The organism is Terriglobia bacterium (genome assembly GCA_020072815.1).
In the GTDB taxonomy this organism is placed as follows: domain Bacteria; phylum Acidobacteriota; class Terriglobia; order Terriglobales; family Acidobacteriaceae; genus Angelobacter.
Window position 1 is genome coordinate 229,647 of sequence record JAIQGE010000008.1, and the last position, 55,614, is coordinate 285,260.

The window sequence follows — 55,614 nt, forward strand, 5'->3', positions numbered from 1 at the left end:
TGCGCTTTAACGATGAGTTTGTCCGCCATAAAGTGCTGGACCTGATCGGCGACCTGGCGCTGCTGGGCAAGCAGATCATCGGCCGGATCGTGGCCGATCGCGCCGGCCATGCCATGCACGCCGCGCTGGTTTCGCGCTTGTTGAAAGATAGATCATTGTGGGAAGAGACCACGATGGCTTCCGCCACTCCGGCGGGTGCAGACGCACTGGTGGCCGCAGGCGCAGCGTCACGCCAGTAACAGCTTGCAGAATAAATTGTCAGATTTTCGCCCCAGATGAGACGACATGGCGATCTGGCGCGCGTCGCGACTCGCGAATTAGAGAGTCGCGTTGATGAACATGGCGCCGTTGCCCAGAGGCAGCGTGCGCTTGTCCAGCCAGGAATCCAGTTCCTTTTTCACATCCACAGCCAAGACCTGGAAGCGAATGCCGGCGCGGCCTTCGGTGGTGGTCCAAATGACTTCGCCTTTTACTTCCAGCGAGCGTCTGGTGCCGGGCAATTGAAAGCGGACTTTGGCGGCGCCGCCTTCGTCGAGCTGGCGGCTGCACTCAATCGAGATGCCGCCTGCGCTGATGTTGGTGATGCTCACCGGCAGTTCGGCGCCGGAATCCACCATGATAGCCCCGCTGGCCTTTAGCAAATGGCGATGGTAGCGGCGGCGCTCGCGCATGATGAGCCCCTGCGCGGCGCGCACACTGCGGGAAGCGCGTTCCTGCGAAATCGGTTTGTCCAGGACAAAGTTGGCCCCCATTTCGAAAGCCTGCTGCACGGTGGTCCGGCCGCTCACCAGAGCGAAGGCGATACAGCTACGGTTGGACTTTCCCTGCCGCAGCCCGCGCAGGACCGCGGGACCGTCCGGCATGTCGTCACAATCCACCAGAAAAGCGTCATACTTGCGGCGCGTCAAGGCCAGGCGGGCTTGCTCCACGTTGTTGGAAAAATCCACGTCAATGCTCGCGGAGTCCAGCACCCGCTTAATGGTCTTTTGGACGTCAGGGTCTCGAGTGAGGAGGAGCGCTTGCAGAGCCATAATGCAAGCAACTTTAGCGGAATCGAGCGGGCAAACCTAGGTCACCAACGTAACGGCCCCTGCTCAATTCCAGGTACAGGCCCCTTAGCCAGTAGAATACCTGAGAGAAAAAGGCGAATGACCACTGTCTACCTGTCGCTGGGCTCAAACCTGGGTGACCGCGCCGCCAACCTGGCGGACGCACGCCGCCGTTTGCAGGAGTTAGGAGCGATCACCGCCACTTCCGCGCTCTACGAGACCGAGCCGGTGGAAGTCGCCGAGGAGCAGCCCTGGTTCCTGAACTGCGTGGTGGCCATGAAGACGGAGCTGGAACCCAGGCAGTTGCTGACATGCCTGCTGGCCCTGGAACAGTCCATGGGACGCAAACGCAGTGCGAACAAGGCGCCCAGGACGGTGGATATTGACATTCTCCTTTTCGGGAACCTGGCGCTGGAGACGCCGGGAATGAGCATTCCCCACCCGCGTATGCACCAGCGCCGCTTTGTCCTGCAGCCGCTGGCGGAGATCGCGCCGGACGCCAGACATCCGCTGCTGAACAAGACCGCCAAGCAATTGTTGGATGAGTTGCCGGCGTCGGCCGGAGTAGTGCGCAAGGTTGCCGCCGGGTTGGGCAAGGTTGAGGCGTAACGCGCCATGGATACCAATGCCATCGCCCGCCTGCTTCGCCCCTACGCGAAGCTGACCGCAGCGCAACTGGCCCAGACTTTGAGGTACCTCAACCTTCTGGTGAAGTGGAACGCCAAGGTCAACCTGACCGCGGTGCGCAGTCCGGAGGAAACGGTGACGCGGCACTTTGGGGAATCGTTCTTTGCCGCAGCTCGGCTGGTTTCATCAACATGGGCTGGGGCGGCGATTGACGTTGGTTCCGGGGCTGGCTTCCCCGGGCTGCCGCTGGCCATGTTCGCGCCCGACGCTGAGGTGACGTTGATTGAAGCCAACAACAAGAAAGCAGCATTCCTCAACGAGGTGATCTTTGCGCTGCAATTGAAGAACGCAAAGGTCTTCGCCGACCGCGCGGAAAACTATCCCGAACGCGGCCAGTTGGTGACCGTGCGCGCCGTGGAGAAATTTGAGAAGTCGCTTCCGGTGGCGCTGAATCTGGTGGTGGAAGGCGGGCGGCTGGCATTGATGATCGGCAGCGCGCAAGTGGATGTGGCGCGCAAGTTCGCGACCGGGGTTGAGTGGCAGGAGCCTGAGCCGGTTCCAGGAGGACATTCGCGCGTGCTGCTGGTGGGAACCAAGGTGGCAGGAAGCTAAATGGTAAGAGTGGAGCGAGGGCGGGTAAATAGACCGGGTGCAGGCGCCCAGTGAGACCAAGGGAGCGAAAGGGATTGAGGCAAGTGGGGCGGCGGCTTATTCCGAACCGTCCTAGATAACATGTTTGGTTGGTCTTGGATGTGATTTGTCGGCGATTTCCGGCGGAATCGCACGGGGCCAATCCGGTGAGGAATCAAGTCAGTAACAAGTGGTCTGTTCGGCTACTCAGAGGCGCTTTCAGTGAAATTGATGGCTGATCTGGTCCCTGATTCAAGGGCCGAGTGGGAACCACCGAACGTCGGAAAGCCGCTAGGAATCCAATTAGTAAACATGTTCCACGTGGAACACAATGGGTAGTGGGATTCTGTGTTCCACGTGGAACACAGCCAAAAAAAATGCCCACAATTGCGGCGTTGCGGATTTGCCCCAGCTCAACTAAATTCAATTCAAGGCTTGGTTTCATCAAGGCTGGTTTCAGCGAGCGCAAGATTGACGCTGAACCCTGAAGCCGAGGTCTTTCAAGGCATCCCCACATGGGCCGAGTTATTGCAGTCGCCAACCAGAAGGGTGGAGTAGGCAAGACCACCACCGCCATCAACCTGGCCGCCTCCTTTGCCGCGGCCGAGGTCAAGTGCCTGCTGGTGGACTGCGATCCCCAGTCAAACTCGACCAGCGGACTGGGTTTCGCCCGCGATCCCGACCGGATCAACACCTATCACCTGCTCATGCGCGAAGCCAGCGCGGACCAGGCCGTGCTGGCCACCGAACTGGAAGAGCTGAGCCTGATCCCGGCGCACAAGAACATGGTGGGCGCCAACATTGAGCTGGTTCCCGCCGAGGAGCGCGAGTTCCGCCTTCGTCAGGCGCTCGAAACCGTCCGTGACAAGTTCGAGTTCATCGTTCTGGACTGCCCTCCGGCGCTGGACCTGCTCACCTTGAACGCGCTGGTGGCAGCGGACTCCGTTCTGATTCCCATGCAAGCCGAGTACTTTGCCCTGGAAGGCGTGAGCGAGCTGCTGGACACCATTGAACGCCTGCGGCAAAGCTTCAACCCAGGTCTGGAGATTGAGGGCGTGGTGCTCACCATGTACGACGAGCGCACCAACCTGGCCCAGCAAGTCACCGACGAACTGAAAAGGCATTTTGAAGACAAGCTGCTGGAAACCATCATCCCGCGGAACATACGGCTGGCGGAAGCGCCCAGTTACGGCAAGCCGGCGTTGTTGTATGACGTCCGCTCACGCGGCGCAGAAAGCTACATACGCTTGGCCAAGGAGCTGATGGAACGGCGGAATGTGGCGGCGGTCGGCCGCTAGAGAAAGTAGAGAACTTGAGCGAGGACGGAAGTTGACTGAACCCATGAATGACAAACGCAAAGCGCTCGGACGCGGATTGGATTCGCTGCTGCCAGGACGGTCTTCGTCTTCTGCAGCCGCCGTTGTGCCCGGCATGCGTAGCGCGCCTGGCCCCGCGCATGAAGTGGACATTGAGCTGATTGATCCCAACCCGTTCCAGACGCGGCGTCGAATCAAAGAAGATGGGTTGAACGAGCTGGCGGAATCCATACGCGCCAGCGGCGTGGTGCAGCCGGTGGTGTTGCGTCCCGCACCGAATGGGCGATTTCAACTGGTAGCGGGCGAACGCCGATGGCTGGCTTCCCGTCGCGCCGGCAAAACGACGATTCCGGCCGTGGTCCGACAGATCTCCAATGAGCAGGCCATGGAGATCACCATCATCGAAAACCTGCAGCGCGAAGACTTAAACCCCATCGAGCAGGCGCGCGCGTTTGAGCGCTTGAGCCGCGAATTCGGGCTGACCCAGGAGCAGATTGCCACGCGCACGGGTAAAGATCGCGCCAGCATCGCCAACTTCATACGCCTGCTCAAGCTGCCCGCCAACGTGCAGGAAACGCTGGAAGGCGGCGCGCTGAGCTTGGGCCACGGCAAAGTTCTGGTGTCACTCACTGGGCTTCCGCAGCAACTGGAGAAAGCCGCCAGGGAAGTGGTGGAGAAGCAGCTCTCCGTCCGGCAGACGGAAGAGCTGGTGGCGCGGCTCACCAATCCCAGCCAGGATGACACGAAGAAAAGCAAGCCGGCGCGCGCGCTCGACCCCAACGTGCGGGAAGCCCAGCGTAGCCTGGAGCGCAGCCTGGGAGTGAAAGTTGAGATCCAGGACCGCAAAGGCAAGGGCAAGATCATTTTGAAATACGCGTCGCTGGAAGATTTCGACCGGATCGTCGAGGCGCTGGAGAAGAAGTAGTTCTCTCGAAGTGGACCTGCGCTTGTGTCCGGCGACTTTTCACACCCTTCAGCTTCCTTGCCTTTTCACAACCAAAGTTCACCAATCAAAACTCGACTCCGCACCTGCTTGAGAGCAACATCTGGGATGACGAGGCGGCGATCCGGCGCTTGCGGGCCGTTGGCTCCTTCCAGAACGTAAGCGGGTCGCGAGGGATTCTGCTTTTGCCGTAGCCGTTTCGTCCCCGCCGACATCCGCGCCCTCTTCTTCATGCTGCTCATTAATTCGTCTGTTTTTCGTATCCAGATTGCGGAACAGAAGGCAAACCTCACCGCTGATGAACGCTGATTCGGAGATTTTCCTGAAAATCCTTGGACGAACGACGCTAATTGCGCAGGCCGGTCCAGTTTTCAGCAATGACGATGGAATTGCCGGGATTGGAAGGGTCGTACTTAATGGAGGTCATCAGGCCGGAGCGGCAGGAGTGCAGGTCCACGCGGTGGCGCAGGCTGGTGACGTCCTGGCTGGCTTCATAGGTGACGCCGGCCACGTCATACTGATAGATCAGGAGTTGCATTTCACCGCCGCCGCTGCCGTCCATTTCATTTACGTCAGTCACCGTGCCGTCAGTGATGCGGCCGATTTCGCTGATGCGCAAGCGGCGCTCGCGTTCCCACTGTTCCGGGGTCTTGCGGCGGCGGCGCGACCAGGCGATCATCCCGCCCAGCAGAGCGGCAGCGCCCGCGCCAGCCAAAACGTACAAACGAACCGTAGGATCCATGAATCAACGTCTCCAGCATGGGCCGTTCAGCCCATTGTGTAGATGATAATGCAATGCTTGTGGATTGATGAAAATCCGCATGAGACCTTATCTTGAATGGCTATCTCCAGTTCCACGCGCGCGCGCCAAGCGCTCCAGGAACTTGGCTCCGGCGGCGATCCGTCCGGCGCGGGCGGCCAAGCCTTTAACTCCAGAGCCGGGAAACCCGCAGCAACCACACCGGCGCGTGCCACCGCAGCGTCCACCAGGTTGAGCGGATGCCGTAATGCAGCTGCCAAGACTTGTTTTTGATGGTCGTCATAACGCTTTTCGCCACCCAGAATGGCTTTCGGTGGAGAAAAGCGCAAGGTGACCATAGTTTTCATACGGTGCAGGAAACGCTCATGGCGGCGATAAGAAGCGCATCTGGTGCGGACAAATCGATCTCTTGTTCGCGAAGCAGCGGCATGACTCTAGTCACCATCCACCACGGGATTCGTCAGGCTGCCGATGCCCTCAACCTTGATGGTCACTTCGTCGCCGGCAACGATGGAGCCAATTCCCGCTGGAGTTCCGGTGAGAATCAAGTCGCCCGGAAGCAAGGTCATCACCGCGGCGCAGAAGCGGACGATCACGTCCACGGGAAAAATAAATGCCGTAGTGCTTTCCGACTGTTTCACCACGCCGTTCACGTAACTCTCAACGCGCACGCCGGCCCAGGGATCAATTTCGTCGGTCACGATGGGGCCCACGGGACAAAACGTGTCAAAGCTTTTGGCGCGGGTCCATTGGCCGTCTTTGCGCTGCAGGTCGCGGGTGGTCACGTCATTGGCGCAGGTGTAGCCGATGATGTACGGCCGCACGTCTTCCTTCTCGCCGATATTACGGCAGCGCTTGCCAATCACGATGGTCAGTTCGGCCTCGTAGTCCACGCGCTGCGAGAGGCGCTGCGGGCGGACGATCTTGTCTCCCGGGCCGATCAGCGACGTCTGCGGCTTGAGAAAGATGACGGGCTCGGCCGGCTCGTCATTGCCCAGTTCTTTCACGTGGTCGCGATAGTTGCGGCCCACGCAGACGATTTTCTCCGGCTGCACCGGCGCCAGCAGTTTGGCCGACGCCAGCGGAACCGGCGCAATCTTCTTGGCGTTGGCAAAATCCGGAATTTCCTTGCCCGGAGCGATCTGGGTGATCTGGTCCTTGCCGGAAATGGTTTCGATGATCCCGTACGCGGGGCCTTCAGCGGAGATGAAGCGGCAGTATTTCATGGGTTTCCTTTAAATCGAGCAATTAGCAAATGGCAAATAGCAATTGGCCGCTAGCTCCTAGCCGCTAGCTGCTAGAGTCAGCAACGTACCGTTTCCTCTGGCAACTGCGGGCCCGCCGTTCGCCAATCGGGCAACGAACACGTGGCGGGTTCGGCTAGCAGCCAGAAGCTAGTGGCTAGTAGCTAACTGCTATTCTTTCGGCACCGTCTCCGTCGCCTCCTCTGACTTCGCGCTCTCATTGCCGCGCAAGTCCACGGCGGTTACGGCGTAGAAATACGTGACGCCAGGACGCACGTCGGCGTCGCGGGACGACGGCGTCTTCAGCAACTCGGCGTTGATCTTCACCGGCGGCTGGCCCTCGGCATGGCGATACAGGTTGTAACCGGCCAGGTCAGCGTCCGTGTTCGGAGTCCAGGTCAGGTCAATGAACGGCTTTTGGCCAACGCCGGAAAACACCGCCTGCAACCCGGACGGCACGGCGGGAGGAAACGTGTCATGCACAAACACGGCCACCGTCGCGGAGTCTTCGCCTTCCACTTCGCCTCGCTTGCCCTGGCCCTGCCAGACGGTGACCACGTCCACCCAGTAATCGTAGTGCTTCTCCCACTCCATACTGGAATCGAGAAAAGAAATCGGCCCGATGCCCGGCTGTAGCTGGCCCGCGGAGTCGGCCGTCCCGCCGTCACCCTCCTTGCGGCGCATCACGCGAAACACATACTGCGCGCTCAGGTGGGACTCGGCCAGCGCCGGCCAGGGCATTTCCCAGGTCAGGGTCACGCCTCGCGGACCCAGGCTGGCCTGCACGCTCTGCGGCGCGGGCATGGTGCGGACCATCGGCACCACGGCCTGGTTTCCCGGCCCGGCCGTTTTGCCTAAATTATTTTGCGAGGTCACCGTGTACACCACAAAATCCGCCGGAGGCGCCGGATGCAGCACCGCGCTGAGCGAATCCTGGGTGACCATCTGCTCCGTGCGGTTTTCCTTGCGCTTTTCACTCAACGCCGGTTCCAGCGGCAGCTCGGTCACCACCTGCGCCGGGGCGCTGGTGAAGGCGTCGCGAGCCACGATCATCTTTCCGGGTTTGCGAATCAGCTCGCCGTCGGTGGTTTCTTTGGGAGCGGTCCAGGTTAGGGTGACGGTGTCGCCTTTGCGGACGGCCTTCAGGTCGCTCACCGGCTTGGGCAACCCCAGCGACGGCGGCATCGGCATGCCAGGAACCCCGCAGCCGGCGAGGCAGATGGCGATGAGGCACAGAAGGATGAGGGCGAGGCGCATGTGGGCTTATTCTATTCCGATCCTTTCATTAACTTCGATTGTGGACTTCGTGTTGCGAACGATCCACGCTTTCTGCCCTTCCGATCACGGCGATCACGCTGCGATAACGCGCGATCACGGCGATCTTCCTGCCCTCCCCCTCCCAGTTCATCCCAAGATCTAAAGGGGTTACGCGACGCATCCCAATTTGGCGTGGGTTTCAGCGCCTCTACCTTTGCAGTGTCAGGTATCCGCCCGGTCTGTTCTGTCAGGGATGCTCCTGGTCTGTACCACCGCGGCCCCCCCCACCCCCCTATTCGGTCGCATGTGTTGCAAACAAAGGCCCAAGCGCGTTCGACCGGCCGGTCACCGGCCGGTCATCGGTCGGCCACCGGTCGGTTACCGCCCGGTCGAAGCCGCTCCTTCCAGACGCCTTTGGTTTGCCTTGGCTATTTGCCAGTTGCTAATTGCTAGCTGCTTTTTTTCAAAGACCTTGCGCACGCTGGCGCAGCTTCATCCTAACTCATTTTGCTTAGTGAACAAAGCACGAAGTAGTACATCTTGACAAACGAGCTTTGCGGAGGTGTTCATTTTCGGACAGGTGGCCGCCTCTCGCAACTGGTTTTTCTTTTCCTCTCGACAACGATTCGGGTGCCCCGTCCTTCGCGCCGTTGGTTTTCGCGAAGGGCGGGATTCGGGTGACGTCGCCGGAGTTGTGGCGATGGAGCAGCTATCGTTTCTACCGTTATGGTGAGGTTGGGCTAGTAAAGATCGGAGAATGACGATTACCCACCCTTTGCTCGAAGCTGAAGAAGCAAAGGATGAGCTTCTCGCAAAGGATGGGGCACCCGGCATCACGGCCAGACTGTCGCTGACTTCCATAAGCCATCGAAAACGGGAATGACGACGGCTCTCAGATCAGGACCAGTCTGGATTATGAAGCACTGCTTCTTGCCGAATCCATTCAAGCTAGTTCCGAGTATCGTCATGATCGCATCGTCAATGATGTACCGATCATGGAGTGGAGCGGAGCCATCAACTCGAATCTCTAGGTTTCGTCCTTCGCTCTTCCAAGCCGCCACTATCCTGCGCAGCGGACCGGAGTCCTTCACGTTCTTCGTCAACAGTTGTACCGTCACTCCCTTGTTTAATGCATGCAAATGTTCCAGCGTTGTATTGTCCAAGTACGCGTCACAAACACGGACTGTACCTTTGAGCTTGGAGAAGAAGTCATGCAATGACAGCGTAGCCTTGACCGCCTGCGTTGGATCAATGAACAGAATTGATGATTGAGCAGCGCCCAGCAGTTCTTCTCCGGACCTAAGAATCGCGAACTGCCACTGCTTTGACTTCTTCCGGCGAGCAACTACGCCATTATTCTCTTCGAAAGCGCTTTCTATCTTCCGCCAATGTAGACCTATCCCGTGGTGGTCTCTCAACTCTTTGGAGATTTCCGCCGCCGTCATCCATTGCGTATCTTGCTTGTGGGTGAGCAGCAAGGCGAGTGCCTGGAGCACCGGTTCATCAAAGGAGTTAGGGTCAACTGCAACAGGTGCTGCTGCGCTCATTGGTCACCTTCCTCACTTTGTGGTTGCCTTCTTATTGCGGCGCTTTCTCCTTCGGCCACCACCCGCCTTTGCTACTTCCTTGGCGAAGTTGCCGGCCAAAGCTGTCTCACCGGTCGACGTTACATAGTACTGATCGTCTTCATCAGCTTCAGCAATCCACCCTCGGCTTATCGTAGTTGCGATGTCTCGCGGGAGATTGCCAGGTGGTGGGACTTTCCCGGCCTGAAACCCGTTCTCTAGTTCATCGCGCGTGAACGTCTCGGCTCCGTTCTTGGATTGATAGTAGGACCCAATGGCGACAATCTGCTGAGGTATCTTTTTCGCGTTGTGAGAATTGATATACTCCCGCAATGACGTCTTGCCGGTTGTGGCTGGTTTGGCTCCGCCATGGCTGGTTCCTCCAGCAGCATCCTTGCGAAATTTCGTTTCAACATCGGTATCCACGTTCGCCTTGCCATCGCTGATGATGAGCATAGCTACACGCTCGCCAAGTTCCTTCGAAATTTTCCGGTCGAGCGTAACTCCGTTGCCGGTGAGCTTAAGAGAATATTCTGTATCTGACATGTGGCGCGTCCTTGACAAAGTTATGTAGTTGTCCATACCAACATTCGACGAGTTTATCGGTTAAGTGTAGTCCATCTGTCTTGGGTAAGCTACGGAGATGCGTCGTCGCACGGAGAAAATCGACAGCAGAGGCGAACTGTTCCTATTTCAATTCCTCAAGCCGCCTCGCCAGAAAACGACGCTCCGGTTCCTGGAGCGCCAGAGCGAGTGCCTTCTCATACGAAGCGCGGGCCTCAGGACTCCGCCCTAATCGGCGGCACAAGGTCCGCACGGAAAAAACTGGGACAGGCCGGACGTTCACCAATCTCCATTCGTTCGAAGGACTGGGGAACGTTTCAAGCCGCCCCTTTTTCCTGCTGTTTGTTCCGAACACTGCCTCGCCCTGCTCATCTTTGTGTGCTTAGTTGAGAAACTTGAGAAGTAAAATGAAGTCGCACCATGAATGTTAACGAAATACTTCACCGAACTCCTCCGCCAATCCTGTATCACTACACTACCCAACAGGGTCTGCTCGGTATAATCAACAGCAGAGAAATTTGGGCTACGCACACCCGGTATATGAATGACACGCGTGAGTTTCGCCACGCAACCGAACTTGCGCGTCAAGAACTGGAGCGGATTGTGGCTGCATGGTCCGGGCCACAGTCAACATTTTCCTTCCCCGGCGCACGAGAATATATGGCATCGATGCAGGGGGCACTCTCGGCGGGAATCGAACCCAAGAACATATGTGTCTGCTCGTTCTCAGAGAAAGGCGACGTCTTGTCTCAATGGCGAGCTTATGGAGGCGGTGCATCGGGGTTCGCAATTGGATTCTCAGGGGAACATTTACGCGAAATGGTGAAGGATCGGGGTTGGCTTGTTCCTGTGCTCTATAACGAAAGTGAGCAACGGGCACTCGTTCGCACCCTGCTGGAAGACCTCATCAACGAGCAGAGAGATCGCTCAGAAGAAGAGAAAGCAAAGCTGCCGCTCTACGGCAATCTGCTCGAATATCTAAACAGATATGCACCAATCTTGAAGCATCAATCATTCGGAGAAGAATGCGAATGGCGAATAGTCACTCGGCCAATTGATTACAAGGACGAGCATTTTGGATATCGGGCAGGACCGTCGATGTTAATCCCATATTTCCGTCTTTCGCTCAGGAAAACCGAATCGCTAGGCATTCGAGAAATCGTGATAGGGCCGACGCCCCACCCCGAGCAATCGCGTGGTTCCGCACTTGGGCTGCTCATAAAGAGCGGACTTGCTGGTGGTCTCATTGGCGCACAGTTGAAGTTTTCGGCCATCCCCTATCGAAACTGGTAAATCGTTTCCGTTTCGGGATAACTACCTGCTGAGGAAAACGTGCGTGGAGACCGAAAACTTTCAACATCTGATAGCCATAGCGTGGAATGTGGGGCAAACGGGGCGTACCCGCATTTCAGGCTAACGATGCGCGACCGGTCACGCGTCGGCCGCATGCAGGAAAAATCGACAGCAGAAGCGAACTATTTTTATTTCAACTTCTCGAGCCGTCTCGCAATAAACCGTCGCTCCGGCTCCTGCTGATCTTTGCCAGGCACAAGGAGTGCGAGCGCCTTTTCATACGAAGCGCGGGCCTCCGAAATCTGCCCTAATCTGCGGCACAGATTCGGCGGGATGAAAGAAGCCACCGATGCTGGTTGCCTCGCGCTCCCAGAGTAGTGAAGCTCTAGCCCTAAGGCTCGAATCTATGTTGTCGCCCTGGCCTTTGGCCGACGGAGTGGGGCACTGAAGCGAGCTTAATGCCCTCCACGCATATCCTTTCCGAACAGCCCCACACTGGCTTCCAGCTTCTTGTGCTTCTCGGCGCTTTCTATGAGTTGCACTGTGAGAGCAATGATCGATTTGAGATCTTGAACGTCCTTGGTGATGAATTTACGGGTGTAGTGCGTCTCGTCATTCCTTAACCACGCGGCCAAAATCGCACTTTCGCGGATAGCGGGATCGGCGATGTAGTCTCTAATGCAGGAGCTAAGTAACGCGCGCTCGATTTCGGAGGTGTTGGTCGGTTGCCCTTTTTTTGCGTAGTCCTTGATGAGAAATTCGAGCGACTTTCCGTACCCGACGCCCGCAACTTGGTTCAGATTTGTGTTCTCCGCGAGAGTTGCTTGCTCGAAAATTTCACAAAAGCCAGGTGAGATTTGCCGAATCGTGTCGCTAAAGGTCGGAAAATGCGCGTGAAGAATCCGCGCCATTTCGACCTGGCTCTCCCGCCGGACTTCTTCTTGCATGGCCCTCCCACTCCTGGTTCTCAACACGACGGCAAGGCCGCACAAAAAGCCCATTGAAAAACCGATTGCGATTAAGAGCAGAGCGTTGATGAGGGCGTGCATGGACGCCTCCTTGTGCCCGGCGGCCTGTCGGCATGTGGTCTGGCGGGCGCTTGGACATGCATTCTACCCTGAAAGGGCGATCAAGGCTGGCGATATTCCACTTGCCCTTTTCTCCTCAGCGACCGTTCCTTGATCATCACGAAGAACACCGGAACGAGAATAAGGACGTGAATGGTCGAGGTGATCATGCCGCCGACGATTGGCGCGGCGATGGGCTTCATCACGTCCGAGCCGACGCCGGTTTCCCACAGGATCGGGACCAGGCTGGCCAGCACGGCGGTGACGGTCATCAGCTTGGGACGCAGGCGCCGCACCGCGCCTTCAATCGCGGCTTCCTCAATGGCCTGGTTGGTGAGCGGCGCGCTCGAAGCGATCTGCCGCTCCAACGCCTCATGCAGGTAGACCACCATGACCACTCCGGTTTCCACGGCGATGCCGAACAAAGCAATGTAGCCGACCCAGACCGCCACGCTGAAGTTGTAACCGAGGATCCATTGCAACAGCAGGCCGCCGGTCATGGCATAGAGCGTGGGAAAGATCAGCATCAGGGCCTCAATGGCGGAATGAAAGACCATATAGAGGAGCATGAAGATGACCAGGAACACTACGGGCAGGATGAGTTTGAGCCGTTCCCGGGCGCGCAGTTCAAACTCATACTCGCCCGACCACTGGTAGGTATAGCCGGCGGGCAGTTTCAGTTTGGCGTTGAGCATTCTGGTGGCGTCGTTGACAAAGCCGCCGTAGTCGCGGGTGTTGAGGTCGAGAAAGACGTAGCCGGTGAGCAGGCCGTCTTCGTCGCGAATCATGGCTGGCCCGCGCGAGAAGGTGAAAGTGGCCAGTTCGCCGATGGGCACCTGAGCGCCGCCGGCGGCGCTGACCAGCACGCGGCGCAGGCTGTCAATGTCACTGCGAAAATCGCGCTGGTAACGGACGTTGATGGGATAGCGCTCGCGGCCTTCGACGTTTTCCGCAACGTTTTCGCCGCCGATGCCCGAGGTGACGGCACGCTGCACGTCTTCAATGGTCAGGCCGTAGCGGGCGGCGGTGGCGCGGTTGACGTCAACATTGATGTAAAACCCCTGGGAGACGCGCTCGGCAAACACGGCGCGCGCTTTGGAATGTCCGGCAAGAATTTGCTCGATCTGCGAACCGAGCTGCTGAATGCCTTCCAGGTTCGGGCCCTGTATCTTGAGGCCGACCGGCGTCTTGATGCCGGTGAGTTCCATGTCCAGCCGGTTCTGGATGGGCATGGTCCAGGTGTTGGAGAGCCCGGGGAACTGGAGCTTGCTGTCCATCTCCTGAATGAGTTTTTCGTAGGTCATGCCAGCGCGCCACTTCTCGCGCGGCTTGAGCACGATGGTGGTGTCATACATGTCGAGCGGCGCGTTGTCGGTGGGGCTGTCCGATCGGCCCACGACTCCCAGGACGCTTTGCACTTCAGGAAAGCTGCGGATGATGCGGTCCTGTTCCTGCAGCAGCGCGGTGGCCTGCGTGATTCCGATGCCCGGCAGCGCGGTGGGCATGTACAACGCCGAGCCTTCGTACAACGGCGGCATGAACTGGCTGCCCAGCTTGAACGCCAGCGGAAACGTGACCGCGAGAAAGATCAGGTTCAGCGCCAGCGTGGTTTTGCGGTACTTCAAACACCAGCGGAGAACAGGCAGATAAAGCGCCTGGGTCATGCGCGCAAAAGGATTCTGGCTTTCCGGGCGCAGACGCCCGCGAATCCACATGACCATGAGCACCGGCACCAGCGTGATGGCCAGGACAGAGGAAAATCCGACCGCCGTCGTCTTGGTCCAGGCCAGAGGACGGAACATGCGGCCTTCCTGGGCCTCCAGCAGGAACACGGGAAGGAACGAAACCACGATGATGAGCAGAGAAAAGAACAGCGCTGGGCCCACCTGCTTGGCTGCGTTGATCAATATGCGACGGCGCTCCGGGCCAGGGACGCCCGTCGCGTTCAGCGGATGCTCGGAGAGATGGCGATATCCGTTTTCCACCATCACGATGGCCGCGTCCACCAGAACTCCGATCGCCAGCGCCAGGCCTCCAAGGGACATGATGTTCGACGTCACGTGCAGGTAGTACATCGGGATAAATGACATCAGCACAGCCAGCGGGATGGTGAGAATCGGAATCAAGGCGGAACGAAAATGAAACAGAAAGGCGATGCAGACCAGGCTGACGATCACTGCTTCTTCGATCAAATTGTGCTGCAGCGTGCGGATGGAATCATGGATCAACCCGGAGCGGTCGTAGGCCGGTATCACTTCAACGCCGGCGGGCAGCGATGGCTTGATCTGTTCCAGCTTGCGCTTGACGCCGTCAATCACCTGCAGAGCGTTCATGCCGTCGCGCATCACCACGATGCCGCCAACGGTCTCGCCTTCGCCATTCCATTCGGCTACGCCTTCGCGAATATCCGGCCCGAAGGAAACTGTGCCCAGGTCTTTGATCAACACCGCGGTGCCGTTCTTGGTGGCGACGGGAACATTTTCCAGGTCGGCGAGTGAACGCAGGTAGCCGAGCCCTCGGACCATGTAACGCGCGCCGTTGAGTTCCAGCACGCGTCCGCCAACTTCATTGGTGCTGGCTTTCACGCGCTCAATCACCGTGGAGAGCGGAATGCCGTAAGCCAGAAGCTTGTTGGGATCGAGATTGACCTGATATTGCTTGACGTAGCCGCCGATGCTGGCGATCTCAGCCACGCCAGGAACGGTGGCCAGCTGGTAGCGAAGCTGCCACTCCTGAATGGTGCGGAGGTCGGCCAGGCTGTGGTTGTGGCTGCGATCCACCAGCGCGTATTCAAAAACCCAGCCCGCGCCGGTGGCGTCCGGGCCGATCATCGGACTCACGGCGGCGGGCAGGCGTCCGCGCATCTGCTGCAGGTATTCGATCACGCGCGAACGCGCCCAGTAGAGATCCGTTCCGTCCTGGAAAACGACGAAGACGTAGGAATCGCCCAGCATGGTCTGCGCGCGCACGGCCTTCACGCGCGGCGCGGCCAGCAGCGTGGCAACGATTGGGTACGTAACCTGGTCTTCTATCACGCTGGGAGGCTCGCCCGCCCAGTTGGTGTGAATCACCACCTGCACGTCAGAAATGTCAGGCAGAGCGTCCAGAGGAACGTTGCGCATGGACCAGATGCCGGCCAGGGTGAAAAACAACACCGCAACAAAGACGAGAAAGCGGTTGCTTTCGCACCACTCAATGATTCGGGAGATCATGGCTACATCCCTCCTTCAGCGTTGAGGGTGAAGTGCCTGGCGCCGACCACGCGCCCGTTCTTCTGTGCGGTGAGCGTGACCTGCCACGTGCCCGCAGAACCAAGGTCGCCCGAGCCTTCATAGAGACCGCCGCCGTTGTCGGTAAGGTCGAAGCTGACTTTCAGCGCGGCCATGCCCATTGCGGGCATCGCCGGCATAAAGAAGGTTACGTTCACCTGCGCGCCGGTAATGGGCAAGCCCGCTTCGTCAATGAGCTTCACGCGGAAGATGTTTTTGCCTTTGCGCGGCGGGTCAGGCTGCGTGGTGAGTTCCAGCTTTGCTTGCGCGGCTGCGGGCTGGTTCATGGCTGCCGGTGCTCCCGCTCCGGGCGGCCCCGGCACAAACGCACCGGCTGCGGCCTGCAACTGGCTTTCTGAATCGATCAAGAAACCGGCCGAGATCACGATGGGCTCTCCTGCTTTGAGTCCCTTGGTGATGATCGTCTTGTCGCCCGCCTGGCCGGATGTCTGGACCTCGCGGGGATCAAACACGCCTTCGCCGCGGCTGACGAAAACCAGTTGCCGCAATCCGGCGTGGAGCACGGCCGACGAAGGAACCACCAGTTGGCGTCCAAGCGGGACACGGAACACGACGTTCACATACATGCCCGGTTTCAGCTTGAGTCCGGGATTCGGCAACGCAACACGAACGCGCGCAGTGCGGGTAGTCATGTCAACTTGCGGAAGAATGTCGCGGATGCGGCCATTGAACGTTTGTCCCGGATACGCGTCCACGGTCACGACCGCCGGATCGCCGGGCTTGATTCGGCCCAGGTCCGCTTGGAAGACTTGCGCCGAGACCCAGACGCTGGATAGATCGGCCACGGTGTAGAGCCGCGTCTCCGGCTGAACGTACATATTGGGCAGCGCGGTGCGCTCGGTGATGTACCCGGTCGCGGGAGAGTTGAAGGTAAGGTCAGTGATTACCTTTCCCGTGGACTCGAGTTTCTCAATCTCGCTGGGCGGCACGTCCCATTGCTCCAGCCGCTGACGAGTGGCGGCCAGAAGGCTCTGAGACCCCGACGCCACTCCGCTGACGCTGCTGGAGCGCACGGCCTCAACGTTCTTCTTCGCCAGCAAATATTCCTGTTGGGTATTGACCAGGTCAGGACTGTAGATGGTGAACAGCGGCTGGCCTTTGCGAATGTACTGGTAGCTCGCGTCGGCATAGACAGTGCGGATCCAGCCAGGGAAACGTGTCTGCACGTAAGCAACTCTGCGTTCGTCTATTTCGACGTTACCGGCGGCGCGGATCTCGTTGCTTACACTCTGCATCTCCGCCGTCCCCAGCTTCACGCCGATAGACTGAATCCGCTCCGGCGTGAGTTGTACCCGCGAGAGCGGAATATCGGCGACTGCCGGACTGGGTGAAGGCGCGGGTGGCGCCGTGGTGTTAGTGGTTTCCGCGGACGGGGCAGTCTTCCGTTGCATGTTGCGCCAGGCAAGCCCGAGAACGGCGGCGAGCGCCACAATCATGGCCAAGGCGAAGAAGAATGCGATCTTGTAGTTGCGGGATGGGTTGGTCATGGCAGCGTTACTCCCGTCAGCGACTCCAGCCGCGCCAGTGCTGACTCATGCTCACTGAGCACCTTTTGGTATTGCTCTTCAAAATCGAGCACGTCGCGGAAAGAGGAAAGCAAGGTTTCAAAATCCTGCCGATTGGCTTGGTAGGCGGTAATCGCCGCGTGGAACGTGGCTTCAGCCTGCGGCAGAAGCCCTTCGCGGAAAATCTTGAGTTGCTCCGCTGACGTTTTGGCGATGACGTACTGGTCTTGCACCTCAGCCATGCGTCGCTGGACCTCGGCGGTCAGTTCGGAGGCTGCGGTCTGGCGGTTCTCCGTGGCCTCCGCCAGCTCGGCACGCTTGCGGCCGCGGTTAGGAAGCGTGACCGTGAACGTGAGCATGTAATAGTCGCGGAACTTGCGATCGGTGTTCTGGTAGATGTATTGCAGTCCAAAGTCAGGACGGAATTCTTTGCGCGCCAGGTCGGTCTGCAGATCGGCCCGCTTCACCAGCTGTGTGCGCGCGTTGATCTCAGGGTTGTTTTGCCGCGCCTGCTGCAACAGCTCGGACGCGCTGGCGGGAAGCACGCGTTCTCGCAGAGTCTCGGTGGCAATGTCAGGTGAGTCCTGCGCGCGTCCCAACAACTGCTTGAGCTGCGCCTGGAGTTGGCCTTGCTCGCGATGGTGCAGAGTGATCTCCTGCAGAATGCGCGTGTGCTGGAGTTGGGCCTTGAGCACCTCCTGTTGGTTGCCCTGGCCCACGCGATAACGCGATTCGGCAGTCTGCTCCATCTCAACCAGCAACTTGTCGTCGCGTAGCAGGATATCGAGCGTGGCTTGCAGATAGGCCAGCTTGAAGTAGGTCATCTTCACCTGCTCGACCACCATGCGCCGGACCGCGCCGGACTGCGTACGCAATGCGTCAGCCTGCGCTCCGGCCACCTGCGCGCGCAGCGCGCGCTTGCCGGGCCAGGGGAACTCCTGCGACGCGCCCAGGCCGATGTAGGCAAAGTCGCTGTTGGTGTATCCGGCAAACGGACGCGGACTGCCCACGCTCAGGTGCTGCAACATGATCTGCGTATCCGGCAGCGCGCCGGCCTGCTTTGCAGCGTGACCGGCCGCTTGCGCGCCGTGCACGGCAACCTGGATCTCAGGATTAGTCTGCTGGGCCTCGTTCACCAGCGCGGCCAGCGGCGTGGGAATGCCTGGCGACGGCTGCATCTGCGCGGAAACGCCCGCGACGCCGGCCATCGCGAACAATAACAAACAAAAAGCTTTCTGCTTCACTTTCTACCTCCGAAACACGGGGCCTCAATACGGAACGTCAGTACGGAAACTCCCCGAAAATGCAGGAAGACGCACGCGCGCACACGACTACGAGCGCTGGAGAGACAAAAAGGAAGCTAGATTCTTAGAACGGAGATGGAACCGGGTGGCGATGGGGATCCGTCAGGAGTGTTCTGGGGACCAGGCAGAACGCCGGCGACGCCAGCGGACATGAAGCTTGGCACTGGCGCCAGCATAGCTTGCGGCGCGGCGGGCGTGTACTTGCTGGTGGCTTGGAGAGGGCTTGTTGCGACGCCGGGCGTTTTGGTGCAGCAGCTATGGGCGTCCGCCATCTGTGCACTGCCACACTGGTCGCTCATGTGGAGGCAGCAGTCCTGTTCGGCGCTGGTCATTTCCTGTCCAGGCAGGGCGCAAGCCAACAGCGGCGCCGACCCGAGCAACAGGGCCACGAACAGGCAGACAGGTTTGCGAATCGACACCACGATAATAGTTTAGACGAATCGGCAACAGGTGCCGTGAGCTACGTCACATGGGATTGGTTGAAAAGATTGCCAAACTTGCCGAAATTGCCAAAGATTGACGATTGAAAGGCAAGACTTGCCGGCTGCAAGTTCACCGTAATGCACCATAATGGTGTATGCTACATAGATGGCAGCCAACAAGCAGGTGCGACGGAGCGTAACACTCCCTTCCCAAGTTGACAGGCAGATTGAGACGATCGCCAGGAACCGCCGTCTCAGCGGCAACCGTGTTTTGGTGGAGCTGGTGGAACTGGGGCTGGAGGCGCGCAAGCAAAAGGAAAAGGCCTTTTTTGAACTTGCGGAACGGTTCCGCGGTTCCCATGATCCCCACGAGGTGAAGCAGCTAGGAGACGAATTAGGGCGCTTCGTCTTTGGTGAATAATGCCACAGATCGAAACGTGGTCCCGGCTTCCTCAGGCCATTCGCGAGCATTTGATCGAGCGCATGCATGACCGGAACATCGGTTTGGATGACCTCAATCGGCTGCGGATTTGGATGGAAGAAACCGGAAGTGCCGGACGGCCCATGGTACAAAGATTTTGGGTCATTTAAGCTCTGCGGTGACGGTGGATATCCCAAGACGTTTCTTCGAGCCGGCCAGCCTGCAACCGGAACCAAGCTCTGATCTTCGCCAGTTTCTTCCCCAGAGGGCAGGTCGTCGCTACAGTATGTACCTCGACAAATCCTGGTCTTTCACGATGTCGGCGAGCATTTTGCGGACGTAGTCGGCATCAATCTTGACGGTTTTCTCTTTCATCTCGGGCGCGTTGAAGCTGATGTCGTCCAGCACGCGCTCCATGATTGTATGCAGGCGCCGCGCGCCGATGTTCTCCGTGGATTCGTTCACCTGGAAGGCGAAGCCGGCGATTTCGTCCAGCGCCTGCCGGGTGAACTCCAGCTTGAGGCCCTCGGTTTCCAGCAGCGCCGTGTACTGTTTCACCAGTGACGACTTGGGCTCGGTGAGGATGGCGATGAAGTCGGCCATGGTCAGAGACTTCAGCTCCACGCGGATGGGGAAGCGCCCTTGCAGTTCCGGAATCAGGTCACTGGGTTTGGAGACGTGGAACGCTCCGGCGGCGATGAACAGGATGTGGTCGGTGCGGACCATGCCGTAGCGGGTGTTGCAGGTGGTGCCTTCCACAATGGGAAGAATGTCGCGCTGCACGCCTTCGCGGGAGACGTCGGGGCCGTGGCCGCTTTCGCGTCCGGCGATCTTGTCAATTTCGTCGAGGAAGATGATGCCCGATTGCTCCACGCGCTCCACCGCCACGCGGGTGACCTGGTCCATGTCAATCAGCTTGGATTCTTCTTCCTGGATCAGGTACTCCATGGCCTCGCTGACTTTCATTTTGCGCTTCTTGGTGCGCTGGCCGAAGATGTTGGGCAACATGTCTTTCATGTTGATGTCCATCTCCTCCACGCCCTGGTTGGAGATGATTTCAAACGCCGGCATGGACTTCTCGCGGACTTCAACTTCCACCATGCGGTCGTCCAACTGGCCCTGGCGGAGTTGCTGGCGAAGCTTTTCCCGCGTGCGGCTGGTGGAGTCGCCTTCTTCGGAAGGCAGGGCGAAGCCGACGATGGCCGGGCCGCTTGTCCCAGAATGCGAAGTCGAAGACGGATGCGTGGCCGAAGCAGGCGGCGGCCCGGCGGGCAAGAGCAGGTCGAGCAACTTTTCTTCGGCATGCTCTTCGGCTTTGTCGGCGACTTCTTCCAGCCGCTCTTCGCGGATCATGTCAATGGCGATCTCCACCAGGTCGCGGATCATGGATTCCACGTCGCGGCCCACGTAGCCGACTTCAGTGAACTTGGAGGCCTCAACTTTCAAGAAAGGAGAATTCGCCAGACGAGCCAGGCGGCGCGCGATTTCGGTTTTGCCAACGCCCGTGGGCCCGATCATGATGATGTTCTTGGGCATGATCTCTTCCGCGATGTCCGGCGGAAGCTTTTGCCGGCGCATGCGGTTGCGCAGCGCGATGGCCACGGCGCGCTTGGCGTCATGCTGGCCGATTACATATTTGTCCAGTTCGGCGACGATTTCTTTGGGCGTGAGGTCGTCCAGGGTGATGTCGGTTTCGTCGGCCGTAGCTGGTAGATAGATCGCCATTGGTACTCCTTGAAATCTTGCCGTTCAGCAATTAGCAATTGGCAATTGGCCGAAAACCAAAAGTCGGTGCCACCTTGGTCTGGCTAGTTGCTAATTGCTAGCTGCTATTTGCTACTTCCGGTCTTTCACGCGAATCACAAATTTCAATCCGGACCAGACATCGTCAATGGCGCAGACTTTCACGTCCACCAAGCCGTTTTTCAGTCCGGTTTCGCGAACGATGTTTTCGTTCAGGTCCGTGGGCCGGCCGGACGCTTTCTTGGGCCAGCCGATCCACAACATGCCGTCGGGCAGCAGCGTCTTTGATAACAACGAAAAGTCACGCTCCAGCTCTGCCCGTTTATCGGTGAAATAAACCACCACCGCGGCCTGGCCGGAGAGCCGTTCGCTGGGCTGAACACCCTCCGGCAGCTTGCCCAGCGCCTTCAGAAACGTTGCCGGATGGTTACGCAAGATTACGCGGTGACCCGGCTTGATGCCAATCTTCTGGACGAGCGGTGTTCCTGAATAGCCTGCCATGGTTGAACGGATGATGGTTCTACGAAATATGCTTCAAAAGGTTTATGGTTCTCCGGATGAATGCCTAGTGCACGGGAGCGGCCGGTGCCGGCTTTTCCGGGACGCCCGGCAGCTCTTCCACCGTAACGTTCTCGTTGGTATAGATGCATGTGCGTCCGGCGATCTTCATGGATTCTTCAGCAATCTTGCGCGCCGGAAGATCGGTGTTGTCCATGAGCGCGCGCGCCGCGGCCAGAGCATACGGGCCGCCACTGCCGATGGCGGCCGCACCGCCGTCCGGCTCAATCACGTCGCCGGCGCCGCTGATGAGGAACGTCAGGTTCACGTCGGACACCAGCAGCAGGGCTTCCAGGTGACGCAGGACTTTGTCGGTGCGCCAGTCCTTGGCCAGCTCCACTGCGGCCCGGCCCAGGTTGCCGTGATATTGCTCCAGCTTGCCTTCAAAGCGCGCGAAGAGCGAAAACGCATCGGCGGTGGAACCGGCAAAACCGGCCAGGATCTTGTCGTTGTATAAGCGGCGGATTTTTTTTGCCGTGTGTTTGATGATGCCTTCGCCCAGGGTGACCTGGCCGTCCGCGGCCATCACCACCTGGCCGCCGCGACGCACGCACAGCACGGTGGTGGACCTGATTTTCATCGGAGTTCTTGCGGAGTTTGCTGCTGTTGATAACGGCATGGGGACAATTCATCATTATACAAGGCTTGGCGTGCTTGCTGGCGCGGGGCCTGGCGGGCAGCGGGTTGCAAGTCCGCACGGAGAAGGGGCAAGTTCTTTTGGGTGCCGCGGCATCATGTCGCTCCGCCATTACCAAAGACCAAGAGCAAGGCTCTTTGCGGATGGCAGTCTTCCGCTTGGAGGGTGTCCTCTTTTGCACACTTCCAGCGTTCTTCCCGGTATAGAATTTTTTCGACCCACCTGGAGGTGACTAATGGTTCTAAGAAAAGGGATCGTATCAGCCATTCTCGCGGCGTGCTTGATGTTTAGCGGCTTCGCGTTTGCCCAAGACCGTGACCACGATCGCGACCGTGATCGTGACCGGAAATGCGAACAGAGAATTCACAAAGCGGAAAACGAATTGCAGAAGGCCATCCGCAGGCACGGTGAACACAGCCGGCAAGCCGAACAGAAACGTCGTCAGCTGGAAGAAGCGCGGGAACGCTGCCGTCACCATGACGGTGATCGCGACCGCCACTAGAAATCTGTCAGTCGCATAGCTCGTTTGTCCTCCTCACAGCCAGGCTTTTTTTCAAGCCTGGCTTTTTTTGCTGAACCTTGACCAACTCTCCGCCGGGGACGCCAATTTCACACAGAAAAAAGGGCGGACCCCCTGTTCGGGAATCCGCCCCATCGGATATTTAGCGTTCTACGCCAGGGTCTCCGCTTTCCCTGTAAACCGTACAACTCAACGAGCTTTCCGGAACAGCCGCAGGACAAAGCCGGAGCCCAGAGAAGCTGCTCCCAGCAACGCCAGCAGCGGCAGCGGTGACGCCGTATGTGGCAGCTCAGGCTCCTTCACCTCTGCTACTTGCTCAGGGGCAATGGAACCGGTCAGGTGCAGCGAGGCCACGCTGGTGTCTGAGCCTCCACAAGCGTTGGTCGCCGTGATTTTGTACAGGTGTGTTTCATCCAGAGTTCCTTCGCCGGTCTTCTGCGGGACGGCCAGAATCTTCTCAGAGCCGCTCGTACCCGTTACCGGGCCGATGGGTTCAACGCGAACCGTATCCGCATTCATGGCGGTCCAGTTCAGGTTGGCTGAGTCCTGCTCCATCACTTTGTCGCCGACCTTGACGTAGCGAAGCTCATTGGTCGAAGGCACCAGGGTGGTCTTCACCGCATTGTCAACATGCACCGTGACATTGGAAGAGACCACTCCGCCCGGGCCGATGGTGTGGAATTCATAGGTAGTTGTCTGCTTCGGCGTCAGGGAGAGTTCCCCATTGGCCAAGTTGGACAACTGATTGTTGTTGGCCATTACGGTGGTCCGCACAGCTTCCGTCGTTGTCCAGGAGAGGCGTACCGGCTCGCCGCATTTGACCGTATCACGGTCTGCAACAAACTTGCCGGTGACCGCAGCCACGGCAATGGTGGCCGTCGCCGTGCCTGCTTCAAACCGCTTCAAGGAGCTGATTTTTGGACCTTCCGGCCAGTCTTTGTAGACCATCTTTGCGTTCTGATCGGTATAGAGAATCAGCCGCTCGTTGGCCTTGACTTCAACGGGCCCGGACCAGATCATCTGGCCGTTTTTGTGGTTTACCAGAAAGAGCGTGTGCATGCCTACCGGCGCGACAATTTGCTGTTTGTTCAGGAAATTGTTGTTGGCTTCATCGGCGTGGGCCACGAAAAATTCCGGCTTAGTGTCATTGAGAAAGACCAGCGTGTCGCCGTGGACGCCTTCGATCTGGATGCGTCCCCACGGTCCTGAAACCATGCCCGCAACGGGTGTCAGGCGGGCATTCAGCGGCGGGTTGCCGCCTTTCTCGATGTACAGGTTTACTACCTGCGGCACAAATCCGTAGTTGTACACACCCAGGGTATGGTCGCCGGTCGGCAGCGTAAGCGTATTGCTGCGATGAACAAAGGGCTGGCCGTCAACGAAGATGTACGCCTCCTCAGGAGTGACATTCACGCGGATGGTGCCTTCCTGCGACAGCGCCACGCTGGCCGCAGTTAGAAGAAATAATGTAATCGTGCAGAACCGTCGGAGAGAGTTGAAACTCATAAAACCTCCTTCGGCTTGTTCTGGTTCCGACGAGAGAGGGAGTACCCCCAGCACAAGCCTTTACTCACCAAACTTCCTCTTCTTAAAAGCTAGTCCTGCGAAGAAGCCGCTTATGTGCCCGGCGTCACGGGCGCGAGTGATATAGCGGTCCGCGCCAACGGGACCTTACGCACGGTAGGTGTGTGATTTGCGCGGAGCGAATGCGCGACCTGCGAAATCATCAGGCGTTGCTTTGCCGCCGGAGGCTGACGTGCTTTGGCCCGCTGTCTGGGATTTGATAGATTCTCTTCATGGCGAAACAGGTCCCCATCGGCACGCGTGGCGAGGCAACGATCGTAGTCGACCACGAACACACGCTCCACCATCACGACAAAGATTTGCCGGCAATCTACTCCACGCCGCACATGATCGGCTTGATGGAGTGGGCCGCGGCCAACGCCATGAAGCCCTTCTGCGACGCGGGCGAGATCAGCGTGGGGACGGCCATCAACGTCGAGCATCGCGCACCCACCGTCGTGGGCGCAGAGGTGAAAGCTGAGGCCGTGCTGGAATCCGTGACGGCACGCTTTTATGTCTTTCGCGTGACCGCCCACAACGGAATGCATGAGATCGGCCGGGGGACTGTGACGCGAGCGTTTGTGAATCCGGCGAAGGTGGCGGAGCGGTATTTGAGGGGAAACAGTTAGAACGTGGTCTTTGTGAAATCCCGAAGCGCAGCGAGGGATCCCTGTCCCAAGAAAGAAGGCTGCGATGTGGATACTTCAATTTCTTGGTTGATGTAGGGATTCCTCGCTCCGCTCGGAATTTCAGAAGAAGCCCTTTACCATATCTCTGTGACGCTTCCCTTCAGCATCGAAGCCCACGCCGGCCCGGCCCGGCTCGGCCGATTGCACACCCCGCACGGCGAGGTGGAAACCCCCGCGTTCATGCCTGTTGGCACCGTGGGATCAGTGAAGGCCGTCCCCCAGGACGTCCTGGAAGACCTGGGAGCGCAGATCATCCTGGGCAATACCTATCATCTTTATCTGCGTCCGGGACACGAGTTGATTCGCGGGCTTGGCGGACTGCACAAATTCATGAGCTGGGAGCGCGCCTTACTCACCGACTCCGGCGGCTTTCAGGTGTTCAGCCTGGGCGACCTCCGCAAAGTCAGCGAAGAGGGCGTGAGTTTCCGTTCGCACCTGGACGGCTCGTCGCACTTCTTCACTCCGGAGCGGTCCATGGAAATCCAGATCGCGCTGGGCGCGGACATTATTATGGCGTTTGACGAATGCACCGAGCATCCCGCCGACCGCGCGCGCGCCCGCGAATCCATGGAGCTGACGCTGCGCTGGGCGCGCCGCAGCAAAGACTACTTTGAAGCGCACAAGCATGAAGTGCCGTGGGGGAATCGGGACATCGGGAGATCTGGACATCGGGACATCGGAAAACCGGACTCAATGAGGCCCCAGCACTCATCACTGAGCGGTCAGCCCTCCGCGGGCTCTTCAGCTCGAACACAAGCTCTCTTCGGCATTGTGCAAGGCGGGATGTACGCGGATTTACGCCGCGAATCCGCCGAGCGCACGGTGGAAATGGACTTTCCCGGATACGCCATCGGGGGCTTGAGCGTGGGCGAGCCGCGCGCGCAGACGCTGGAAATGATCGCCGCGGCTCTCGAAATCCTGCCTAAGGACAAGCCGCGGTACGTGATGGGCGTCGGCTACCCGGACGAGATCGTGCAATACGCCGCCATGGGCGTGGACATGATGGATTGCGTGCTGCCCACGCGGGCGGCGCGTCACGGACTGCTGTTTACCTCGGAGGGCCGGATCAATATCAAGGGCGCGCGATACGCCCAGGACCAGTCGCCGCCCGACCCCAAGTGCGGGTGCAAGGTTTGTGCCCGTTACAGCCGGGCGTATCTGCGGCACCTGTTCGTCGCCGGGGAACCGCTGGCCGGGGTGCTGAACACCGTCCACAATCTGGCGTTCTACCTTGACACTATGCGGTCGGTACGTCATGCTATACAGCTTGGGGACATCTCAGGATTGCTCTCTGGCAGGGCGTCCATGGTCTGAGGGGCCTCCGGCTTTTTCCGGCGCAATACAACCTCCGAATTACTCCCGCACGAAGATGGTCATGTGCAGGAGGCCCGGGCGGGATTTGATCAGCGGTGACCAGCGGGTGACAAACTCCTCTCTGTGTGCAGGTGAGTGTGCGTTCGGCTGGCGCAGCGATCATTAAGAATGGTGCAAACATAATGGATTTATTTCTGTTTCAGGCTGGGGGCGGCGGCGGGTTGGGAATCTTCCTGCTGTTGCCGCTGCTGTTTATCGCGGCCACGTTCTATTTCCAGCAGAGAAAGACCAAGCGCTGGCAGGCCATCATGAGCAGCCTGAAAAACGGCGACCGCGTCACCACCGGAGGCGGAATTCGCGGCACCATCATTTCCATGAAAGATGACGCTGTGATCCTGAAGGTGCCGCCGGACAACCTGCGGCTGGAAATCGCCAAGAGCGCGGTGGTCTCCGTGGGCCGCGACGACGACGAGAAGAAATCATAAAAAGAGAAGTGGCGTTCAGAAAATGCAAAAGAACTTACTCACCAAGACCCTGATTATTGCCGCCGTCCTGCTGCTTTGTTTGTACGGCATGCTCGGCTGGCCCACGAGTTTCAGCGGACAAGGGCTGAAAGCGGCCATCATGGACCGGATTCATCTGGGTCTGGACCTGAAGGGCGGCACTCACCTGGTCCTGCAGGTGCAGGTGAATGACGCGATTAACGCGGAAACCGACCATGCCATTGAAACTCTGAAAGATGAAATGGCCAAGGACGGCATCACCTACGCGGACATCGCCAAGCCTGACGCCAACAGCCAGCCGGAAAAGATCGTAATCAAAGGTGTTCCGTTGGACGCCGGCTCCAAGATCCGCTCCGCGGTAACAGACCGCTTCCGGGAATATGACATCGCCAGCGGCGCCGAGGGAACCTGGACCATGACCATGAAGCCCACGGTCATCAGTGATCTCAAGACCAGGACCGTGGATTTGTCCATTGAGGCCATCCGTCGCCGCGTGGACAGCCTGGGTGTGAGCGAGCCCAGCATTCAACGCAACGGCATGGGCAACAACCAGATCCTGGTGCAGCTCCCCGGTGTGGATGATCCCGGGCGCGTGAAAGAGATTATCCAGTCCACGGCGCGTCTGGAAATCCACCAGTGTTTTGGTACTGCGAACGGATATGCCAACGAGCAGGAGGCACTGCTAGCGAACAAGGGTATGTTGCCCCCAGGCACCATTTTGTTGCACGGCTCACCTGGCGGCGCCGGCGACCAGGGAGACCACGTATTCGTTATTGCACGCGTGCCCATCGTCGGCGGAACTGACATCATGGACGCCTCTCCGGGCACGGACCAGAACGGCCGGCCCAGTGTTAATTTCCAGTTGACGGCAGCTGCCGGACGCAAGTTCTCCGCTTTTACCTCCACGCACAACGAGGGCAGCGGCGACCCGAATCCCTTCATCGCCATTGTGCTGGATAGCAAGGTCCGCGAAGCCGCGTCCGTCAAGACGGAAATCCGCGACCGTGGCGAGATCGCTGGCGGATTTACCGAGCAGACGGCGCGCGACCTGGCCATGCTGCTCAAGTCCGGCGCCCTGCCCGCCAGCTTGCATTACCTCACCGAGCGGACGATCGGTCCTTCGCTGGGAGCGGACTCCATCAAGGCCGGCGTGAACGCGGCCATTTTCGGAATGCTGGCGGTCCTGGTCTTCATGCTGATCTACTATCGGGGCGCCGGCATCAACGCCAACGTGGCCTTGATCCTGAATCTGATCATCCTGCTGGGCTTTATGGGATTCACCGGCCAGGTGCTTACTTTGCCGGGCATTGCCGGAGTGATTCTCACCGTCGGCATGGGCGTGGATTCCAACGTGCTGATCTTTGAGCGCATTCGCGAGGAGCTGCGCAACAACAAGGCCCCTGCCGCGGCCGTGGACCAGGGGTTTGACCGCGCCTGGACCACCATTCTGGATACCCACGTGACCACCATTGTCTCAGCCGTAATTCTGTTCTTTGTGGGATCGGGGCCGGTGCGCGGATTTGCCGTGACGCTTACTTTCGGTCTGCTGGCCAATTTGTTTACCGCCGTTTTTGTTTCCCGGGTGATTTTTGACGCCGTCCTCAACCGCAAACAGCGGGGAGAAGCTCTGAGCATCTAGCGCAAAGGTTGATAAAGTGGAATTTTTTCGCAACACAAACATAGATTTTCTAAAACTCAAGTGGTACTTCCTCGGCTTTTCGCTGATCTTCAGCATCGCCGGCATCCTTTCCATGCTGTTCTGGCACGGGGTCCCTCTGGGTGTTGATTTCCGCGGCGGTACCCTGGTTTACGTGAAGTTCGTAGACAAGCCGGATGAAACCGCTATTCGCGGCGCGTTGGACAAAGCCAACCTGCACAACGCCAAGATCCAGCGCTATGACATTCCCGCCGCTAATGAAGTGGTCATTTCGCTGGACGAGAAAGATACCAGCGAAGCCGATCTCGACCACGGCAAAAACCTGATCATCAATGCCCTGGAAACCAACCCTGTCCCCGGCAAGCGGAACTTCAACAACAGTGACCGCGTGGGCTTTGCCGCGGTGCGCGATTCGCTGGTAACCCACGATCCTTTGCACACAGGGCAATACGACGAAGCGGCCCACCAGGTGACGGATTACCTCAAGGCCCACGGCGGCGTCCTCAGGAGCCTGGATGAGCTTCAAGGGACCGTGCCCGCGCCGGTGATTGAGGCCCTGAAGCAGGATTTCTACACCGCCAACTACGGCATCCGTGGCGCGGACATCGTGGGACCGCAGGTAGGCGACCAGCTCAAGCGGCAAGCGCAACTGGCGGTCGGCTTCTCGCTGATCGGCATGCTGGTGTATCTGTGGTTCCGATTTGAGCTGATTTATGGCGTGGCCGCGGTGGTGGCGGTATTTCACGATACGTTAATCACGGTGGGAGCTTTCTCCTTGACGAATAAGGAGATATCGCTTACTGTTATCGCCGCAATTCTCACCCTGGTCGGTTATTCCATGAACGACACCATTGTGGTTTTTGACCGCATCCGGGAGAACGTAAAGCTGCTGCGCAGGGAAAGTCTGGCGGACATTGTGAACCGCAGTATCAACCAGACTCTGAGCCGGACCATTCTGACTTCCGGACTTACGTTCCTGACGGTAATGTCACTGTATCTTTTCGGGGGAGAAGTACTGCGAGGGTTCTCGTTTGCCTTGGTTATCGGCATCATAATTGGGACGTATTCGTCCATCGCCGTGGCCGCCCCCATGCTTGTGGCATACCAGGATTGGCGCCGGTCCAGAGGCTCCATACCGGCCCCGGCAACGGCGGGCAAGGGACGGGCCAAGGCGTAAGCAGAAAATTTCTGGCAGTTTGGGAGCAAAAACGGGTTCCCCGGTGTCAAACGTAATTGAGTACTCCCTTTAAGGGATTGGAGAAGCAACGATGTTTGAAGACAGCTTAATGGAATCAGGCGGCAAGATTAAGACCAACCAGGGAAAAACCACCACGATCACCTTTGTCGTGGAGTCATTGATCATCGGATTTCTGGTCTTACTTCCATTGCTGATCACCGACGCTCTGCCGCTGCATCAGCTCAACTCCTTCCTGGTGGCCCCGCCGCCGCCGCCGCCGCCGCCGCCCCCGCCACCGCCGGCAGTCCAGCATGTGCAGAAGGTTAGCGAGATTGTGAACGGCGAATTGCGGACCCCCAGCAAGATTCCCAAAGTGATCAAGATGATCAAGGAAGAAGAAGCGCCGGCTGCCAATACTGGCGTGCTGGGAGGCGTGGAAGGCGGAGTTCCGGGAGGATCCGCCAATGGCGTCATGAACAGTTTGATCGGCTCGGCCGCGCCCCCGCCGAAGGTGGCAACTCCGCAACGGCTGCGGGTATCTCAAGGTGTGCAAGAAGGCAACCTGATCCGCCGCATTGAGCCCGTTTATCCGCCTATGGCCAAGGTGGCCCATATTCAAGGCGAAGTGATCTTGCAGGCCATTATCAGCAAGACCGGCACCATTGAGAATTTGCGCCGGATATCAGGGCATCCGATTCTCAGCCAGGCTGCCATGGATGCCGTGAAGCAGTGGAAGTACAAACCCTACCTGCTGAACGGTGAGGCGGTAGAGGTGGAGACCACGGTAGCGGTCACTTTCAAGATGTAAGGCACGCCCCGTTTTTTGAGTGGGCCGGAACGGCAAGTGCGCGGCGCCGGCCCGGACCGCAGGTTAGACAAGTCCAGCGAGTGGCGAAGGCTGCTTTCTGTTCTGCCCAAAAGTTCCCCCGGGTGGGAACGCGCTCGGCAAAAGTTTCTTAAAAGTTCTGAGGAGGAAAACTTAAACTCATGCTTGTCGCAAATCTTGCAACTGTTCTGTTGGCCAAGGCGCACCTGGTGGCCTTTTGGCTGTTCCAGGCTGCCCCCGATGAAGGCGTTGTCGGCTGGGATCCGATCAGCCTTTGGCGCCAGATGGGCTGGATGGCCCGCATCGTGGTGATCATTCTCTTCATCATGTCCGCCTGGTCTATTGGCGTGATGATTGACCGCTGGATCGCTTTCAGCGCCGCCCGCAAACAGTCGCGCTTGTTCGCGCCGGCCGTTGCCGGGGCCCTGCGTGAAGGCAAGCTGGATGAAGCCATCCGCGTGGCTGAGCGCAACAAGAAGAGCCACTTGGCCAAGGTTGTCACCGCCGGCCTGCAGGAGTTCAAGGCCCACGGCGACTCAACCGAAATTCCCGGCGAGCAGATTGAAGCCAGCAAGCGCGCTCTGGAGCGGGCGGAAGCCATCGTTCACGCCGAACTGAAGCGCGGCTTGGGCGGCCTGGCCACCATCGGCTCCACGGCGCCGTTCGTCGGCCTGTTCGGAACGGTGATCGGAATTCTCAACGCCTTCAAAAAGATTTCAGAGCAGAAAGCCACCGGTCTGGGCGCCGTGGCCGGCGGTATTTCAGAAGCTCTGGTGACCACCGCTTTGGGTCTGTTCGTGGCCATCCCGGCCGTGATGATGTTCAACTATTTCACCGGCAAAGTGGAAGCCTTTGACGTGGAAATGGACAACTCTTCCAGCGAACTGGTGGATTACTTCCTGAAGAAGAGCAGCGCGCGGCGGTAAGCCAGGAGCACCCATGGCAATTTCAGTCAGAAACGAGGGGGCCAAGGTCAACTCCAACATCAACGTCACGCCCATGGTGGACGTGATGCTGGTGCTGCTGATCATCTTCATGGTGATCACGCCCATGTTGCAGCGGGGCAAGAGCGTTGACTTGGCCAAGACCAACAACCCCATCCAGATGCCGGATGCAGATAAGGAAGACGCCTTGATCGTGGCCGTACAAAAAGACGGCAAGGTGTTTCTGGACACCAGCCAGGTCGGCCCGGAAGAACTCACCAACAAGATCAAGGAGCGCCTGACCAACCGCACCGACAAGCGCGTGTACGTGAAAGCTGATGCGCGGGCCCACTACAAGGCTGTGGTGTCCGTGGTGGATGATGTCCGTTCCGCTGGCGTGAGCGATTTAGGCCTGCTCACCGAACAGAGACGGCAGTAAGCGTGAGCGGCGTCCCCGGAAAGCCGGGGCCGGGCTAAACCAAAACGCATTTCATATTGAGGAACATAAGTTATGGCAATGGCAATGGGAACCGGGGGCGGGCAAACAGCGGACATCAACGTAACGCCGCTGATTGACGTTCTCCTGGTACTCCTGATTATCTTCATGGTGATTACGCCGCTGACGCCCAAAGGGCTGGAAGCGCTGGTTCCGCAGCCTCCGCCGCCGAACGCGCCGCCTTCGCCCCCGGACCGCACGGTGGTGGTCCAGGTGCTGGAAGCCCCGGGCGGCGGCAAACCCAAGCTCAAAATCAACCAGGATGACGTTTCCTGGGACGATCTCAATAACCGCCTCACCGACATTTTCAAGACCCGCGCCGAGCGGATCATGTTTGTGAAGGGCGATGACGACATTGAATTTCAATACGTGGCCCAGGTCATTGACGTGGCGCACGGTACCCAGGTAGTGGACAAAATCGGTCTGGTTACAGCCAAGATCGAATCCGGGCAGTGATCGTATGACTCCTCCGCACGGGGCGCGCGCAAGCGTGCTTCCGTGATGTTGTCCTCTAATAACGAACTAATTTTCCCCTGACTCCGGCAAGGAGAGGAGAACCATGAACAGAGGCGCACGACTCGTGACGGTAATCGCCGTCGCAGCCGCGCTGTTGAGCACAGCGGGTTGCAACAAACTCAAAGCGCGCGACCAGCTCAACAAGGGCATCCAGTCGTACAAGAACGCGAACTACGAGCAGGCCATCAACCACTTTCAGGATGCGGTCCGCCTGGATGATGATCTCAAGGTCGCCAAGCTGTATCTGGCCACCGCGTACGCCCAGCAGTATGTTCCCGGCGTGGATTCGCCGGAAAACCTGGCCAATGCCAACCAGGCGATTTCCGAGTACAACAAGGTCCTGGGCAACGATCCGCAAAACATCAACAGCATCAAGGGCATCGCCTATCTCTACATGAACATGAAGCGGTGGGATGATGCGCGCCAGTATTACAAGAAGGCCCTGGAGCTTGATTCCAACGACCCGGACCTGTACTACTCCATAGGGTTCATTGACTGGTCACAGACTTACAAAGACGCCGCTGAACTCAAAGCCAAAGCCGACCGGCGCGTAGAAGACGAGCTCAAGGGCAAGGCCGACCAGAAGCTTTGCGATGAGATGAAGGCCAAAGACGGCGCAAACGTGGAAGAAGGCATGAAGATGCTGCAGATCGCCATTGACAAGCGCCAGGACTACGATAGCGCCATGGCGTACCTGAACCTGCTGTACCGCCGCAAAGCCAATGACATGACCTGCGATGATGCCCAGGCCCGCGCGGACTACGTCAAGGCCGCCAACGAGTGGATCAACAAGGCCATGGACGCCAGAAAAAGGAAGGCCGAAGCCGCCTCCAAGAAAAACGTAGGCGGAATTGTTCTGGACGCCACGCCCACGCCGTCGCCGAAGTAAGTTTGCGTTTTTGATCTCGCCCCTCCTGCGGGAGGGGCTTTGTTTTTCTCTGGTGACGGCGGGTAGTGGGTCGGTTAGGTCCTTGACCAGTTTTCGTCTTAAGCGTGACGGCGCGCACATTCGCGCGCTCAGTGGAATCAAGTACAATCGGGCTTTTGCCGAAGAACGCCGCGCTGGAGAAATACCGCGCCGGCAATCGCTTGTCCCACAAAAGAAAATGCCATGTTCAAAAAGGTGCTGATCGCGAATCGCGGCGAAATTGCTCTGCGGGTGATTCGCGCCTGCCGCGAGCTTGGAATCACGTCCGTGGCCGTATTTTCTGACGTGGACCGCGCGTCTCTGCACGTGAGCCAAGCCGATGAAGCGTATCCCATCGGCGCGGCCGCCGCCCGCGAATCGTACCTGAACACCGCCAGAATCCTCGAAGTGGCCCGGCGCTGCGGCGCGCAAGCCATTCATCCCGGTTACGGATTTCTATCGGAGAATTCCCAGTTCGCCCGCGCGTGCGCGGAAGCCGGCTTAAAGTTCATTGGCCCGCCGCCGTCCGCTATGGAGCTGATGGGTTCCAAGACGCGCGCCCGCCAGGCGATGCAGTCGGCCAACGTTCCGTTTGTTCCCGGTTCCGCCAAGGGGTTGACGCTGGCGGAAGCCGAGGCGCTGGCGCCGAAGATCGGCTTCCCGGTGATGATCAAGGCCGCGGCTGGCGGCGGCGGCAAAGGCATGCGCCTGGTGCGGACGCAACAGGAACTCAAGGCGTCCTATGAAACGGCGCAAAGCGAGGCCCTGCGTTCTTTCAATGACGGTGAAGTCTATCTGGAAAAGTTCATTGAAAACCCCCGCCACATTGAGATCCAGGTGCTGGGGGACGAGCACGGCAACATGGTTTATCTGGGTGAACGCGAATGCTCGGTGCAGCGCCGCCATCAAAAAGTGATTGAAGAATCGCCCTCCGCCATTGTGGACGAAGACATGCGACGCCGCATGGGACAAGTTGCCGTCCAGGCCGCCACGTCCGCCGGCTACACCAACGCCGGCACCGTGGAATTCCTGGTGGACGCGCAGCGCAATTTCTATTTCCTGGAGATGAATACCCGGCTGCAAGTGGAACATCCCGTCACCGAGCTGGTCACCGGGCTGGATCTGGTGCATTTGCAACTGCGCATTGCCGCCGGAGAAAAACTGCCATTCCGGCAGGAAGACGTCCGCCTGCGCGGGCACGCCCTGGAATGCCGCATTTACGCCGAAGATCCGGAGAACAATTTCTTTCCGTCGCCGGGAAAGATCACCAGGCTGCAGCGGCCTTCGGGGCCGGGCGTCCGCGAGGATTGCGGCGTGTATGAGGGCTGGACCGTCCCACTGGACTACGACCCCATGCTATCCAAGCTGATCGTGCACGCGGCGGACCGCGCGACGGCGATTGCTCGCATGCGCCGGGCGTTGGATGAGTATTTCATCGGGGGTATCAAGAGCAATCTGCCGCTCTTCCGGCGCATTCTGGAGCACCCGGATTTCATCGCGGCGCGCATTGATACCGGCTTTCTCGATCGCCTACTTGCTGAGAAGCCGGTGGCCGATGGCGCGGACGGCAAGCTTGCGGACATCGCCGCCGTGGCTGCCGCGATCTTTGCCGCCACTGCCGCACCCGCAGGCGCCGGGACGAACGGCAACGGCACGAACGGGGCCGGCACAAATCATGGCAAGTCATCCTCTGCCGCGACCCAGTGGAAGCGTACCGCGCGCGAAGAAGGGGTCCGCCGCGCATGATCTACGAGGTCATCATCGCGAACAAACCGCACCGCGTGGAACTTGCGCGCGAAGGGCCGGGATGGCGCTGCAAGCTCGACGGGCGTGAATTCCCGCTGGATATGATCTCCACCCAGAACGGCGTCCTGTCCATTTTGTTGGACGGCCGTTCTTACGAAGTGAAGCAGGAAACCACGGCGGCGGAGAACAACATTGTGGTGGGGCAGCAGCGCTTTGCCGCGGCGGTAAGAGACCCGCGGTCCCTGCGTTCGCGCCGCGCGGCCGATTCGGGCAGCGAAGGTCCAAGAAGAATTACAGCGCCCATGCCCGGCAAAGTGGTCCGCATCCTGGCTCCGGTGGGCACGGCGGTGGAGGCCGGCCAAGCCGTCCTGGTGATTGAAGCCATGAAAATGCAGAACGAGCTCAAGTCGCCCAAAAAGGGAACGGTCAAGAAACTTACGGTCGTCGAGGGCGCCGCCGTAGAAGCTGGACAGGCCTTGGGCGAAGTGGAATGAACTTGAGCAGCTTACCGCAGGCCGGACCCTACTTTGTGCCGGCGGCGTTCTTCATGATCTGCTCAGCATAGTAGTTCTCAATGCTGGCGTTGTCCCGGAGCACCTCGTCGTAAGCGATCTTGAGCAACTGTTCGCGCTGGATGCGCAACTGGCCGCGAATCCACTGCTGCACCGCCGGATCGTTGAGGTCGCGCTGCCCGGCCGCCTCTTTGCTCAGCAGCTTTACGATGCGGTAACCGGTGGTCTGGTGGTTGTTGGGGTTGATCACCGGGATGACGGGGCTGTGCTGGCCGGCCGTGAGCTTGGGGATGGCATCGCGGGTAGCGGCGTCAGTATTCTTAAGTTGCGATTCCGGCATGGCGCCCAGTTCGCCGCCGTTATGAGCCGTATCAGGATCTTCTGAGTACCGGGCGGCGGTTTGGGCGAAATCTTCTCCGCTTTGCAACCGGTTGTAGATCATCTGGATCTTCTTGCGCTGGTCGTCCGCCGTCCCGCCCGTGGGAGGCAGTGCGCTCACGAAGATGTGCGCCACGTAATAGCGCGGTTCAATCAAATTGAAATCAGCCTTGTGCAGGTTGTAGTAGTTCTGGATGTCGCCGTCTGAAATGGTGATCTTGGAGGCAATCTCCTTGTTCAGCAGCTTTTCAATCGTCAGATTGCGGCGAATCTCCTGCTTGTACTCTTCCTCTGAGAATCCCCGGTCTTTGAGGATCTTCTGGAACTCTTCCTGGGTATAGGGCGCCTTGATCTGGGTGAACTTGCTTTCCACTTCATCATCGGTGGCCACCACGCCCAGCTTTTGCGCCTGCTGCAGGTGGAGTTGAACGTCCATGATGCGCAGCAGGATGTTGAGGCGCAGGGCTTCTTCTTCGGCCTGGGTCGGCTTCTGCGTGCTCCCGGCGGTCTGACTGTTGTAACTCTTGTCCACTTCCGAGCGGAGGACCTTGTAGCCGTTTACCTTTGCCATCACGTTCTTGTCCGTGCCGCGGCCGGGGCAGCCCGCAAGCATCAACAGGCCGGCGACGCCCAGCAAAAGCGCACTACGCCGATGTTGAACCGATTGCATTAAACAGTTGCCTCCTATGGACGAGTTCAGATTGAACGGTACGATACCCGACTTTCATCAACTTATCTACTTTTTTGCGCTGGGCGCTGCCGACGGCTGGCCGTTCTCCGCCAGAGCGCGATCAAGAATGGCGCGCATATCTTCGAAAGGCACGGCGCCGGAAACCTTCTCGCCGTTGATGAACAAGGTTGGCGTGGAATCCACGCCCAGCTTCTCCGCTTCCGCCATGGAGGCGCGAACCCCGGATTCATCCTGCTTTTTCACGCAAGCATCCAGTTTGGCGGCGTCCAGTTTGTATTTCACGCCCTGATCTTTGGCCGACTTGTCCAAGGTGACGATGGCTTCGGCCAGGTTCTTGCCGCGAAATTCCTGCTGCGCCGCGTGGATGGAATCAGCGTACGTCCAGTAAGCGTCATTGCTCTGGTCCCCCAGGCAGTTGGCGTTCACCGCGGCGTGCATCGCCCAGGGATGAATTTCCACCAAGGGATAGTCTTTGTAGATGAACCTTACTTGGCCGCCGTAGGCCTCCAGCAGGCCGGGGAACAAGGTGGCGTGCATGCGCGAGCAGAAGGGGCACTGGAAATCGTCAAAGTTGACAATGGTGACCTTGGCGTCCGCCTTGCCGCGGATGGGCCGGCCCTTTACGTCAATCCTGGACATCAAGTCCTGGGAGATATCAATCTTTTCCATGCGGGCCACGGTCTTACGGTCTTTGGCCAGCAGGAAGTCCAGCGTCGCCGGCTTGCTGCCGCCGGTAAACGTTATCTGGAGGGTGTCATAGCCGGGGATGTCTGAGGGCTTGGGCTCAGACAAGGCAATCGTGATTTGCTGAGGAACGCTGTAGCGCGCGCGGATCTCGGTCTGAATCCGGCGGGAGACTTCAGGGCTGAGCGAACCGGGATTCTGCGCCTTGCAGCCCGCGCCCAACAAGACCAGCAAGAAGACGATGTTTAGGGAAAAGCCCCGTGCTCGTGCCAAGAGATACCACCTTTATCCGAAAAAAGTCGTTCTCTGATTATCTCATGAGGGGCATTCGCCCCGCCTTACGGGGCCAGCTTGATCAGGGGCTGGGACCGCAGAGCGGCGTTCATGGAGCCGGAGCGAAACCCTTCTGTATCCACGGTGACAAAGGTGAACCCCAGGGCTTTGAAGATGCGCGTAAATTCGGCGAACATCGGCGCGGTCAGAGCGCGGCCAAGCTCCTCGCGGCTGATTTCAATCCGGACGATTTCGCCGTGGTGGCGTACGCGAAACTGCTGAAAACCCAGGGCCCGCAACGCGTCCTCACCTTGCTCCACGGCAGCCAGGGCCTCACGGGTGACGGGCCGTCCGTATTCGATGCGCGATGACAGGCAGGCCGAGGCCGGCTTCTCCCAAACACGCAGGCCGGCATCACGGGCGAGCTGGCGGATTTCAGCTTTGGTCAGGCCGGCGTCCAGCAGCGGCGCCGCGACCTGGTGTTGCCGGGCCGCCGCCTGGCCGGGACGAAAGTCGCCCTGGTCGTCAAGATTTACGCCGTAAGCGATAGAGGAAAACCCCTGTTGCTGGGCAAAAATCTCCATCACCCGGAACAGCTCATCTTTGCAGTGGAAGCACCGCTGCCCGTCATTGCGGACATACTCTGGGCGGTCCATCTCGGCGGTCTGGATGATCTGCAGTGGGATGTGCTGCTCTTCGGCAAACGCGATGGCGTCCTGCAAGTGGGTGCGCGCCAGACTGGGCGAGTCAGCGATGACCGCCAGCATATTGTCGCCAAGCACGCGATGCGCCGCGTACGCGAGGTAAGCCGAATCTACGCCGCCGGAGTAAGCCACCAGAGTGCGCCCCAGCGCGGAGAGGCTTTGGTCAAGACGCTGCTGCTTGGCGGGGAGATCCACAACCTCATTTTAACCACAAAGGACACGAAGGAACACGAAGAGGAAAGCTCAAAACCAGACCTAAACCCAAAACCTTTGAAACACGGAGGAAACGAGGAAGCAGAGGATTTAATGGAGCACGAAACCTCACAGCGGGGGCACGAAGACGCGAAGAAAACGAAGCTTACGTCTCCTCCGATTCCTCCGTTCCTCCGTGTTTCAAAGGTTTTGGTTTTCCACCTTTTGCACCTTTGTGTCCTTTGTGGTTAGCTTCTCAGAACAGCCGGGCCTGCCGCTTCAAATTCCCGAACGACCCGATATTCGCAAGCGTGAAGGCGAAGCGGTACTGGTTTTCATTGCGCACCGAGCCTAAAGAAAAGCGGCGGTATTCGAAGCTCAAGCCGCAACAATCCCAGTTGTAGGCGGTCTGCGCGGCGGAGTACTGGAGCAGGTTGAACTGGGAATCCACACCGGCCTGGGCGGCCACGCTCCATCCGCGCTTGCTGGGGCTGCCGTAGCCGACCAGCGCGCGAATCTGGTTGAACACCAGAGGCACGCAGGCAGGCTGGTTGAAGATGTGCGGAGTGCAGAATGGCAGCGTTGCTCCGGTAGCGGAGTTGGGGTCGCGAACAATCTCACCCGGGACCTGAAGATAGGCGTGGCTGCCTTCCACGAAAAAGTGGTCGCCAAAATGCAGGGTCGAATAAAACGTGCTGGAGTTGATGCGGCCCTTCTTGGTGTCGTAGTCAATTTCCCATTGCAGGTCGCTATTGCCGGTGGTGCGCATGTGGACCTTGGAGACCAGGGGAGAAAACACCCGCGGGTCCGTGAGGAAGGCGATGCCGGCGAAGTCCACCGTGGTGGTGAGCACGTTGCGCCGGCCGTTGATCAGGGCGCCGCCGAAGTTGGGATCGGCGAAATACTTTTGCTTTACTTCCCAGGAGAGAAACTCATTGGCGCCGGCGGGCGTGCAACCCAGGGCCGCGGCTGTCTCCCGGTCCAGCGCGGACGCTGGAGCCGCCGCCTTGCCGTTGCTGCGCGCCGGAGCGCTCTTCTCTTTGGTCGCGTCTTTGGTCGCGCAATCATCTTCGACGTGCTTGAGGTAGAGCCGCTGCGTCAGCCCGTACTCGACCTCGTTGGTGTTGCTGAGGATGTCGCGGTAGTCGAAGCGGACCACCGAGCCAAAACTTTCCACGCCGTTGGTGTAGCGGTACACCAGCCGCGGTTCAATGGTGTGCTTAAGCATCCTGCCGCCGATGGTCTTGTCGAAGACCTTCACCAGCGCGGGCGGCCGGACTTCAACCGTGGCCCCGATGGTTCGCCGGTTAATTATGTTGTGCGAAGAAACCTGGGGATTCTGCGTCTGGATCAGGGTTTGCTGTTGGGTGTAAACGGTGTTGCGCAGGTCCACCTCCGGCCGCAACATCCAGCCCTTGACCAAGACCGGCAGCGTGAGATCAGGGTCAATATCAAAGCGGCCCACCACGCCGGGCGTGACAAAGCCTTGCTCGCTGCGACGCAAGCCTTCGGCTGCCACGTCATACGACCAGTAGACAGGCGACCCAAAGATCCGCTGGTCCAGGCTGGCGAGTCCCAGCCCCGGCACGTGGAGAATGGTGATCACGTCGTCTGGATTGGAACTGCTCTGGAAGTTCTGGTAGCGCGAGCCGAAGCCGTTGAACAGGAAGCCGTGCTGCGCCTTGGAGAGGAACGCGACGGACTTGACCTCTGAATCCACCGCCTGGGAAAAATTCTCAGTAAACGCCGCGCGGAAAGCAAACGAGCTGAGGTAGTCCAGCGACGCCACGCCGCGGAAGCCGTATCGGAAAGAAGCTTCGCCGTTGACTTTGATGTCTTCGCCGCCCTGATTGATGGTGGCAGGATTTCCCTGCGCGTCTTTGCCGGCCACGCCCCGGTCCAATACCTGAAAGTAGTTCACGTTCAGGTAAGAGCTTTCACTTGGCTTGGAGCGGAACCCTTCGGTCAGCGACCAGCCGCGTTTGGATAGATATTCGGCGCCGAACGTGGCGTCCATGCTGCGATTGATGGCCCAATAGAAGGAATCGCCCAGAATGGTCCCCTTGCTGCTGGAGGTGCCGAAGTTGGGGATCAGGAAGCCGGTCTGGCGTCCCAGTTGTTCCACCGGAGGCGCGGCGTAAGGAAGGTAAAACACCGGGACGCCCTTGAGCCGGAACGTGGCTTGGTGAATCCGCGCCGAGCCGCCCACGCGCAAGATGATTTTCTCCGCGTTGAAAGTCCATTTGGGATGCGGCAGCTCGCAAGAGGTGACTGACCCGTGGTGCAGGACGTATTCCTCCGGGCCGGTCTGCTCTACCACTCTTCCCGTAAAGGTGATGGGATTGGAGGAAGTCAGTGTGACGTTTCTTCCGCTGAAGCGCGCGCCGGTGGAGCCGCTAACGTCATAGAACTTGCCGGTGCGGCTGCGGACGTTGTACTGGGCGTGGCTGGCGGCGATGTGCATGTCGCGCGGGCCGCCGTCAAACGTGGCGTCGCCGTCCGACGATGCGTCGCCGGTGCCGGCATCGTAGGTCACGGTTTCGCCGTGGAAGTGGTAGTCGCCAAAATGGACGTCTACGTCGCCGCGCAGAATATAAACGTCGCCGGTTTTCTCGCATTGGCGGGCGGTAATTTCCACGGGCTGCTCTTTACTGATGGCCAGCTTGGGATTCTTTGGCGGCTTTTTTGGCGCCTTTGCGGTTTCTGCCGCGGCTGGCGCCGGCGGATGCGTCGCTAGCGGCGCGGTGGCCACCACGTGGCAGTATCCCGTCTTGTCCGGCGCGCCTTGGGCAGGCGAAGGAGGCGCTGAGAGCGCCTGGCTTGTCACTAGCGGCGTGGCGACAAACAGATGACAAAGCACGCACGCTGTGAAAACATGATGGAGAGGGGAACGCATTGGCCTTTGGGCTTGACTGGGCAAGTTATCACGCCCTGTTTTAGAAAAGCAAAGGCAGCGTTTTCCGGCTTCTGGCGAAGCTCACAACTGCTCCATGACCTGTCCCGTCTGCGACAAGCCCTACCCGTGTCTGCACAACCGGAGAAATTCAGCCGTCCTCGTCGAACCTGAGATGAATGAGCGCGAGCAGCACTTTGCTGCATCCGCGCAGGATGCTGCCGCCGCCGGCCAGAGTTCCGGTAATCAAGACTATTGGCGGCAGGAAGTAATCTCCCGCGTGCAGTTGCACCGCGCGCGCCGCCGCAAGCGCTCTGATCCGGATGGATCTTTGTCGCTGGATCTGGATTTTCCCGCCGAAGCGCCGGAAGAATTCGCAGAGCCGGAGCATCGCGAGCCGCCGCCGTTGATTGTGCCCCGTCCGGAAGAAGTGATGCCGCTGGCCACCGAAGCCGCGGACCTGAGCGGGCCCTTGCCGGATCCCGCCCCCATGCCCGAACTGAAGATTCTCCGTTTTCCCCGGCCTGCACATTTGCCGCTGCCGGTGACGCAGAGGGCGTCGATGACGATGGTGGAAATGGAGTTGCCGGCCCCGGTCCGCGAGTCACCGCGCATTGTCTACGCCGCTGACAGCACTCCCCCGGCGGAACAGATGGAATTGCTGCCCAGCTTTGACGACATCCGGCTGGACGCCCCCGAAGTCAGCTTGAAAGACGAGCTTGAGTTGTCGCCCTGCGCGGCGCCGCTGGGCAAAAGGGCCATCGCCGGACTGGTGGATGCAGGAATTGTGATGGCGACGACCGCCGCTCTGGCTTACGCCTTTGAGCGCTTCATCGTCCCCAATGTCATATCGGCGCAATACGTGGACGAAGCGCTTCCCTCGCGCATGGTTCTGCCCTGCCTGCTCGCCACTGGCGGCGTGCTGTGGCTGGCGCTGCAATATCTCTTCCTGGTCTATGGCGCGGGGACGCCGGGCATGAGCTTCTCTGGTCTGGAACTCTGCACTTTCGCCGGCGAGCGGGCGTCTCTGGTCGCGCGCCGCTGCCGCGCCCTGGCCTGCGGGCTTTCTCTCTTCTCCGTGGGATTGGGCTATGCCTGGGCGCTGGTGGACGAAGACCAGCTCGGCTGGCACGACCGTATGACTGGGACGTGCTTGCGGGAGAAGCAGTCGGCAGTCAGCACTCAGCACTCAGCCAGCTGCGAAGAGCACAGCGAAGCGGACCTGCCTTACTAGAACTGTTGCGAGAACACGGTTCGTAACAGGGCCTGACTTGAAGTCAGGCCGCCAGAATGTAAGAGTTTTTGGCTGCAGCCTTACTACACGCGCCGGCTGCCCCTTTGGTGCGTTCCTGCTGATTTTTTTGGCGATAGGGCTCCTTCGCTCCGCTCGGGATGAAAACCAGCATTTTGTTACCATCAAATAGATGGCCCCAACAGACAAAGTACGCGTGCGCTTTGCGCCTTCGCCCACCGGACAGCTTCACATCGGCAACGTGCGCACAGCGCTCTTCAACTGGCTTTTTGCCCGGCAAAAGGGCGGGACGTTCATCCTCCGCATTGAAGATACTGACGTGGAACGCAGCGAAGCCCGCTACGAAACCCAGTTGCTCGAAGACCTGAAGTGGCTGGGACTGGATTGGGACGAGGGCCCGGACGTGGGCGGGCCTTACCCGCCGTACCGCCAGTCCGACAAGATGGACGTCTATCGCGCCTACGCCGAGCGGCTCATCCAGGAGAAAAAAGCTTACTACTGTTTCTGTACCGCGGAAGAACTGGAGCGCGAGCGGGAGCAGGCGCTTAAGGAACAGCGGCAACCGATTTACTCCGGCAAATGCCGGGGGCTTGATGCCGCGGAAGTTGCCGCGCGGCGCTCGTCCGGCGAGCCTGCGGCCATACGGCTGCAAATTCCGGAGCATCCGATTCGTTTTCATGACATCGTCCGCGGCGACGTGGAGTTTTCCAATGAAGTGGTGAGCGATCCCATCATCGTCCGCTCAGGCGGCATGCCGGTGTACAACTACGTGGTGGTGATTGATGACGCCGACATGAAGATCACCCACGTGGTCCGCGGCGACGACCACATCTCCAACACGCCCAAGCAGGTGGCGGTGTATGAAGCGCTGGGGCTCCCGGTGCCGGAATTCGCGCACCTTTCCACCATCCTGGGGCCGGACCGCGAGCGGCTGTCCAAGCGGCATGGAGCAACGTCGGTGGCCAACTTCCGCGAGATGGGGATTCTGCCGGAAGCGCTGATGAACTACCTGGCGCTGCTGGGCTGGGCGCCGAGCGGCGGCGACCGCGAAATCTTTCCCCGGGACGAGTTGATCAAAGAGTTTTCCCTGGAGCGCGTCACGCCTTCGCCGGCGATCTTTGACACCGAGAAACTGCACTGGCTGAACCGGCATTACATCAAGCAGAGTCCGCCCGAGAAGATCCACGCCATGGGCGCGGGATTCCTACAGCGTGCTGGGCTCCTGCCGGCCAGTTTGGACGGCAGCGTCAGCAGCTGGGCGAACAAATTGATAGATCTGCTTGCCCCGTACGTTGACCAACTGGACCAGTTGCCGGAGCGTGCGGGAATTATCTTCAAGCACGATCCCGAGGCGGCGCTGGCACAGCCCGAAAATGCTGAGAGCTTTGCCGGCGAGAAAGCGGCGGCCGTGGTTCGGGCGTTCGCGCAGCGTGTTGCCGGCGAGTCGCCGCTTACGCCGGAGCGGTTCAAGGCGATCATGAATGAAATCAAGACTGAAGCCGGCGTCAAGGGCAAAGACCTGTTTCATCCGGTGCGCATTGCGCTGATCGGTTCGCACTCTGGGCCGGACTTTGACCGGCTGATTCCGCTGATCGAAGAAGGCAGCAAGCTGGCGCTTCCCTTACACGTGAAGAGCGTGCGCGAGCGGGCTGAGGCGTTTGTGGCGGCGCTTGAGCGGAAGCCATGAAATCGCATTTCCGGTTTGAGTTCGCCTTTCCGTACGCCTACGAAGTCAAAATCCTGGAGCACGCGCCGCTTCCCCATCCGCTGGAGCTGCTTTATCACTATCCCCTGGAGCTGGAGGAACGCGACCGCAATGGCACTTATGTTCGCGTGATTCCGCAGCGGGGCATAGCCTGGAAAGGGTTCTTTGCCCTGGGTTTTGACTCCGGCCAGGTGGTCAACTGCGTGAGTTCCTGTCCTGATCCCACGCAGCTTTGTGTGGTGGCCGGCGGCTACGCTTACGTGGTGAATGTTGGCGCGCCGTGGCAGTGGCTGGGAATTGGGCAGCGTCCGGTGACCGATTTGCGCTCCGTGGTGGAAGAGGGCCTGCTCTTGTTTGCCGGGTTCACCAGCATCACTGCCCTGGGGAGCGCGGGAGTTGCCTGGACCACCGAGCGCCTCTCCTGGGAAGGCCTGCGAATCGTAGAGATCTCCGGCGGCGAGTTGCACGGGTTCGGTTGGGATGCGACCAGCGACAAAGAAGTGGAATTCGCCGTGGACCTGAAGACTGGCAAGCATCGCGGCGGCGCGCGGCCGTGAGAGTGCTTTCGCAAGGCAAACATCCGTTCAATTACAGAAGTTCAACCGAGCCAACCTGTCATTCAACCAGCGAAGTCGGTTTCAAAACCAGCAAGTGCTTGCTTGCATATTCCTGAAATTGGCAGGTCGACATTGCGGTACGCACACTGCGAAGTGTCGCCAACGATATCGAGTCTCCGATCTTGCATTCTTCCAGTTCTTGCCGGGACATCACGTAAAACTCCCATTGAGATAAATCCCACGCATCCCACATTGCGGGGTCGGGCTGGGACTCGAAGCAAAAAACGTAGAAATCTGATTTGAAAGTTTTGGGATCGGTCTTTGCCGCGAGGATGAGGGAATTGCGCGCCCTTAGTCTGCCGAAGCGCACTTTCTTGGGATCCTTGATGGCTAAGGGTAGGTTGGCGAAGCGGACCCCATACTCATCGAAAGTCTTGTACGCTTCTACCAATGCGGAAGATTTCACCTCGATCCGGGTACCATTCTCAAGAATGATGTCGCTGTTGGCCCAGGAAACACGTCGATCCGAGTCACAAGGCAGGTCCAGGAGTACGCGGACCATCCACTCAGCGAATACTCCCCTATTGCCGTCGTCGCATATGTCAGTGAATGCCCACTGCCAGAAATTCAGCAGATTGGCTTCTGCACCGAGCTCTGCATTTCCGCGTAGCCGTATTTCTTGCGGATTCAAAATGGCACCTCATTTCTCGGCCGCAGTACTGGCCGGTGAATCTGGTAATGATCTTCTCGATAATCACCCTGCGAAACTGCCTAATTATGTGACGGCTATCACCGCAGGTGCTGGTCATTTCCTGTCGCCGCACCGCGACGGCGCCAGGCCGGGCCGACCAGCCTACTTCTGTGCACGGCGCGCTGCGATGGTTCACAAGTATCGGAGCTGCTTTCTCGGCTTTGGCCCTGCTTGAGGCGTAATTGGATGTCTCTTACGCTGCTGAAATCAAGAACTTGCTACGAGCCCGGCTAGAGAAAGTTGAGGGAGGCGCATCGACGACATGACTCTGGTAGCTCAACCTGCCCAGTTATGGGCTTCGTGCAAGCCGCACGTCCCAAACGCCCTTCTGGCGGAATTAGTGCGCGCTCCGCTACGTTTCGCGCGGGCCTGCGGCAGCAAGGAAGGAATCCTTTGTCGCTTACCCGGCACTTATCCCTCATCCCGCGAGGCGGGACTCGGGAACGTACCGGGCTACTATCGGTCGTCCCTGACGGGACTGATCCGTGGAAGTCCCCACATTTCCAACACTCCACCTCATCCTGCTGACGTGGGACTTGTTTCCTGGTTCGCCCGAGGAGTCCCATAAATCTGCGCTTCACGCGAGGCCCAGAGAATTAGGGAAGGGATGGAGTGTCTTGCTCGATGCCGATCGGCTAAAGAGGATGTAGACCCAGAACTTGTAATGGAAACCGTCGCGCACGGCGACGAGCACAGCACACGTGGTTGTGGGAGAATACGCCGTAGCGGCATGGTGGAGGGCGCATTCTCGGGGTCCTTCGACGCGCTCTCCGTCGCTGCGCTTCTTCGAGCTCGCTCAGGATGACAATACCCCCGAAAATGCGCGAAAACGAACACTTCCTTAAGCCAGTCTTGTCAAGATGTACTACTTCGTGCTTTGTTCACATCGCAAAGTGCGCTAGGATGAGACAGCGCGACTTGCGCAAGGTCTTTGACAAAAGAAGCAAATAGCACTCAGCAATTGGCACTTAGCCAAAACCCAAGCCGGCCGCCACAGTTGATTGGGATCCCATTGGGATCGAGCGCGGCTAAGTCCTTTGTTTATTGGGACCATTGGGATGAATAGGGAGGGGTGGGGGTAATTCCAATGGGATTGCCAAAATCGCCGGAATCGCAACGTGATCGCCGTGATCGGAAAGGCGGGGTTCTCGCCGGGGATGACTTGAGTTAAGTCTTTATTTTCCGGGGATGAACGGGGAGGGGCAGGGCGATGAAAAGATTGTCAAAATCGCCGGAATTGCGAAAATTGGAAATTGAAAACCAGGAAGAATCACCGACATCGCCGAGTTCGGAAGAACATTCCGCACGCAGGCGAGGGCGCCTGCGCTCCACAGATGGGTGCAGAGTATAATGGAACATGGCGACACAACCGCAGCCGGCTTCGCAAAAAGAGCAGAAGCTGCTGACCGCCAGGTTCCAGCAGTTGCTGCAAAAGGTCGCCGAAAACCGTCCAAGTGACGATTTAGAGATCATCCGCAAGGCTTACGAGTTCTCCCTTAAGCATCATCAAGGCCAGACGCGCGCGTCGGGCGAGCCGTATCTGATTCATCCCCTGGAAGTTGCCCTGGTGCTGGCGGACATGAAGCTGGATTCCACGGCCATTGCCGCGGGCCTGCTGCATGACGCCATTGAAGACACGCCGGTCACCCATGAAGACGTCCGCCGCGAATTTGGCGAGCAAGTGGTGCACATTGTTGAGGGCGTCACCAAGATTGACAAGATTGATTTTGCCAGCCGGGAAGAGCGCCAGGCGGAAAACGTCCGCAAGATGGTGCTGGCCATGGTGGATGACATCCGCGTGGTGCTGATCAAGCTGGCTGACCGCCTGCACAACATGCGGACCCTGAAACACCTGCCGGAAGAGCGGCAGCAGAAAGTGGCGCGCGAGACGCTGGAAATCTACGCGCCGCTGGCCCATCGCCTGGGCATGGGCAAGGTGCGCGGCGAACTGGAAGACCTGGCGTTCCGCTATGTGGACCCCATCGGTTATGAGCAGGTGCATGAAGCGGTGGAGTCGCGGCGCAAGGCGGGCGAGACTTTCCTCAATAAGGCCATCAAGATCCTGCAGCAGAAGCTGAAGGAAAACGGCGTGGAAGCCCGCGTGGAAAGCCGCATCAAGCGGCTGTACAGCATCCATCAAAAGCTGCTGCGCCAGCGCATCACCGTGGACCAGGTTTATGACTTGCTGGCGGTCCGCATCATCACCAAGTCAGTCAAAGACTGTTACACCGTGCTGGGCGCGATCCACCAGATGTGGCGGCCGGTGCCGGGGCGGATCAAAGACTTTATCGCCATGCCGCGGCCGAATCTCTACCAGTCGCTGCACACCACGGTGATCACCGAAGACGGCCACCAGTTTGAAGTGCAGATACGCACCGACGAAATGCACAAGATGGCGGAAGAAGGCATTGCCGCGCACTGGAAATACAAAGACGCCAGCCCGGTTTCCGCCAAGGACGAGCAGCGGCTCTCATGGCTGCGCCAAGTGGTGGAGTGGCAGCAGGACGTAAAAGATCCCGGCGAATTTCTTTCGTCGCTGAAAGTGGACCTCTATCCGGAAGAGGTCTACACCTTTACTCCCATGGGCAAGGTAGTGATTCTGCCGCGCGACGCCAGCGCGATAGATTTTGCGTACTCCGTCCACACGGAAGTGGGACACACCTGCGTTGGGGCGAAGGTCAACGGGCGCATTGTGCCTCTGCGCTACAAGCTGCGCAACGGCGACGTGGTGGAGATCATGACCCAGTCGGGCCATAATCCCAGCCGGGACTGGCTGGGGATCGCCAAGTCCACGCGCGCGCGCAACAAGATCCGCCACTGGCTCAACATTCACCAGCGGGAGCGGGCGATTGAAATCGGCAAGAAGCTGCTGGAGAAGCAGGCGCGCAAGTATCGCGTGGCCATGAAGGATTTTGACGAGAAACAGATGGACGCCATCGCAAAAGATTACGGCCTGGGCTCCGGTGAGGACTTGCTGGCGGGCATCGGTTACGGAAAGTATTCGGCGCGGCAGGTGTTGGCCAAGCTTTCGCCCGGACTCTCTGACGAAGCGCCCGCGGAAGAGCCAACCAAGACCCCCGGCACCCTGGGCACGGTGATCCGCCGCGTGTTTGGACAAAGCGCGGAGAGCGGCGCCATCAAGGTGAAAGGGTACAACGACCTGATGGTCTATCGCGCGCGCTGCTGCAATCCCATCCGGGGGGAGGCCATCGTCGGTTATGTGACGCGCGGCAAAGGCGTGGCCGTGCACGCGGTAAGCTGCCCCAACGTGACCAACCTGATGTATGAAGCCGACCGCCGCATCGCCGTGGAATGGGCCAAGCCCGCCATGATGAAGCGCGAAACCAAGGCCACGTATCCGGTGAAGCTGTCAGTGTTTTGCGAAGACCGTCCGGCCATGCTGAAGCAACTAACGTCGGTGATCAGTGACGACAATACCAACATCCGCAATATTGAAGCCCGCACCGGCGAGAGCCAGGCGACCATTGATATCGTGATTGATATTGAAGACGTCAAACACCTGGAGCGCGTGATGAACGGCATGCGGAAGATTCCCGGCATCCATGATGTGCAGCGGTTGAATAAAGTTTGAGCCGCGAATGCGCGCAGATTGACGCAGATAAACTCTTTGTTGCGCCAAGCCAAAATCTTTGAAACACGGAGGAACAGAGGAAACGGAGAGGCTGGATTCGACATTTCCCATCGCGCTTCATTTCTCCTCCGCTTACTCCTTTCCTCCGCGTTTCAAAGGTGTTGGGTTTTTTCCTCTGCTATCCTTTTTCGTTGCTCGAAATCAACGGAGGGCTTTCATGACCTTTACCCGCGACGTAGTTTCCACTCCCAACGCACCCAAAGCCATCGGCCCTTACTCGCAGGCCATCAAGGCCAACGGATTTGTATTCATCTCGGGGCAGATCCCTATTGATCCAGCCACCGGAAATCTGGTCGAAGGCGGGATCGAGCCGCAGACCGAGCAGGTGCTCAAGAACCTGTCGGCAATCCTGCAGGCTGCGGGCAGCAGTTGGGAGAAGGTCGTCAAGACCACGGTGTTTTTGAAGAACATGTCTGAGTTTGCTCAGATGAATGAGGTCTATGCAAAAGCCTGCAAGAATTCACCACCCGCCCGTTCCACGGTGGAGGTCGCTCGCCTGCCAAAAGATGTGGCGGTGGAAATTGACGTGGTTGCGCTGCTGTAAAAGGAAAGCTGGTTACCACGGGAAATCTCTCTCGTCGAAATGGCATGAAGCCATGCGGATGGCTGGGCGACTGCCTGCGAGGGAGGGATTCATTCATGAGAAAGCTAGTTGCTTTTTTGTTCTTGCTTGTATTCCTGGCTGTAGAGAAGGGCCTGGCGCAGAAGTATGAAGCGGCGTTTTCCGTAGGAGGCGTGGTGGCTGCTAACGCCCAGGAGGGTGTGGTGTGTTTCATAACGCCGTGCAACTTTCCAACCATCGGCGTTCCCGTAGCCAAGAAAGTCGCATTCCAGGGGACGCTGGCGGCGCGCCTGCTGGATGCCAAGGCAGCGTCGCTGAGCCTGGAAGTCCCGTTGGTGGGAATTCCCGGACGCGAGATTGGCGGGTCCGGCTTCCGCTTCTCCTCTTTCTTCTTTACTCCAGGAGTAAAGCTCAACTTTCTTCCAAAGTCAGGATTGTCGCCGTTTGCCACAGTCGGCGGAGGACTGGCACACTTTGGCGTCGAAGCCACGAACAACTCCGCAGCTTTGCAGTTTGGCGGCGGCGTGGACGTGAAAACAAGGCTGCCGCACCTGGGTTTGCGGGGCGAAATTCGCGACTTCTACACCGCGAGCCCGAATGCGCTGGCGGACACAGGAAGGATGCACAACGTATTCATCGGTGGCGGCGTGGTCCTGAAGTTCTGATGGGTTTCCGACGGCCGACGCAGCAAAGCCTCCCGGTTGGGAGGCTTTTGTCTGAAAATGATTTGGGAAACCGTCTTGAGAAAACTACGAGGCCTTCTGGACCTTTCCCGACTTGATGCAGTTGGTGCACACGCGGATGCGCTTGTTGGCGCCCTTGACCACCGCGTGCACCGGACGCAGATTTACATTCCAGCGACGCCGGCTGACGTTGTGCGCGTGGCTGATTTTGTTTCCAAATTGCGGACCTTTGCCGCAGACTTCACAAACTTTTGCCATGACGGGAAACTCCCTGGTTTTCACTCAGAAGGGCTTTGAAGCTTCAGAGCTGTGTTTGTTAAAGGTAAATTTTACATCAGGTTAGCGAGCTTGGCAAATCATCGCCTGGCAAATGGGCGGCTGGCTCAACGCAAGCCTCTGCGCGACTCCCACCTGCCCCTAATCATCATGCTTCTGAATCTCCGCGACTTTCTTCTTGTCCAGGTAGACGTACGCAGTGTGGTACACCAACTGCGTCAGTCCCGCGGCTGAGGCATTTGTTTTCACAGGGAAGCCCATGGCCATATACAAAGCGATTTCCGACATACCGACGAACACTTTACCCGCCCGTATGGCGCTGACTTCTTCTTCCGACAAAAACGCCGGCATCGCCAGCGAGGCGCAGCCATACTTGCTTTCCGTGAGCGAATCTTCAATGCAGCCAGGAACGTACAATGCTTTGCGATTACCGGGCAACTCCAGCGCCACCAGCATGAAATCAAGTTTTTCCGAGTAACGAAGATCAACGACGGGCAGGGGCGTGAGCAATGGCACATCATGGATCACGGCTTCGGAATAGCCCACGCCTTCTTTGATGGTTTGGATGTTGGCGGTGGTCAGGCCCATGTCATACACCTTCGTCAGGCGGGTCAGGTAGAGCGATTTCCCTCGGAGCTTCTGCGCCAGCGCTACCGCGTCCTTCTTGTGTTGTTCGCGGACCGAGAGCAGCACAAAAGAGTCGCTGGCTGCGGTGCCGGTCTGCAATGTGTACACGGTGGTCGCCACCAGCTCGCCCGTATCCAGCTTCACGATGGCGTCAGCGTACTTCACGTAAGTGTCGTCCGTTTGGGGCGAGGGCGGCTGGTAGAGTCCGGGCCGCGGGGCTTGGATGGCGATGATGACCCCCGTACGGCCGACATAACTGGCCGGTATGTTCTTCTGGCTCTCATACAGGCCCTTCTTTTCCTTGACGAAAGTCCAATCGCCGAGAAACGCGTAAGTGCCGTTGGTGAAGTTGGGATTGACCGAGATTCGTTGGTTTACGAACTTCGCGCGGAAGTCCTTGAGGGGGATGCGGTCCTGGGCTTGTGCCGCAGCGCCGCCGAGCATCACCAGAAAAATAAGTAGGCGTTTCATAGCGATGGCGCAGATCATACTCTGGCGCTTCGATGGTTTCAAGATTACTTACTCGGCCATGCCCTGTTATCCTCACAAGATTGAAGCGCACACCAAGCTCAGCCAGCTGGAGGTGAGTAGAGTTGATGGAAGCCTTGCTTTTTGACGTTTTCGGGACCGTGGTTGACTGGCGAACCAGCCTGATCCGGCGGCTTGAGCAGTTAGGCCGCGAAAACGGGCTCACTGCCGACTGGGCGGCCCTGGCAGACGACTGGCGCGCCGGATACGAGCCTGCCATGGGCGAAGTCCGCAGCGGACGCCGCGCGTGGACGTGCCTGGAGCAGTTGCATCGCGAGTCGCTGGACTTGCTCCTGCCGCGCCACGGCCTCGATGCCGTCAGCGATCGGTTGCGAAAACAAATGGTCCTGGGCTGGCACTCGCTTGACCCGTGGCCGGACGCGGTGGCCGGGCTGCAGCGGCTTAAACAGAAGTACATTATCGGTACGCTTTCCAACGGCGGCGTGCGCCTGCTGGCGGACATGGCCCGCTTCGCCGGGCTGCCCTGGGACGTGATCTTTTCCTCGGACAACTTCCGCCATTACAAGCCCGATCCCAGCGTCTATCTGGGCGCGGCGGAGTTGCTCGACACCTCGCCCGGAAACATCATGCTGGTGGCGGCGCACAATTACGACCTGGCCGCAGCGCGCCAACACGGCTACAAGACGGCGTTCGTGGCGCGGCCCACGGAGTACGGGCCAAGGCAATCGAAGGACTTCAAGGCCGAATCGGATTGGGATTACGTGGCGAAGGACTTTGGGGAGTTGGCTGCTAAACTAGATCCTTGAAACTTCCAGCTATGGGTGCGGTATAGCTTTGTACAGCTACGCTTGAAGGACAACTTAATAAGATGAAACGAATCGTAGAGGTCTTCTGCCTTCTACTGTTGGCGACGGGCTGGAGTCTTGGACAGGACAACGAAGTGAGTTTCACTGTCGGTCCCACTTTTACAAGTGATCAAAAGCTTCGGACGGATAGCATTCTTCCTGGCTGCCAGGTGGCGGGCTGCACGGGCGTGACCACGTTTAGCACCGATGCTTCGGTTTCATTCTCGTTGGCCTATGCCCGCCGGATCACAGACATGGGCCCCGCCGCTCTTTACCTTGAGCTCCCGATAGTCGGGCAGCCCGGCCATGATGTCGAGGTAGTCTCCACAAACCGAACATTGGGGTTCTCCGGGACCGTCCGCGGCTCCGCATTTTTCTTCACTCCGGCAGCCAGAATCCAGTTCTTGCCGAAAGGACGGATTTCACCCTGGGCCACAGCCGGGTACGGGGTGGCGCGCCTCTCCCAGGACCTTAGCAGCAGCAGGCACACCAAAGGCGCTGCCCAATTTGGCGGCGGAATAGACTTCAAGACGTCACCTCACCTTGCCATACGGGGCGAGGTGCGCGATTTCTGGACACCGAGCATGGTGGAATCAGGCCCAGTGGCCACCCTGACCAGCGCCACGGCCTTGACCACTCACATCCATCACTTCTATGCCGGTGGAGGCGTGGTGTTCAAGTTCTGATTCCGGCGACTAGCAGTCGAAGGACCTTAAGGCAGAGTCGGATTGGGATTTTGTGTCGAAGGATTTTGAGGAGTTGGCGGGAGGCTCAGTGCGTAACGGCACGGACGACACCAAGCAGATTGACGCGGCGATTTCAGCTTACTACGACTCGCTTACGGACAAAGAGAGAGAAGAAGAACGGCTGTGGGGCGAGTTTGCGGAGTCGCAATTTCCACTGGATTAGCCTGCCAGTTGCCAGGCGGCGCGGCTAGCTCGACCGGAGGGTTTGAGCTTTACGTCCGCGTGAGCGCCCAGAAGGTGGCCGTAGTACAGCAGCTTGGAAACACTCAGCAGGGAAAGCTTGCCTCTCAGCAGTTCACTGACTCTGGGCTGCGGAATATCAAAGAGTTTTTCCAGTTGCCGGGGAGTAAGCTTTTTCTTTTTGATGAGCTTGAGGATGTCCTGATGCAGATCAGCCTTCAGCTTAAGCTCCAGCAGTTCTTGCTCGTCCAAGTCAAGGTCGTCCAGAACGTTTCCCATGGTTACGTGGGTGATCAATTTGCCGTTTCTCTTTCGCGCGTTGCTGTTCAAGGAGCCGTTTGAGCCTTTCTTTGGCAACGTCAATGTCCTTCTTTTCGGTTTGCGCCGTTCTCTTTTCGAAACAGTGCAAAGCGCAGACCACGTCTGCCATTTTGCAGCACAATTCATTTTCTTCTTACACATATGTATACGTGTGGTCTGCGGCCAGCGCCTTCCTCTACCCGTTCAACAATGCGCTCAGACAGTAATTGCCTAACCACACGCTGCACGCCAACCATGGGGTTGTGTGCGCTAAATCTGTATCCAGATTGCAGCATTCGATCCTTGAGGTCTTGCGCCGTGAATCTGCCGTCGAATGTCGCCACTGCCTCAAGCGCCTTGCGAATTATGGAATCTGGTCTACCTAACGCGATGTCTACAAGGTCTGAAATCTGCAGAGGATGATTTGCACCTGAGAGCACGTCCCTGGCCAGTTGTGCCATTTCTGGGTCAGCCAATAGCGTTTTGAGCTGCTCCATTTTGGCTATTTTGGTATCAATTTTTTCCAGGCTAACCATGCAACACCTCCATCTAAACGATAAAATACTTGTGAATCATTGTCAATCATTTTGTGATTGTCACGTTAACGTTGTCACGCATTCAGTGATTAACAAGCAGTCAGGCCACGAAGGAGGGAAAGAGCCCCCAAAGCAACATGGTTACACAGCAAAGAAAGAACGATGATTGTCATACCTTTCGGGCCACGCAGTGCGCGAGCAATCCGGTCAGCGCCCTACACAGGCAGAAGTAACTTTCAGCGACTGCGAAAGTGTGACGGTGCGGAGCAGTGGCGTCGGGCGGCCAGCATAGCAGCCGTAGCCGGGAGTACTGGAGGCGCAGCAGCAACCCGGCGCTCTGGCTGAGCACGTCGCATGCAAGGCTGATCTCTGTCTCGTGCAAATGGAGACACGCGTCATTCGCGAGGTTGAGGATGAAGGCGGTATTGGCAAGCAGGTCTTGCAGGAGCGCGTTGTATGTTTTCCGGTGTAAGGTGGCGTAACGGCCCGAGGATGGACAGTGCGCGTAGCTAAGTTCGCGTATTCCCTGGCAGATTCGTTCTGAGGTCCGCTGCCAGTCGGCGACGGTGTATACAGGCTGCCGTCTTGCGGCAATCCTCCTGATGAGTGCCACTGCGAGCGGGAGAATGCAGAAGGTCAGGCCAAGAGTGAAAGCCATTGGGGACAAAATCCTTCCAAAACGATTCTATTAGTCCCAAACATATTAATAATATCATTGCTCTAAACCGATTGCAGAAGTCAGCATTGGTAACGACATGCAATCGAGCTCCAAGCGGACAGTGCAAATCAACGTCAGAATGAGCCCCGAGGACCGGGACCTGCTGAAGCGCGCTGCGAACGTGCTTTGGCCGGAGGCGGAACTGACGAATTCAGGGATTGTGCTTGGCCTGGCCAAGCTGGGGGCAAGAGACATCTTGAAGAAGAAAGGCAAGAAGGGAAGAGTCGTACCCTGACACTCGTCTCCCTCGCGAGCACTCTTTGGCTGATGGCGACCCTATATACTGAAAGATATGGCGGTCGCGAACCCCAAATCCGTCAAAGTGAACATCTCCACCGGCGCCGGCGTGGACATTGAGTGGGACGACGGCCACCAG

57 protein-coding genes (2 of these 57 running past the window's edge) are annotated in these 55,614 nt (G+C 58.7%); 30 read left to right on the top strand and 27 right to left on the bottom strand.

Annotation, left to right across the window (positions count from 1 at the left end):
* Positions 1-239: the end of a UDP-3-O-acyl-N-acetylglucosamine deacetylase gene (gene lpxC / locus LAO20_12670; GenBank protein ID MBZ5532279.1), read on the top strand. The gene continues 667 nt to the left of window position 1, outside the view; 239 of the gene's 906 nt are visible here — the last part of the coding sequence; its start codon lies beyond the left edge, outside the window; its stop codon occupies positions 237-239.
* Positions 240-317: 78 nt separating this feature from the next.
* On the opposite strand, the gene LAO20_12675 is transcribed toward lpxC, so the two are convergent.
* Complete coding sequence (locus tag LAO20_12675; protein MBZ5532280.1) at positions 318-1,031, bottom strand: response regulator; 714 nt, start codon at positions 1,029-1,031, stop codon at positions 318-320.
* A gap of 117 nt (positions 1,032-1,148) precedes the next feature.
* Between LAO20_12675 and folK the strand changes: the two genes are divergently transcribed.
* From folK to LAO20_12695, 4 genes are all read left to right on the top strand, one after another.
* The gene (gene folK, locus LAO20_12680) at positions 1,149-1,658 is read left to right on the top strand and encodes a 2-amino-4-hydroxy-6-hydroxymethyldihydropteridine diphosphokinase (GenBank protein ID MBZ5532281.1); all 510 of its coding nucleotides are present in this window, start codon (positions 1,149-1,151) and stop codon (positions 1,656-1,658) included.
* 6 nt (positions 1,659-1,664) lie between these two features.
* Positions 1,665-2,288 (top strand): 16S rRNA (guanine(527)-N(7))-methyltransferase RsmG, encoded by a 624-nt coding sequence (rsmG, locus tag LAO20_12685; protein ID MBZ5532282.1) that lies wholly within the window; start codon positions 1,665-1,667, stop codon positions 2,286-2,288.
* A 533-nt stretch (positions 2,289-2,821) separates the two neighbouring features.
* Positions 2,822-3,604, top strand: coding sequence for an AAA family ATPase (locus LAO20_12690; protein MBZ5532283.1), 783 nt, complete (start codon positions 2,822-2,824; stop codon positions 3,602-3,604).
* A gap of 43 nt (positions 3,605-3,647) precedes the next feature.
* Entirely contained in the window at positions 3,648-4,547 is a 900-nt protein-coding gene (locus LAO20_12695; GenBank protein ID MBZ5532284.1) for a ParB/RepB/Spo0J family partition protein, read from the top strand.
* A 364-nt stretch (positions 4,548-4,911) separates the two neighbouring features.
* Here LAO20_12695 and LAO20_12700 read toward each other — a convergent pair whose 3' ends face one another.
* The 6 genes from LAO20_12700 to LAO20_12725 form a co-directional block, all read right to left on the bottom strand.
* Positions 4,912-5,307 (bottom strand): hypothetical protein, encoded by a 396-nt coding sequence (locus LAO20_12700; protein MBZ5532285.1) that lies wholly within the window; start codon positions 5,305-5,307, stop codon positions 4,912-4,914.
* Positions 5,308-5,333: 26 nt separating this feature from the next.
* The gene (locus LAO20_12705) at positions 5,334-5,672 is read right to left on the bottom strand and encodes a hypothetical protein (GenBank protein ID MBZ5532286.1); all 339 of its coding nucleotides are present in this window, start codon (positions 5,670-5,672) and stop codon (positions 5,334-5,336) included.
* Between the two features lie 87 nt (positions 5,673-5,759).
* Entirely contained in the window at positions 5,760-6,551 is a 792-nt protein-coding gene (locus LAO20_12710) for a fumarylacetoacetate hydrolase family protein (GenBank protein ID MBZ5532287.1), read from the bottom strand.
* Positions 6,552-6,740: 189 nt separating this feature from the next.
* Positions 6,741-7,826, bottom strand: coding sequence for a hypothetical protein (locus tag LAO20_12715; protein MBZ5532288.1), 1,086 nt, complete (start codon positions 7,824-7,826; stop codon positions 6,741-6,743).
* 833 nt (positions 7,827-8,659) lie between these two features.
* Entirely contained in the window at positions 8,660-9,373 is a 714-nt protein-coding gene (locus tag LAO20_12720) for a hypothetical protein (GenBank protein MBZ5532289.1), read from the bottom strand.
* Between the two features lie 12 nt (positions 9,374-9,385).
* Positions 9,386-9,937, bottom strand: coding sequence for a hypothetical protein (locus tag LAO20_12725; GenBank protein MBZ5532290.1), 552 nt, complete (start codon positions 9,935-9,937; stop codon positions 9,386-9,388).
* Positions 9,938-10,495: 558 nt separating this feature from the next.
* Between LAO20_12725 and LAO20_12730 the strand changes: the two genes are divergently transcribed.
* Positions 10,496-11,248, top strand: coding sequence for a DUF2971 domain-containing protein (locus LAO20_12730; GenBank protein ID MBZ5532291.1), 753 nt, complete (start codon positions 10,496-10,498; stop codon positions 11,246-11,248).
* Between the two features lie 455 nt (positions 11,249-11,703).
* Here LAO20_12730 and LAO20_12735 read toward each other — a convergent pair whose 3' ends face one another.
* The 5 genes from LAO20_12735 to LAO20_12755 all read right to left on the bottom strand — a co-directional run bounded on the left by LAO20_12735 (position 11,704) and on the right by LAO20_12755 (position 18,833).
* Positions 11,704-12,297 carry a hypothetical protein gene (locus tag LAO20_12735; protein ID MBZ5532292.1) on the bottom strand — a complete coding sequence of 198 codons (594 nt, stop codon included), beginning with the start codon at positions 12,295-12,297 and terminating at the stop codon, positions 11,704-11,706.
* 80 nt (positions 12,298-12,377) lie between these two features.
* Positions 12,378-15,527, bottom strand: a complete 3,150-nt coding sequence (locus LAO20_12740) for a CusA/CzcA family heavy metal efflux RND transporter (protein ID MBZ5532293.1) — start codon at positions 15,525-15,527, stop codon at positions 12,378-12,380.
* 2 nt (positions 15,528-15,529) lie between these two features.
* Entirely contained in the window at positions 15,530-17,092 is a 1,563-nt protein-coding gene (locus tag LAO20_12745; GenBank protein MBZ5532294.1) for an efflux RND transporter periplasmic adaptor subunit, read from the bottom strand.
* Positions 17,089-18,354 (bottom strand): TolC family protein, encoded by a 1,266-nt coding sequence (locus LAO20_12750; protein MBZ5532295.1) that lies wholly within the window; start codon positions 18,352-18,354, stop codon positions 17,089-17,091. Before LAO20_12750 ends, LAO20_12745 begins: the two co-directional genes overlap by 4 nt.
* A 116-nt stretch (positions 18,355-18,470) precedes the next feature.
* A complete protein-coding gene (locus tag LAO20_12755; protein MBZ5532296.1) occupies positions 18,471-18,833 on the bottom strand; it encodes a hypothetical protein in 363 nt (120 codons plus the stop codon).
* Between the two features lie 169 nt (positions 18,834-19,002).
* On the opposite strand from LAO20_12755, the gene LAO20_12760 reads away from it, so the two are divergent.
* Entirely contained in the window at positions 19,003-19,257 is a 255-nt protein-coding gene (locus tag LAO20_12760; protein ID MBZ5532297.1) for a hypothetical protein, read from the top strand.
* 279 nt (positions 19,258-19,536) lie between these two features.
* Here LAO20_12760 and hslU read toward each other — a convergent pair whose 3' ends face one another.
* The 5 genes from hslU to LAO20_12785 all read right to left on the bottom strand — a co-directional run bounded on the left by hslU (position 19,537) and on the right by LAO20_12785 (position 24,221).
* Positions 19,537-20,982, bottom strand: a complete 1,446-nt coding sequence (gene hslU / locus LAO20_12765; protein ID MBZ5532298.1) for an ATP-dependent protease ATPase subunit HslU — start codon at positions 20,980-20,982, stop codon at positions 19,537-19,539.
* A gap of 111 nt (positions 20,983-21,093) precedes the next feature.
* Positions 21,094-21,501 (bottom strand): DUF3052 domain-containing protein, encoded by a 408-nt coding sequence (locus tag LAO20_12770; GenBank protein ID MBZ5532299.1) that lies wholly within the window; start codon positions 21,499-21,501, stop codon positions 21,094-21,096.
* A 64-nt stretch (positions 21,502-21,565) separates the two neighbouring features.
* Entirely contained in the window at positions 21,566-22,138 is a 573-nt protein-coding gene (gene hslV / locus LAO20_12775; GenBank protein ID MBZ5532300.1) for an ATP-dependent protease subunit HslV, read from the bottom strand.
* A 316-nt stretch (positions 22,139-22,454) separates the two neighbouring features.
* Positions 22,455-22,694, bottom strand: coding sequence for a hypothetical protein (locus LAO20_12780; protein MBZ5532301.1), 240 nt, complete (start codon positions 22,692-22,694; stop codon positions 22,455-22,457).
* Between the two features lie 210 nt (positions 22,695-22,904).
* On the bottom strand, positions 22,905-24,221 hold the full coding sequence (locus tag LAO20_12785) for a hypothetical protein (protein MBZ5532302.1): 1,317 nt from the start codon (positions 24,219-24,221) through the stop codon (positions 22,905-22,907).
* A gap of 290 nt (positions 24,222-24,511) precedes the next feature.
* On the opposite strand from LAO20_12785, the gene LAO20_12790 reads away from it, so the two are divergent.
* The 12 genes from LAO20_12790 (at position 24,512) to LAO20_12845 (ending at position 35,526) form a co-directional block, all read left to right on the top strand.
* Complete coding sequence (locus tag LAO20_12790; protein MBZ5532303.1) at positions 24,512-24,907, top strand: thioesterase; 396 nt, start codon at positions 24,512-24,514, stop codon at positions 24,905-24,907.
* A gap of 147 nt (positions 24,908-25,054) precedes the next feature.
* The gene (locus tag LAO20_12795) at positions 25,055-26,281 is read left to right on the top strand and encodes a tRNA guanosine(34) transglycosylase Tgt (protein ID MBZ5532304.1); all 1,227 of its coding nucleotides are present in this window, start codon (positions 25,055-25,057) and stop codon (positions 26,279-26,281) included.
* Positions 26,282-26,463: 182 nt separating this feature from the next.
* On the top strand, positions 26,464-26,766 hold the full coding sequence (yajC, locus tag LAO20_12800; GenBank protein ID MBZ5532305.1) for a preprotein translocase subunit YajC: 303 nt from the start codon (positions 26,464-26,466) through the stop codon (positions 26,764-26,766).
* Between the two features lie 22 nt (positions 26,767-26,788).
* Positions 26,789-28,423 carry a protein translocase subunit SecD gene (gene secD / locus LAO20_12805; GenBank protein ID MBZ5532306.1) on the top strand — a complete coding sequence of 545 codons (1,635 nt, stop codon included), beginning with the start codon at positions 26,789-26,791 and terminating at the stop codon, positions 28,421-28,423.
* Positions 28,424-28,439: 16 nt separating this feature from the next.
* Positions 28,440-29,618: a protein translocase subunit SecF gene (secF, locus tag LAO20_12810; protein MBZ5532307.1), complete on the top strand. Its 1,179-nt coding sequence runs from the start codon at positions 28,440-28,442 to the stop codon at positions 29,616-29,618.
* Between the two features lie 91 nt (positions 29,619-29,709).
* Positions 29,710-30,426, top strand: coding sequence for a TonB family protein (locus tag LAO20_12815; protein ID MBZ5532308.1), 717 nt, complete (start codon positions 29,710-29,712; stop codon positions 30,424-30,426).
* A gap of 179 nt (positions 30,427-30,605) precedes the next feature.
* On the top strand, positions 30,606-31,370 hold the full coding sequence (locus LAO20_12820; GenBank protein MBZ5532309.1) for a MotA/TolQ/ExbB proton channel family protein: 765 nt from the start codon (positions 30,606-30,608) through the stop codon (positions 31,368-31,370).
* 13 nt (positions 31,371-31,383) lie between these two features.
* Complete coding sequence (locus LAO20_12825) at positions 31,384-31,806, top strand: biopolymer transporter ExbD (GenBank protein MBZ5532310.1); 423 nt, start codon at positions 31,384-31,386, stop codon at positions 31,804-31,806.
* Positions 31,807-31,878: 72 nt separating this feature from the next.
* Complete coding sequence (locus LAO20_12830) at positions 31,879-32,319, top strand: biopolymer transporter ExbD (protein ID MBZ5532311.1); 441 nt, start codon at positions 31,879-31,881, stop codon at positions 32,317-32,319.
* A 103-nt stretch (positions 32,320-32,422) separates the two neighbouring features.
* Positions 32,423-33,268 (top strand): tetratricopeptide repeat protein, encoded by an 846-nt coding sequence (locus tag LAO20_12835; GenBank protein ID MBZ5532312.1) that lies wholly within the window; start codon positions 32,423-32,425, stop codon positions 33,266-33,268.
* Between the two features lie 222 nt (positions 33,269-33,490).
* The gene (gene accC / locus LAO20_12840; protein ID MBZ5532313.1) at positions 33,491-35,032 is read left to right on the top strand and encodes an acetyl-CoA carboxylase biotin carboxylase subunit; all 1,542 of its coding nucleotides are present in this window, start codon (positions 33,491-33,493) and stop codon (positions 35,030-35,032) included.
* On the top strand, positions 35,029-35,526 hold the full coding sequence (locus tag LAO20_12845) for an acetyl-CoA carboxylase biotin carboxyl carrier protein subunit (protein ID MBZ5532314.1): 498 nt from the start codon (positions 35,029-35,031) through the stop codon (positions 35,524-35,526). The genes accC and LAO20_12845 overlap by 4 nt, the downstream gene beginning before the upstream one ends.
* Before the next feature lie 28 nt (positions 35,527-35,554).
* Here the strand turns inward: LAO20_12845 and LAO20_12850 are convergent, their stop codons facing one another.
* The 4 genes from LAO20_12850 to lptD all read right to left on the bottom strand — a co-directional run bounded on the left by LAO20_12850 (position 35,555) and on the right by lptD (position 41,362).
* Positions 35,555-36,592: a SurA N-terminal domain-containing protein gene (locus LAO20_12850; GenBank protein ID MBZ5532315.1), complete on the bottom strand. Its 1,038-nt coding sequence runs from the start codon at positions 36,590-36,592 to the stop codon at positions 35,555-35,557.
* 66 nt (positions 36,593-36,658) lie between these two features.
* Positions 36,659-37,570 carry a DsbA family protein gene (locus LAO20_12855; protein ID MBZ5532316.1) on the bottom strand — a complete coding sequence of 304 codons (912 nt, stop codon included), beginning with the start codon at positions 37,568-37,570 and terminating at the stop codon, positions 36,659-36,661.
* Positions 37,571-37,635: 65 nt separating this feature from the next.
* A complete protein-coding gene (gene larE / locus LAO20_12860) occupies positions 37,636-38,469 on the bottom strand; it encodes an ATP-dependent sacrificial sulfur transferase LarE (GenBank protein MBZ5532317.1) in 834 nt (277 codons plus the stop codon).
* Between the two features lie 253 nt (positions 38,470-38,722).
* On the bottom strand, positions 38,723-41,362 hold the full coding sequence (lptD, locus tag LAO20_12865; GenBank protein ID MBZ5532318.1) for an LPS assembly protein LptD: 2,640 nt from the start codon (positions 41,360-41,362) through the stop codon (positions 38,723-38,725).
* A gap of 94 nt (positions 41,363-41,456) precedes the next feature.
* On the opposite strand from lptD, the gene LAO20_12870 reads away from it, so the two are divergent.
* From LAO20_12870 to LAO20_12880, 3 genes are all read left to right on the top strand, one after another.
* Positions 41,457-42,593, top strand: a complete 1,137-nt coding sequence (locus tag LAO20_12870) for an RDD family protein (GenBank protein ID MBZ5532319.1) — start codon at positions 41,457-41,459, stop codon at positions 42,591-42,593.
* Between the two features lie 190 nt (positions 42,594-42,783).
* The gene (gene gltX, locus LAO20_12875) at positions 42,784-44,298 is read left to right on the top strand and encodes a glutamate--tRNA ligase (GenBank protein ID MBZ5532320.1); all 1,515 of its coding nucleotides are present in this window, start codon (positions 42,784-42,786) and stop codon (positions 44,296-44,298) included.
* A complete protein-coding gene (locus LAO20_12880) occupies positions 44,295-44,873 on the top strand; it encodes a hypothetical protein (protein ID MBZ5532321.1) in 579 nt (192 codons plus the stop codon). The genes gltX and LAO20_12880 overlap by 4 nt, the downstream gene beginning before the upstream one ends.
* A gap of 58 nt (positions 44,874-44,931) precedes the next feature.
* Here the strand turns inward: LAO20_12880 and LAO20_12885 are convergent, their stop codons facing one another.
* Positions 44,932-45,564: a hypothetical protein gene (locus tag LAO20_12885; protein ID MBZ5532322.1), complete on the bottom strand. Its 633-nt coding sequence runs from the start codon at positions 45,562-45,564 to the stop codon at positions 44,932-44,934.
* 1,417 nt (positions 45,565-46,981) lie between these two features.
* Here LAO20_12885 and LAO20_12890 point away from each other — a divergent pair.
* The 3 genes from LAO20_12890 to LAO20_12900 all read left to right on the top strand — a co-directional run bounded on the left by LAO20_12890 (position 46,982) and on the right by LAO20_12900 (position 50,503).
* Positions 46,982-49,216, top strand: a complete 2,235-nt coding sequence (locus tag LAO20_12890) for a bifunctional (p)ppGpp synthetase/guanosine-3',5'-bis(diphosphate) 3'-pyrophosphohydrolase (protein ID MBZ5532323.1) — start codon at positions 46,982-46,984, stop codon at positions 49,214-49,216.
* Between the two features lie 217 nt (positions 49,217-49,433).
* Positions 49,434-49,820 (top strand): RidA family protein, encoded by a 387-nt coding sequence (locus LAO20_12895; GenBank protein MBZ5532324.1) that lies wholly within the window; start codon positions 49,434-49,436, stop codon positions 49,818-49,820.
* Positions 49,821-49,915: 95 nt separating this feature from the next.
* Positions 49,916-50,503: a hypothetical protein gene (locus LAO20_12900; GenBank protein ID MBZ5532325.1), complete on the top strand. Its 588-nt coding sequence runs from the start codon at positions 49,916-49,918 to the stop codon at positions 50,501-50,503.
* Positions 50,504-50,587: 84 nt separating this feature from the next.
* Here the strand turns inward: LAO20_12900 and rpmB are convergent, their stop codons facing one another.
* Together rpmB and LAO20_12910 are read right to left on the bottom strand one after the other, a co-directional pair.
* Positions 50,588-50,779, bottom strand: a complete 192-nt coding sequence (gene rpmB / locus LAO20_12905; protein MBZ5532326.1) for a 50S ribosomal protein L28 — start codon at positions 50,777-50,779, stop codon at positions 50,588-50,590.
* Between the two features lie 159 nt (positions 50,780-50,938).
* Positions 50,939-51,895 (bottom strand): hypothetical protein, encoded by a 957-nt coding sequence (locus tag LAO20_12910; GenBank protein MBZ5532327.1) that lies wholly within the window; start codon positions 51,893-51,895, stop codon positions 50,939-50,941.
* A gap of 125 nt (positions 51,896-52,020) precedes the next feature.
* On the opposite strand from LAO20_12910, the gene LAO20_12915 reads away from it, so the two are divergent.
* The 3 genes from LAO20_12915 (at position 52,021) to LAO20_12925 (ending at position 53,667) form a co-directional block, all read left to right on the top strand.
* Positions 52,021-52,719, top strand: a complete 699-nt coding sequence (locus tag LAO20_12915) for a haloacid dehalogenase type II (GenBank protein ID MBZ5532328.1) — start codon at positions 52,021-52,023, stop codon at positions 52,717-52,719.
* A gap of 62 nt (positions 52,720-52,781) precedes the next feature.
* Positions 52,782-53,444 (top strand): porin family protein, encoded by a 663-nt coding sequence (locus tag LAO20_12920; GenBank protein MBZ5532329.1) that lies wholly within the window; start codon positions 52,782-52,784, stop codon positions 53,442-53,444.
* A 52-nt stretch (positions 53,445-53,496) separates the two neighbouring features.
* The gene (locus LAO20_12925; GenBank protein ID MBZ5532330.1) at positions 53,497-53,667 is read left to right on the top strand and encodes a hypothetical protein; all 171 of its coding nucleotides are present in this window, start codon (positions 53,497-53,499) and stop codon (positions 53,665-53,667) included.
* On the opposite strand, the gene LAO20_12930 is transcribed toward LAO20_12925, so the two are convergent.
* The 3 genes from LAO20_12930 to LAO20_12940 are packed head-to-tail and all read right to left on the bottom strand — an operon-like array spanning position 53,664 to position 54,520.
* Positions 53,664-53,981, bottom strand: coding sequence for a helix-turn-helix domain-containing protein (locus LAO20_12930; GenBank protein ID MBZ5532331.1), 318 nt, complete (start codon positions 53,979-53,981; stop codon positions 53,664-53,666). The two genes, LAO20_12925 and LAO20_12930, sit on opposite strands and share 4 nt — an antisense overlap.
* Positions 53,938-54,114: a type II toxin-antitoxin system RelE/ParE family toxin gene (locus tag LAO20_12935; GenBank protein MBZ5532332.1), complete on the bottom strand. Its 177-nt coding sequence runs from the start codon at positions 54,112-54,114 to the stop codon at positions 53,938-53,940. The genes LAO20_12930 and LAO20_12935 overlap by 44 nt, the downstream gene beginning before the upstream one ends.
* 13 nt (positions 54,115-54,127) lie before the next feature.
* The gene (locus tag LAO20_12940) at positions 54,128-54,520 is read right to left on the bottom strand and encodes a hypothetical protein (protein MBZ5532333.1); all 393 of its coding nucleotides are present in this window, start codon (positions 54,518-54,520) and stop codon (positions 54,128-54,130) included.
* Positions 54,521-55,317: 797 nt separating this feature from the next.
* Here LAO20_12940 and LAO20_12945 point away from each other — a divergent pair.
* Both LAO20_12945 and LAO20_12950 read left to right on the top strand, forming a co-directional pair.
* Complete coding sequence (locus tag LAO20_12945; protein ID MBZ5532334.1) at positions 55,318-55,473, top strand: hypothetical protein; 156 nt, start codon at positions 55,318-55,320, stop codon at positions 55,471-55,473.
* A 57-nt stretch (positions 55,474-55,530) separates the two neighbouring features.
* Positions 55,531-55,614, top strand: the beginning of a protein-coding gene (locus tag LAO20_12950) for a DUF971 domain-containing protein (GenBank protein ID MBZ5532335.1). 300 nt of this gene lie beyond the right edge of the window; 84 of the gene's 384 nt are visible here — the first part of the coding sequence; the start codon lies at positions 55,531-55,533; the stop codon falls past the right edge of the window.

What these genes read in the sequence shown, in the direction of transcription:
- LAO20_12675 (MBZ5532280.1), bottom strand. Translation starts at nt 1,031, where the DNA reads ATGGCTCTGCAAGCGCTCCTCCTCACTCGAGACCCTGACGTCCAAAAG.
- folK (MBZ5532281.1), top strand. Translation starts at nt 1,149, where the DNA reads ATGACCACTGTCTACCTGTCGCTGGGCTCAAACCTGGGTGACCGCGCC.
- rsmG (MBZ5532282.1), top strand. Translation starts at nt 1,665, where the DNA reads ATGGATACCAATGCCATCGCCCGCCTGCTTCGCCCCTACGCGAAGCTG.
- LAO20_12690 (MBZ5532283.1), top strand. Translation starts at nt 2,822, where the DNA reads ATGGGCCGAGTTATTGCAGTCGCCAACCAGAAGGGTGGAGTAGGCAAG.
- LAO20_12695 (MBZ5532284.1), top strand. Translation starts at nt 3,648, where the DNA reads ATGAATGACAAACGCAAAGCGCTCGGACGCGGATTGGATTCGCTGCTG.
- LAO20_12700 (MBZ5532285.1), bottom strand. Translation starts at nt 5,307, where the DNA reads ATGGATCCTACGGTTCGTTTGTACGTTTTGGCTGGCGCGGGCGCTGCC.
- LAO20_12705 (MBZ5532286.1), bottom strand. Translation starts at nt 5,672, where the DNA reads ATGAAAACTATGGTCACCTTGCGCTTTTCTCCACCGAAAGCCATTCTG.
- LAO20_12710 (MBZ5532287.1), bottom strand. Translation starts at nt 6,551, where the DNA reads ATGAAATACTGCCGCTTCATCTCCGCTGAAGGCCCCGCGTACGGGATC.
- LAO20_12715 (MBZ5532288.1), bottom strand. Translation starts at nt 7,826, where the DNA reads ATGCGCCTCGCCCTCATCCTTCTGTGCCTCATCGCCATCTGCCTCGCC.
- LAO20_12720 (MBZ5532289.1), bottom strand. Translation starts at nt 9,373, where the DNA reads ATGAGCGCAGCAGCACCTGTTGCAGTTGACCCTAACTCCTTTGATGAA.
- LAO20_12725 (MBZ5532290.1), bottom strand. Translation starts at nt 9,937, where the DNA reads ATGTCAGATACAGAATATTCTCTTAAGCTCACCGGCAACGGAGTTACG.
- LAO20_12730 (MBZ5532291.1), top strand. Translation starts at nt 10,496, where the DNA reads ATGAATGACACGCGTGAGTTTCGCCACGCAACCGAACTTGCGCGTCAA.
- LAO20_12735 (MBZ5532292.1), bottom strand. Translation starts at nt 12,297, where the DNA reads ATGCACGCCCTCATCAACGCTCTGCTCTTAATCGCAATCGGTTTTTCA.
- LAO20_12740 (MBZ5532293.1), bottom strand. Translation starts at nt 15,527, where the DNA reads ATGATCTCCCGAATCATTGAGTGGTGCGAAAGCAACCGCTTTCTCGTC.
- LAO20_12745 (MBZ5532294.1), bottom strand. Translation starts at nt 17,092, where the DNA reads ATGACCAACCCATCCCGCAACTACAAGATCGCATTCTTCTTCGCCTTG.
- LAO20_12760 (MBZ5532297.1), top strand. Translation starts at nt 19,003, where the DNA reads ATGGCAGCCAACAAGCAGGTGCGACGGAGCGTAACACTCCCTTCCCAA.
- hslU (MBZ5532298.1), bottom strand. Translation starts at nt 20,982, where the DNA reads ATGGCGATCTATCTACCAGCTACGGCCGACGAAACCGACATCACCCTG.
- LAO20_12770 (MBZ5532299.1), bottom strand. Translation starts at nt 21,501, where the DNA reads ATGGCAGGCTATTCAGGAACACCGCTCGTCCAGAAGATTGGCATCAAG.
- hslV (MBZ5532300.1), bottom strand. Translation starts at nt 22,138, where the DNA reads ATGAAAATCAGGTCCACCACCGTGCTGTGCGTGCGTCGCGGCGGCCAG.
- LAO20_12785 (MBZ5532302.1), bottom strand. Translation starts at nt 24,221, where the DNA reads ATGAGTTTCAACTCTCTCCGACGGTTCTGCACGATTACATTATTTCTT.
- LAO20_12790 (MBZ5532303.1), top strand. Translation starts at nt 24,512, where the DNA reads ATGGCGAAACAGGTCCCCATCGGCACGCGTGGCGAGGCAACGATCGTA.
- yajC (MBZ5532305.1), top strand. Translation starts at nt 26,464, where the DNA reads ATGGATTTATTTCTGTTTCAGGCTGGGGGCGGCGGCGGGTTGGGAATC.
- secD (MBZ5532306.1), top strand. Translation starts at nt 26,789, where the DNA reads ATGCAAAAGAACTTACTCACCAAGACCCTGATTATTGCCGCCGTCCTG.
- LAO20_12815 (MBZ5532308.1), top strand. Translation starts at nt 29,710, where the DNA reads ATGTTTGAAGACAGCTTAATGGAATCAGGCGGCAAGATTAAGACCAAC.
- LAO20_12820 (MBZ5532309.1), top strand. Translation starts at nt 30,606, where the DNA reads ATGCTTGTCGCAAATCTTGCAACTGTTCTGTTGGCCAAGGCGCACCTG.
- LAO20_12825 (MBZ5532310.1), top strand. Translation starts at nt 31,384, where the DNA reads ATGGCAATTTCAGTCAGAAACGAGGGGGCCAAGGTCAACTCCAACATC.
- LAO20_12830 (MBZ5532311.1), top strand. Translation starts at nt 31,879, where the DNA reads ATGGCAATGGCAATGGGAACCGGGGGCGGGCAAACAGCGGACATCAAC.
- LAO20_12835 (MBZ5532312.1), top strand. Translation starts at nt 32,423, where the DNA reads ATGAACAGAGGCGCACGACTCGTGACGGTAATCGCCGTCGCAGCCGCG.
- accC (MBZ5532313.1), top strand. Translation starts at nt 33,491, where the DNA reads ATGTTCAAAAAGGTGCTGATCGCGAATCGCGGCGAAATTGCTCTGCGG.
- LAO20_12845 (MBZ5532314.1), top strand. Translation starts at nt 35,029, where the DNA reads ATGATCTACGAGGTCATCATCGCGAACAAACCGCACCGCGTGGAACTT.
- LAO20_12850 (MBZ5532315.1), bottom strand. Translation starts at nt 36,592, where the DNA reads ATGCAATCGGTTCAACATCGGCGTAGTGCGCTTTTGCTGGGCGTCGCC.
- lptD (MBZ5532318.1), bottom strand. Translation starts at nt 41,362, where the DNA reads ATGCGTTCCCCTCTCCATCATGTTTTCACAGCGTGCGTGCTTTGTCAT.
- LAO20_12870 (MBZ5532319.1), top strand. Translation starts at nt 41,457, where the DNA reads ATGACCTGTCCCGTCTGCGACAAGCCCTACCCGTGTCTGCACAACCGG.
- gltX (MBZ5532320.1), top strand. Translation starts at nt 42,784, where the DNA reads ATGGCCCCAACAGACAAAGTACGCGTGCGCTTTGCGCCTTCGCCCACC.
- LAO20_12880 (MBZ5532321.1), top strand. Translation starts at nt 44,295, where the DNA reads ATGAAATCGCATTTCCGGTTTGAGTTCGCCTTTCCGTACGCCTACGAA.
- LAO20_12890 (MBZ5532323.1), top strand. Translation starts at nt 46,982, where the DNA reads ATGGCGACACAACCGCAGCCGGCTTCGCAAAAAGAGCAGAAGCTGCTG.
- LAO20_12895 (MBZ5532324.1), top strand. Translation starts at nt 49,434, where the DNA reads ATGACCTTTACCCGCGACGTAGTTTCCACTCCCAACGCACCCAAAGCC.
- LAO20_12900 (MBZ5532325.1), top strand. Translation starts at nt 49,916, where the DNA reads ATGAGAAAGCTAGTTGCTTTTTTGTTCTTGCTTGTATTCCTGGCTGTA.
- rpmB (MBZ5532326.1), bottom strand. Translation starts at nt 50,779, where the DNA reads ATGGCAAAAGTTTGTGAAGTCTGCGGCAAAGGTCCGCAATTTGGAAAC.
- LAO20_12910 (MBZ5532327.1), bottom strand. Translation starts at nt 51,895, where the DNA reads ATGAAACGCCTACTTATTTTTCTGGTGATGCTCGGCGGCGCTGCGGCA.
- LAO20_12915 (MBZ5532328.1), top strand. Translation starts at nt 52,021, where the DNA reads ATGGAAGCCTTGCTTTTTGACGTTTTCGGGACCGTGGTTGACTGGCGA.
- LAO20_12920 (MBZ5532329.1), top strand. Translation starts at nt 52,782, where the DNA reads ATGAAACGAATCGTAGAGGTCTTCTGCCTTCTACTGTTGGCGACGGGC.
- LAO20_12935 (MBZ5532332.1), bottom strand. Translation starts at nt 54,114, where the DNA reads ATGGCAGACGTGGTCTGCGCTTTGCACTGTTTCGAAAAGAGAACGGCG.
- LAO20_12940 (MBZ5532333.1), bottom strand. Translation starts at nt 54,520, where the DNA reads ATGGTTAGCCTGGAAAAAATTGATACCAAAATAGCCAAAATGGAGCAG.
- LAO20_12945 (MBZ5532334.1), top strand. Translation starts at nt 55,318, where the DNA reads ATGAGCCCCGAGGACCGGGACCTGCTGAAGCGCGCTGCGAACGTGCTT.